Raw genomic sequence first — 57,671 nt, 5'->3', positions numbered from 1 at the left:
TGAGAATGCAGTATTCCTGATCTCCCAAATCCATTTGGTAGAAACCCTTTTCGTTAGGAATGATGGTGTATTTAGGTTTGACCCCAAGCTTGTGCAATTCTTTTAAATTGTAGAAAGTGATGCCTTTATCTTGAAAAGCGACTTTCTCAATCGCTTCCTTATCTTCTACAGGGTAGAGTAAAATTTGATTATCGGCTGGTTTTGGTTTGTTCGCTTCTGGAATATTGTCGCCTTCACCTACTTTAGGCATAAAATCGCCTTTGTATTCCATTAAATGGCCATAGAACCCACTGATTACCGTAGGCTCGTTGATTTTATCAGAGATTTTCACTCTGAAAGTAAAATCATAAGTTTTTGGTTCTGTAGGAGCAGTTTCTTTTTTACAGCTGAAAGCCAAAGTGGCCAATAAAAGGGAAGCAAGAATAATTCTAATGCGCATAGAAGTCTCTATTTGAGGCCACGAATTAAATAAAATTATTTGATCTATCCGTCCTCTTTTGGTTTTCCGTCTTTTATTCGGGGTGAAAGCCTTCTTTTTAAGAAGTTTTAACTTTAAAAATGAGAGGTGTAAATAAAAATGCCCTGTGGAGCAATCATCCAGCAGGGCATTTTATATTTCAGAACAAACTGTTATTTATTGTACCAGTAATCAGGTAGTACCTGAACTGATTTAGTTTGTGTTTCACCATTGATCTCTAACTCCACAGTGTAATTTCCTGTTGGAGCATCGCGGGTAATGTATTTAAAGCTCGACATTCTTTCTTGAATCGCTTCTTCACTCATTCCAAAGTTTCTGAAACGATCTGCCATAGACTTAATCTGCTGTGCGCTTCTTTCGCTTACAATTTCGTCTATTCCCCAAATCCATTGGTTCAAGCCCGCTTTGGAGTTGATTTCAGTTTTATAGATTTCTCTTCCACCTTTAGAAACCTTCAAATTTGCTTTGCCAGCAGACTTGCTGTAGAAGTAAACATGAACGCCAGGTTGACGACTTTCTCCATTAAAGTTGATTGAAGGAGAATTGGCATTCAATCCACCTACATATTTTACAGTTGGCTGAACGTTGAATAGCGCCATGTTCTCATTTAAAGTAGCAGGAGTGATGCCTTGCAGTGGGCTAACATCGGCAATGAAAATTCCACGACCGTGAGTAGCTACAACCAATTCATTATCTCTTGGGTGAACCAACATGTCGTAAGCTGGATTGCTTGGCATGTTGTTAGTAAGTTCGGTCCAGTTTTGACCACCGTCTATGCTAGCATAAACACCCATTTCAGTACCTACAAAAAGAAGGTTTTCATTGTTCAAATCTTCTCTGATTACGTTCACTGGTTCTTTTGGTAGGTTACCTGTAAGCGAAGTCCAAGTTTGGCCATAATCAGTGGTTTTGTATAGGTAAGCATCGAAAACATCTCTTCTCATTCCATTGAAAGAAACATAGGCAGTTCCTGGTGTGTGAGAAGAAACCTCAACTCGTGATACCCAATATTCAGGATTGTTAGGGATGTTTGCGTTCAGAAGCGTCCAGTTTTTACCACCATCTTTGGTCATTTGAACATTACCATCGTCAGTACCTACCCAAAGCTCGTTAGGGTTTATTGGAGATTCTGCAAAAGTAGTGATGGTTCCGTATTGAATGTTTCCGGTTCCGTTGGCTTTAACTTCATCGTTTTTGGTTAAGTCACCGCTGATTTCTTCCCAGCCTTCACCTCTGAATGAAGATTTCAAAACCTTGTTTCCAGCATGGTAAACCACATCGCTATTGTGTTGCGATACCGCAATAGGAGAGTTCCAGTTCCAACGCATGTTTCTTGCGCCTGAATATCGGATGCTTTTGCTTTCGCCAGTTTCTAGGTCAATTCTTTGAATAGGGCCAAATTGAGATTCGTTGTACAAATAGCGGTTGGTTACTTTGTCAACAGCATTGTACATACCGTCTCCACCACCTGTTCTGTACCAGTCTTCTAAACCAATTGAAGCACCGCCTCTTTTGCTACTTGGACCTCTTACAGAACCGTTATCCTGCAAACCGCCATAAATATTGTATGGATAAGCCATATCTACATCAATAGCGTAGAATTGAGCCAAAGGAATTTCGTCAGGGTGATACCAGGTTTTTCCTGCATCATAAGTGATTCCCATTCCGTGATCGTAGCCTAAAAGAAGGTGTTGAGGGTCGCTAGGATCGATCCACATAGCGTGGTTATCACCACCAAAACGGAAAGGAGTTACCCAGTTTTTGCCACCATCTTTGGTTTCCCAAACCTGAATACCTAAAACATACACGTGATCTTCGTCTTTTGGATCGACTTTCACTTGCTGATAGTAGTAAGAAGGCGCGCCTCCAATATCTTCTCCGTCAGGACTGATCTTTTTCCAAGATTCTCCACCGTCATCAGAGCGATACATTTCAGTACCTGTAACCGACTGACCTCTTTCTAGAGGAATACCGATTTCAAGCATTTTTCTTCTTTCTTCCGTAGAGATGCCTTCTACATTTACGTTTTCGATATTGGCATAAACCACTTTAGGATTTCCTGGTGCATAAGCCACACCGATTCTCCCTAAAAAGCCACTTGGTAAACCTTTGGTTAGTTTTTTCCATGATTTACCACCATCTGTTGATTTGTATAGAGCACTTCCTTCACCTCCTTCATTGAAGGTCCAAGGGGTTCTGATTTTATCATAAGCTGCAGCGATCAAGGTTTTTGGATTTTTTGGATCCATCGCTACATCTACCACACCAATGTATTTTCCATCGGCTTTTTTAACTTCTAATACTTTAGACCATGACTTACCACCATTAGTGGTTTTATAAAGTCCTCTTTCTGGATTGTCAGAATAAAGGTGGCCTAGCGCAGCAACATAAACAGTGTTAGAGTTTGATGGGTCTACAAGAATTCTACCAATGTGTTGAGATTCAGGTAAGCCCATGTTTTTCCATGTTTTACCTCCGTTGGTAGATTTGTAAATTCCATCGCCCCAGTAAGAGCTTCTAGAATTATTCGCTTCTCCAGAACCAACCCAAACCACACTTGTGTCGCGTTGGTCTACGGCTACAGCGCCTACAGAAACAATACCTTCATTATTGAACAATACGTCCCATGAAATACCATTGTTAGTGGTTTTCCATACGCCACCAGAAGCAGTTGCAGCGTAGATTACTTTGGTAGCTTTATCTACCACGGCAAAGTCTACATATCTACCACCTTGGCGGGTTGGTCCAATTTCTCTGAAATGGATGCGGTCGGCTACATTGGCTGGTATTTTCTGAGCATTGAGCGTTCCTACACTCATGCCCATCAAAACCAGTAACAAGCCTTTGATTTTAAGGTTTTTAGTTACTGTAAGTTTCATAGCATTTTGTTTGAATTGGGTCAAATTAGCTGAAAAATAGATGCAGGCAAAAAGAACGGCTTAAGATTACACGGATGGCGAGACATGATTTTTCTCAGGTATTTCGCTAATGCGGGTCATCCTGTAGGCCGTGGCGTATCTTTAGTATTGCACTATAAAATTAAGATAAGCTATGAACTCCTATATATCAGCCGAAGAGGCAGTGAAAAAAATCAAATCGGGCGATAGAGTTTTTATTCATACAGCCGCGGCCACTCCAGTTGGTTTGGTGAAAGCGATGGCAGCTATGGCTCCAGAAATAAAAGATGTGGAAATTTTCCATTTGCACACTGAAGGCGAAGCACCTTATGTAAATCCTGAATGTAAAATGAGTTTTCATGCCAATAGTTTATTTATTGGAAGTAACTGCAGGGCTGCAATCAATGAAGGAATTGCTGATTTCATTCCATGTTTTTTAAGCGAGGTGCCTTTAATGCTTCGCAGAAAAGTAATTCCAATTGATGTAGCCATGGTTCAGGTTTCTCCGCCTGATGCTCACGGATTCACTTCGCTTGGTGTTTCTGTAGATGCCAGTTTAGCTGCTATTGAAATGGCTAAAACGGTTATTGCTCAGGTGAACCCCAACATGCCAAGAACCCATGGTGATGGAATGGTTCATGTTAAAAACTTCGATGCCATGGTTTGGAGCGAAGAGCCTATTTATGAAATGCAACCTCATACTTTGACAGAAGAAGAAAAGAAGATAGGTGCTTTTGTGGCTGAAATGATTGAAGATGGTTCAACCCTACAAATGGGAATTGGTGCCATACCCGATGCCGTTTTAGGTTCCTTAACCAACCATAAAGATTTGGGTGTTCATACGGAAATGTTCTCCGATGGGGTAATGCCATTGTTGAAAAGCGGAGTGATCAATAACCGACTTAAAAAGAGCCATCCGCATGCTTTGGTTTCTGGTTTTATGATCGGTTCTCGCGAACTATACGATTTTGTAGATGATAATCCGTCTATCAGAATGCTGGATATTCAATATGTGAATGATACGAAGGTGATTCGCCAAAACCCAAAAGTGGTAAGTATAAACAGTGCCATAGAAGTGGATTTAACAGGGCAGGTTTGTGCTGATAGTATCGGAACCAGAATGTATTCCGGTGTTGGTGGGCAAATGGATTTTATTCGTGGAGCTTCTCTTTCTGAAGGAGGAAAACCTATCATTGCCTTGCCTTCGGTAACAAGAAGAGGGGAGAGTAGAATCACTTCATTCCTTAAGCCTGGCGCTGGAGTAGTAACTACAAGAGCACACGTGCATTATATTGCAACGGAATTTGGTGTGGCCGATTTGTATGGTAAGTCTTTGAGACAAAGAGCGAAAGCTCTGATCAATATTGCTCATCCCGACCATAGAGAAAGACTAGATAAAGAAGCTTTCGAAAGATTTAAAACCTTTTAGTCGCTCTTTTACGTATAGGGAAAAGTTGAGTGAGCGAATTTCTGAGGAGAATAAAGTTCACCTTAACTACCTATAAGAGCCCTTGCCTGATCGCAAGGGCTTTTTTGTTTTTGGTCTTTCTTTATCATTAAGTTATAAAATCGAACATTCGTTTAGCAATATGCAATTCGCTTATAGCTATTTGCAATTCACAATAACAGTGAATCGAAACTCATTCAAATGCTGAACTTGATAAGTGTGAGAGACTTTCCAATGTGCGTTTTCTGAGTAAACTCTCTTTTCAAAGAATTCCGATACCGGACTAGAGTAAGCTGAGGTTTTTGGAATAAAACAATCATTAAAAAGTCAATAAAAATCAGTATTATAACACTGTTTATTGAATACACTTAATTCTTATTTACTGCTCAATTTTCTTTGATGGCAAACGATAAAAAGAATCCTCCTAAAAATAAGATTGTATTGATTGGAAATGGTTTTGATCTTGCTCACGATCTGCCCACTTCCTATGATGACTTTATAAAATTCTTAATTAATGAGAGATTATTTGTGTCAAATGATGATTATAGCCTCTTTGATATCTTGCGTCCAAGTGAACATACTCAATTGTTGCCATTCAAGACAGAAACATACAAGAATATACTTTGGGACAACTCAATTCAGGAAATCACTTCATTTATCAATAAAAAAATTACCATTTTTTTCAACCATCCTTTTTTTAGTAGGGATATAGTAGAAAAAAGGGGTGTAAAAATGATATTGGATAATCACCCAACTTATTTTTTCGATTATAATTCCTTTTTCTACAACACTGTATTTAATGGAAAAATAACTAATTGGATCGATTTCGAAAAAGCATATTATAATCAGTTAATTGAGTATGCAATACATGGGAAATATTATGACCGCTCAAAATCTTTAAATGAAGAATTTAATGAAATAAAAGGAGAGTTTGTCAGGTACCTTCAATGGGTAAATAAGCACGAGATTTCTAAACTGAATCCAATTCCAGCCTTTCAAAACTATTTCAAAAACTGGTATATAAATTCGAAAAAATCAGAAGAGTTTATTCCTTTTCAGGCAGAAAATAAGTTGATCCTGAATTTCAATTACACTCAACTTCCTGAAAGAATTTATCGATTTCAAGAAGGTGTGTATGAGTTTGGAGTCCACAAGATCATTAATATACATGGGGCTTTGGAAGAAAGTAATAACCCAATAATATTTGGTTATGGTGATGAAATGGATGAACATCACCATACGCTTGAGTCATTAGAGAGGGATTATTTGTTAAAGCATTTTAAATCTACTCAATATTCCAAAACTCATAATTACCATGAATTGGTTGACTTTGTAGAACTGGGCCCTTACCAAATAGATGTAATTGGCCACGGTTGTGGCATGACAGACCGTGTTTTACTAAACTACCTTTTTGAACACGATCATTGTGATAGGATCAAAATATTTCATTATAGTGATATTGAGCATTATACTGAAACATATATGCACATTTCAAGGCACTTTTCCCGTGATAAAAAACAGCTATTGAGAGAACGGGTTTTACCTTATGATGAAAATACTCCGTGCCCTCAAGCAGATTCACAAAAATCCAGAAAATTTGGTGATTACTGGCTAAAGGATTAAACAATCTCTATTTCCATTTAAGATTTGCATAGGCTTAATTAAAAGCGCGAATCAATCTTTTTTCTTTCAAATCCAGTTTAACTATTTCATTTGTTATAAAACTTAATATTTAGTTGTTTTTATATATAAGAATCTTTACGTTTAAGAATCTTGTATATAAATCATGAAATCCAACGACCTGTTAAGAGGAACTTTAAGAACCATCATTTTAAAACTGTTGAAGGAAAACGGTAAAATGTATGGTTACGAAATCACTCAAAAAGTTGAAGAACTTTCGGAAGGCGCTATTTTATTAACCTTTGGTGCGCTTTATCCCATTTTGCACAAGCTGGAAAAGGAAGGAGTGTTAACCACAACTTCGGAAATGGTTGATCATCGGGTTAGAAAATACTATCGACTAACTGCGGAAGGTGAAGAGACGGCTAGCGCAAAAATCGCGGAATATTTTGCCTTTGTTCGCGACATGAACAAGATCATGACCACTCAATCCATAGGCTCATGACCAAATCAGAAATTTCAGAAATAAGACGAATTGTCCGCCAAAACGGCCTTCATCATACTTTTATCGAAGATGAAGCTGTCGACTTTCTCGCCTGCCAGATTCAAAAACATCAGGAGCAAGGCCTCTCTTTCTCGGAAGCCTTAAATAGGGTTGTAGAAACAGCCAAAGCTCAAGGCATGTTCAAACTCAAGCATTCTCTAGAAATCAATCACTCTCAATTCCATTTTTCCATGATTAGAAATTATCTATTAATTGCCACCCGGAATTTCAAGAAATATAAGGCCAATACCGCAGTGAATTTTGCTGGGCTCCTCATTGGTGTTTTCTCGGTTATCATTATTGGGCTATATGTGAATCAGGAATTTTCATATGACGATTTCCATAAAGATACGGATCGTATTTTCAGAGTAAATACCATCGATACATCCATGGGGCAGGCGTTTCATATTGGAAATACATCTGCTCTGTTGAGAAATGCCATGCTGGAAGAAATCCCTCAGGTGCAAATGGTGGCTTCTTTGCGAAGTGTTTACAATAACGAACCATTGGAAGTAAAGGGGAGGTATTATTCTAACTATAAAGTCACTTCGGCTCAGGAAGACTTTTTCAAGATTTTGGATTTTCCAATGAAGGATGGCAAGTACGAGCCCGTTTTTCAGCAGCCCAATCAGGTTATTATCACGGCCGCTTTTGCGGAAAAAGTATTTGGCAATGACACCCCTCTGGGAGAAAGCATAATCTTTAAAATGGGTCAGCATTCACTTCCGTTTGCTGTGGCAGGCGTAATGAATAATCTTCCCAAAAACACGCATTTAAACAATGAATGGGATGAATTTGATATTCTCATTTCCGAAAAAACTTACAGGGCCATTACCCAATATCAACCCGAATGGAACATCAATGATTTAGCCAACCAGACTTACATAAAGCTAGAACCTGACTTTGATTTGGTAAAAACAAAAGCTCAGCTGAACGATTTGCTGCAAAGGAGAGCGGGTGACGAACTTACGTACACTCATTACTTTCAGCCGCTCAGGGATATTTATTTGAACACCCAAGGTTTGCCTATCATTTCCGATGGAAATGCCATTCAGGTTTATGTTTTCGCTTTGATAGGAACGCTCATTTTAGTGATCGCTTGCATCAATTATATCAACCTAACAACGGCAAGAGTTGTGATGAGAATGAAAGAAGTAGGCGTGAGAAAAATGTTGGGTGCCGATAAAGGTCAGGTTTTGCTTCAGTTTATTTTAGAAGCTTTTCTTATCAGTTCTGTAGCGGTTGTGCTGGCCTTGGTGCTTGTGTTTTGGAGTTTGCCTTTAATCAATAGTTCTTTCGATTTACAGCTTGATTTTTCAACTCTGGCGAACCTAAAATTGGCTTCAGTTATGGTAGTTTTATTGACAGTACTTTGCCTGTTCGCTGGTTTAAGTTCAGGGCTTTACTTCAATAAGTTCTCGCCAGTAAATCTTTTAAAAGCGAAAATTGCTTTAGGAAAAAGGAAAGTTTCTTTACGAAGAGTTCTGGTAGTTTTTCAATTCGGAATTTCGGCCACTTTGATCATTGCTACTTTGGTGATTGTGAAGCAGCTTCATTTTATGCTCAATAAATCCCTTGGTTTCGATAAAGAAGGAGTGGTTTACGTGGAAGTTCCGTTTAGGGAAATGCAAGAAAAAGGAAGCACTTTGAAAGATGCGTTTGGGAAAATCCCCGAGGTTTCTTCTATCTCTCTAACGGGTTCTTCTTTGGGCGTTGGGCAATTGCTTTACCAGCAAATTCAGCAAACGGAAGAAGGCGAACCTGCCTTTCAGTTTGTGCTTCCTGTAGATTTCGATTATGTAGAAACCATGGGCTTGAATCTTGAAAGCGGAAGATGGTTTGATCCTGAAATTGCCACTGATATGGATGAAGGTTTTGTGGTGAACGAAGCCTTTGTAAAGCGATTTGGTTTAACAAATCCTCTGGGTGAACAACTATACAGAAATGGTCAGGCAGGCCGAATTATTGGCGTAGTGAAAGATTTTAATTACAAATCGCTACGTTCCGATATCGATCCATTGGTAATGCATATGATGAAGGATTACGCCTGGAATTACACGAATTTGGCATTAAAAGTAAATACGAATAATGGTGCAGAAACCATTGAGAAAATGAAAACTGCTTGGGCAAGTGTTTTCCCGAACAGATCGTTTGAGTTTGATTTTCTCGATGCCCAAATCGAAGCGAATTATAGAAAGGATATGGTTTTTGGTCGCGTTTTCAAATCTTTTGCTTTTATAGCCATTACCATTTCTTGTTTGGGTTTGCTTGGTTTGGTTTCTTTTTCAGTGGAAAGAAGAACGAAGGAGATTGGGGTTAGGAAGGTTTTGGGCGCTTCGGTTCGAAACATAATTTCCTTGGTAATCAAAGAGTTTTCGTTCTTGATTTTATTTGGGTTTGTATTGGCCATTCCAGCAGCTTACTATTTCTTGACGCTTTGGCTGGAAGGTTTCAAATTCAGGATTGATATGGGCTATCTTCCTTTTGTGCTTACTGCAGGTTTAGTGTTGGTGATTGCTTGGTTAACAGTAAGTTACATTTCATTTAAGGCGGCTAAAACAAATCCTGCAAATGTATTGAAGCAGGAGTAGGGGTAAACCGTGCTTGAAATGTTTGATTAGCGTAAGACATTTTGAGGAGAATTACATCACTTTAACTACCTTGAATTCCAGCCCATGCTGGAATTCTTTGTTTAAGAGCCTTCAAACATGAAAACATCAACGCGTTTAGCCGTTTTACTGCTTCTTATTTCGAATTCCCTTTTCGCTCAAAAATCACTGAATGACTATTTTCAAGAAGCTACAGAAGCTTATGAAAATAAAGATTATAAAGCTTATCAGCAGTTGCTGGAAGAAGCCGATGAATTACGCCCAAATCATCCCGTAATTGTATATCGATTAGCTGGCGCTTATGCCTTAAACGGTAGAAAAATTAGGAGTATTCAGAAATTGAATCAGCTGATGTTGATGGATGCTACTTATGATTTTCAGCAGAATAATGATTTTAAATCCATCCGCAGAAATAAAGGCTATGATGACTTATTAGAGCTTCAAGCAAAGCTCAATCGGGTGGAGGAGCATGATGAAGTTTTTAGGGTGATCGATGCAGGCGATTTACATCCGGAAAGCTTCGTTATTATGGACAACGGAGATATTCTGCTAGGAAGCATTCGCGAAAAGAAAATCGTGCGTGTAGATCAAGAAGAGAATATTGCCGACTTGGTAATGACACCTTATGCGGTAATGGGCATGCATATCGACCCGACAGATGGTACGCTCTGGGCTACAACGGCTGTTCTTCCTCAAATGAAAGAGTTTGATTCTCAAAAAAACGGAACCAGTTTGGTGATGCAAATCGACCCAATTTCCGGTGAAGTTATTCAGGGTCTGGAGTATGATGACGGTTCCATTATCGGAGATTTGGCACTGGACAGCGAATCACGAATTTGGCTTTCAAATTCAATGGAACCTCTGTTGAGCCGTGATGACACGGATACCACTAATTTTCAGAGCATTTTCGTGAGAAAGCAGTTCGACTTATCCAATGTGTATTTCAACCTTCAAGGTTTGGCTCTTTCTGACGATGAGCAAACGCTCTATTTTGCCGACTACATTACTGGGATTCACCGAATCAATATTGAGACCGATGATATAACTAAAGTTTTTGCCCCAGAAGATATTTTGCTGAAGGGAATTGATGGCCTTTACTTCTACAATAATACGCTAATAGCCATTCATAATGGAGTAAAGCCCTATCGGGTGATGCAGTATTTTTTGGATGATGCTGGTGAAAGCATTCTTTTCGGAAGAGTGATTAATCAGGGAGGAGAAAGCCTGGGAGAACCGACTTTAGGTCAGGTAAAAGATGGCTATTTCTACTATTTGGCAAACAGCCCTTGGGGAGCTTATGATGAAGAAGGGAATTTCGATACATCAAAAGTTTCGCCTATTGTCATAAGAAGAATTAAGCTTGATTAATTGAAAATAAAAAGTTGACTTTTCAACTTTCATGTAATAATGAAAAACCGCCAGCATCTTTGGGAGATACTGGCGGTTTTGTGTTCTATTTTTCTGGATTCTTAGTTTCGTTTAGAAGAACTGGCTTTCCGAATCCAAGTTCTTCAAGCCTTTTCAACTGTGTTTTGGCATCGCCAACCACCAGCCAGATCATTTTATTAGGGTCTACATATTCTTTGGCTAATTCCTGAATACGCTCCACAGTCATTTGATTCACGATTTTTTCATGATCTTTTACGTAATCAGGCGCCCAACCATATTCACTTACATTTTCTAGTAAATTCAATTTAGCACCAGCCGTTTCAAATGCTCTGGCATTACTCTTAATCATGAAGCTTTTGGTGGTTTCAAGGTCTTGAGATGAGAAAGTAGCTGGGTAATCGGCTAAAATGTCTTTTACCAATTGAGCAGATTCATACGTTACGTTGGTTCTTACGCCACTGCTGATTGTAAATGGACCTTTGGTTTTTCCTCCAGAGAAGCCAGAACGAATGCCGTATGTGTAGCCTTTTCCTTCTCTCAATTCTTGCGTAAGCCGTGAAGCAAAACCACCGCCTCCAAGAATGTAATTCATTACTGTAGCAGGGTAATAATCTTCATCCGTTACGGCCAAGGCAGGGTAGCCAAAGCGTAAAACGGATTGCTTTGCATTCGGGATATCATAGAAATAAACAGCCGATTCTGTTGGTTTTGCTGGAGGGTCAAAAGTTGGAATGTTCACTTCTTTGGCTTCCCATTCAGAATTCAAATCTCTTAAAGAAGTCATGATACCAACATTACCGATATCGCCAACTACATGCATTCGGGTGATTGAAGGCGAAATGTATTTCTCATAATAAGCCTTTAGATCGTCCAGCGTAATGGCTTCCACATTTTCTATAGAACCCATAATGTTTTGCGCTCTAATGTTGCCTTTGCCATAAATCAGCTGATCGTAAGCAATTTGAGCTACCGCATTTGGATTGGCTTCTTGCTGTCTTATTCTACTGATTGTAGATTGTTTAGCCAATTCAAATTCTTTCGAATCCCATCGTGGCTCTAAAAGAATTTCTTTGACCAAGTCTATAACTTCATCATAGTTACGGCTAAGCGTATTCACTGAAAGCACAATACTTTCGGTAGAAGCTCTTACGCTGATTGAAGCACCCAATTGCTCAATGGCCTCTTCTAATTGTGCTGTGGTTTTGTTGTCGGTTCCTTTGGTCATTAGCTGGGCAACCAAATTGGCAACGCCTACTTTGTTAGGATCGTCTAACAATTGTCCGCCATCCATCACCAAGTTGAACTGAACTAAAGGCACTTCATGGTTTTCGATGCCATATACTTTTAGTCCATTTTCAAGTGATTCTTCCCATACTTCAGGGATTTTAACTTCTGGAGCTTTGCCATACGGTGGTTCTTTAGATCTGTCGAAAGAAGATGGTGTTTTTTCATAAGTAGCCTGAAGTTTTGAGTTGAAATCTTCTTCAGCACCCTGAACGATTTTTTCTTCTACAACTTCCGCTTCTACTGAACCTTCCAAAGCTTCTTCTTTATGTCCTTTCGGTACAAAACTGGTCGCGATGTAGTTTTTTCCTTTGATGTACTGATTGTAAACACGCATCACATCATCGGTGGTAACCGCTAAAATCTGCTTTATATCTTGGTTGATATAGCCAGGGTCATTTTTGAAAATGTTGTATTGAGCAAGCTGGAAACCTTTGCCCAAAACACTAGAAAGACTATTGTAGAAAGCGGTTTCTTGTCCTGCTTTAATTCTTTCTAAATCCTTTTCTGAAATTCCTTTTTGTTCAAACTTCGCGAAGGCTTCTTCAATGGCAGCAAGTACATCATCAAGGTCTTTGTCGGCATAAGCCCGAACTGTAAGTTGAAGTTGGCCAGCTAATTCTGAAGTTTGGTTATACATGCCAACATTCGATGTCAATGCTTTGTCTTCAATCAAAACCTGATTGAATGGTGCTCTTTTTCCATTCGATAAGTAATCGGTTAAAACATCAAGCGCATAAGCGTCTTTTTGATATTGTTCTACCGTTGGCCAGGTTAAAGTAAGCTGAGGCACACGGGCAAAATTATCTTCGAAATAGAGTTTTTTGGTTTCATTAACTACGCCAGGGCGCGGTGTCATTGGCGCTATAGGCTCACCCGCTGGAATTTCATCAAAATATTTTTTAACCCATTCTTTCGCTTGAGCAGTATCAAAATCTCCGGCAATGGTTAGGGTAACATTATTTGGTACATACCAGCGTCTGAAAAATTCTTTCACATCCGCTAGAGTTGCATTCTGAAGGTCTTCTAAAGAACCAATCACTTGCCAATTGTATGGGTGGTCTTCAGGATAAAGATTTTTATCAATAACGTAAGAGTTGTTGCCGTAAGGCTGATTATCATAACTCTGTCTTTTTTCGTTTTTAACCACTTGCTTTTCTTTGGCTAAAACGGGTTCGGTTACCGTATTGATAAACCAACCAAGTTTGTCGGCTTCCGCCCAAATCATTTTTTCAAGTGCATCGTTTGGTACGGTTTGAAAATAGTTGGTTCTATCTCGGCTTGTAGAACCATTGGCGCCCGAGCCGCCAATACGTGCGCTCATTTTATCCAATCCACCTTTGCCAAGGTTTTCAGATTCTAAAAACAGCAAGTGTTCAAATAGGTGGGCAAAGCCAGTTCTGCCTTCTTTTTCACGAGCAGAACCTACATGTGCAGTTAAGGCAACCGCCACTACAGGGTCTGACTTGTCTACATGAAATACAACTTCAAGACCATTGTCGAGCTTGAATTTTTCGTATTCCACTTTAAATTCTTTGTTAGGGGCGATGGTTGTGTTTTTGTCGCAGCTAAATGCCAATAAACAGACAATGGCTGCAAGAGCGATTTTTTTAATCATTATGGTTGGTTTATTCTTACTCTAGTTAGCTAAATATTGGATTTCAAACAATCTTAGATATTTAGAAGGTCGTGTTTTAGTTCAACATGAAAATATTCTAATGGTTTTGATTAATAAGTAACTAGTTACATTCGGCATTTTTTTATATTATGATCATAGAAAAATGATTTGTGTATGAAGAAGTTTTACCCCGCTTTATTCGCGCTTTTATTGCTTGCCGGTTCTTGTTCCAAAGAAAAGAAGACAACAGAAATTCCCAGTTCAGAGAAATATTATGGCGAACCTTATCGCCCTCAATACCACTTTTCTCCCGATAGTATGTGGATGAACGATCCGAATGGAATGGTTTATTTCGATGGCGAATATCACCTGTTTTATCAATATTACCCCGATAGCACAGTTTGGGGGCCAATGCATTGGGGCCATGCAGTTAGTAAGGATATGGTGAATTGGGAGCATTTGCCAATTGCGCTTTATCCTGACGAAAAAGGCTACATATTCTCGGGTAGTGCGGTTTATGATGAAAATAATACAAGCGGATTGGGAACTTCGGAAAATCCACCTTTGGTAGCCATATTCACCTATCACGATCCAAAAGGAGAGAAAGAAGGAAGCGTAACATATCAATCTCAGGCGATAGCTTACAGCACGGATAGGGGGAGAACTTGGGAGAAGTATGAAGGCAATCCTGTGGTTCCAAATCCTGGAATTCGAGATTTTAGAGACCCGAAAGTGCAATGGCATAAGGAAAGCTCAAAGTGGATTATGTCATTTGCAGCTTATGATCGCATTAAATTCTACAGTTCTCCTGATTTAAAAACTTGGACTTTTATGAGTGAATTTGGAGAAAACTCAGGTTCTCACGGAGGTGTTTGGGAGTGTCCAGATTTGATCAGAATGAATATTGAAGGAAAGGAAAAATGGGTTTTGCTCGTGAGTATCAACCCGGGAGGTTTAAATGGCGGCTCGGCTACTCAATATTTCATCGGAGATTTTGATGGCAATACCTTCACCAATAATTATCCTGAAGGGAAAACCCGATGGCTGGATTATGGTAGAGATGATTATGCGGGTGTAACTTGGTCGAATGGGCCGGATGATAGAGTTCTGTTTCTGGGATGGATGAGCAACTGGAATTATGGCCAACAAGTGCCTACTTCACCTTGGCGAAGTGCAATGACTTTACCGAGAACTCTAAGCTTGGAAAATGTGGGAGAAGAAATGCTAGTCGCTTCTCAACCGGTGAAAGAAGTGTCACAACTGGTAGTGAATGCAAAGGACGTTCCTTCAGGTTATTTAAGTCCAGAAGGTTTGGAAATTCCCCTAAGTTCTGATTTGCAATATCTCAATCTGGAAATCGATTTGGGAGAATCCGATTATTTGGTTTACTCACTAACCAATGAAACTGGTGAACACGTGGATTTGGAATACTATGTTTCTGAAAAGCGCTTCACTTTTAATCGTGATGACTCTGGATTGAAAGATTTTTCGGATACTTTTTTGGGAGATCAAACCGCACCAAGGTTTGAATCAGGAAATATGACGATGGAAATTTATATCGATAGGTCGTCTATCGAAATGTTTATTGATGGCGGTAAAACAACCATCACGAACTTGGTTTTCCCTTCTACTCCTTACACCAGATTGTTGATAAAGGCTGATGCAAAAGCTCAACTCGTTTCGGGAAGTAAAGGTGAAATGAAATCAATTTGGAAATAAGAGAAACGTCGATCAGTATGTTTTATACATGCTGATCGATCAAAATCGTATTGCCATCGGGGTCGGTAAACACAATGTTTGCGGGGCCTTTGCCATTTGCGTCCGTTTCTCTTTCTAATTTGATATTAGCAGATTGCAAAGATTTCTGGATATCTCGAACATCATCATAAGAATCTAACAGTTGAGCGTTTTGATCCCATCCAGGATTAAAAGTTAAAATGTTCTGTTCGAACATGCCTTGAAAAAGTCCGATAATGGAATCACCGTTTTTCATAATCAGGTAATTTCTGGTGATATCACCTGCAAAAACGCTAAACCCTAAGGTTTCATAAAAATCTTTTGAAGCGTGAATGTCTTTCACGCTAAGGCTGATAGAAAATGCTCCTAACTTCATGGTTTTCAGTTTAAACCAGAAGATAGTAAAACACTTTAGAATAAGTAAGAGCTTACAAAGAAATGAGTTGGTAAGGCCTACAAATGGCTGCTCTCTCTGTATCTGCGCATCATTTTATTGGCAAAAACGAATTCTTCGAGTTCTTTCACTCCCGAATGTGCAATGCCTTCGCTGTTGCCTTCCCAAAGTTTTTTGCTGTTAGAAACAAAAATGATGTAATCGCCAATTTCCATTACTGAGTTCATATCATGGGTTACAATCACCGTGGTAATTTGATATTCCTCCGTAATTTCCTTTAACAAATGGTCGATTTGAAGCGATGTGATTGGATCCAAGCCAGAGTTTGGTTCATCACAGAAAAGATACTGTGAGTTATTTACGATAGCTCGTGCAATACCCACCCTTTTTTGCATACCGCCACTAATTTCTGAGGGCATTCTTTTGTTGGTATTCTCCAGTTTAACACGCTTCAAGCAAAAATTAACCCTGTCCAGCTTTTCGTCTTCAGGCATTTTAGTCAAAGTGTCCAACGGAAATTTCACGTTCTGTTCCACTGTCATGGAATCAAAGAGTGCTCCGCCTTGAAAAAGCATGCCGATTTCGCGCCTGATTTCGGTTTTTAAATCTCTATTCGCATGAATGAAATCTCTTCCATTGTACAGAATCTCGCCAGAATCTGGTTTGAAAAGACCCACAATGTTTTTCAGCAAAACACTTTTTCCTGATCCACTAGCACCAATTATCAAGTTCGTTCTTCCCTTATCGAACGTAGCACTAATGCCATCAAGAACTACCTTATCCTCAAAGGACTTTACAATATTTTTGATTTCGATCATCGTACTAAAAGCAATTGGGCGAGAATAAAATCACTGAAAAGAATGGCAATACAACTTACGGTTACGGCTTGCGTACTGGCTTGGCCAACTTCCAAAGCTCCTCCGCGAGTAAAATAACCCATATAGGCAGAAATAGAAGAGACTAAAAAGCCAAAAACTACTGATTTTATAAGGGCAAAAGTTACACTAAACTCGTTGAACTGAAGTTTCAAACCACTTAAATAGGCCGAAGGAGCAATAATGCCCCCAACTTTTGCGGCTAAATAACCGCCCATAATGGCCAAGGTTCCGGCCAAAATCACCAAGAGTGGATACATGACTAGCGTTGCCGTTATTTTGGGCAAAACCAAATAAGAAGCAGAATTGATTCCCATTACTTCAAGAGCGTCAATTTGCTCTGTAATTCTCATAGTCCCCAAATTACCCGCAATACTAGAGCCTACTTTCCCAGCGAAAATAATGGCCGTGATGGTAGGAGCGAGTTCAAGCAATGTTAAATCACGAACTACCAAACCAATCACATTGTCAGGAATCAAAGGGTTTACCAAGTTATAGGCCGTTTGAAGGGTAGAAACAGCTCCCATAAACACCGAAACTATGGACACCAACACAACACTGTTGATACCGATCAAGATGCACTCATCAACTGTGAGTTTCACATATGTTCCGAAAGATTCGCGGTTTTTGAAAAGAGAGCCTAAGAACAGGATGTACTTGCCGAGTTTACTCATTAAAAACCTATTAAATTGATTTTGGTAGAAAGCATTTTTTTCAAGAGTTGGTAAAATAACAAAACTTGCAGCAAAAGATTCGGCACTGCCAACCTTAATTGAACAATTAAACCTAATTTCAGGTCGATTGTTAAACGCAAAATTCAGAATTAATTATTCGATATGAAAAAACTGGCTGTTATCACGGGAGGAACCAAGGGTATTGGACGAGCAACAGTAGAAAAGTTTTTGGCAGAAGGCTTCGATATTGTGACCTGTGCTCGCAATGAAGCAGACCTCGAAAAATTGGTGGTAGAACTGAAAGCCTCTTATCCAAGTAGCGAGGTTTGGGCAAAAAAGGCTGATCTTTCCGATAAAGCTCAAGTTTTAGCATTTGCCGACTTTGTTAAGTCACTCAATCGCCCGGTCGATATGTTGTTGAATAATACAGGCGTATTTATTCCAGGAAGTGTTTACAACGAAGAAGAAGGAAGTCTGGAAATGATGATTGAAACGAATCTTTATAGCGCTTATCATCTTACACGGGCTTTAATCGGTGATATGATTGAGCAAAAATCTGGACATGTTTTTACCACAGGTTCTATTGCTGGCATTCAATCTTACCCGAATGGAGGCAGTTACTCAATTTCTAAATTTGCTTTATTAGGCTTTACAAAGGCACTTCGAGAAGAAATGAAACCTTTTGGGATTCGCGTTACATCCATCTTGGCCGGGGCCACTTATACCGCGAGTTGGGAAGGCGTTGACCTTCCTGAAGAGCGTTTTATGAAAGCTGAAGATATTGCTCATGCTATTTATTCTGCTCATGCTCTTTCTCCTCAAACCGTAATTGAAGAAATCGTATTACGCCCACAGTTGGGAGATATTTAGTTTTGCATCATCTCTGTTTGTTAATTAAATTATGAAACCCCATCGGGGTGAAATATTGATAGAAATGGGCATAGCCCATTTAAAATAAGGCATAATGCTTTTGGAGCCCTAAAGGGGCGGGATTTAGTTATGGGCCAATCTCTTTCTAAAAATTATATTCATATTGTTTTTAGCACTAAAAACAGACAACCCTTTTTGTTCTCACCATTTCAGGAGGAGTTGTTTGCGTACTTAGGGGGAATAAGCCGTTCCTTAGAGTGTACTCCAATAAAAATTGGAGGTCATCAAAACCACATTCACATTTTGTGCCTACTCTCCAAAAACATTGCGTTGGCAAAACTGATTGAAAAACTTAAATCAAATTCCTCACGTTGGGCTAAAACTAAGCATGAAAGCTTAAGGGATTTTTATTGGCAAAATGGTTATGGAGTCTTCTCTGTAAATCCATCTGAAATAGATAAAGTGGTTGATTATATTCAAAATCAAGATGAGCATCATTCAAAGAAGAGTTTTAAAGCCGAGTATTTAGCTTTTCTGAAAAAATATGATGTTGAATATGATGAACGATTTGTTTGGGACTGATTACTCCCTTTCAGGGCTTTACTTTTTGCATCTGTATTGTAAGGCCTTTCGACCTTACTTGTTGAATGAAACCCCTTCAGGGTTAAACGGAACTTCTAGCAGTCTACTTCCTTCAAAGGTTTTGGTATAACCAACATTTTAATTCAATTCCTGTTAACTTTGAAGCAATCAAAAGGCCCATGGATTCAGCAGTTACATCAGTTAAAAAATACTGTAACAGTCTTGTAAAATATAGCAGAAGAAAAACCATTCCCGTAAAGGTGGGAGACGTGATCATCGGTGGAGACAATCCGATTGTGGTTCAATCCATGACTACCGTTGACACCATGGACACTATGGGTTCTGTAGAAGAAACGCTTCGCATGGTAGCCTCTGGCTGTGAGTTGGTGCGAATTACGGCTCCTAGTTTAAAAGAAGCAGAAAACCTCAGGAATATTAAGGCTGAATTGAGAAAAAGAGGATGCAACGTGCCTCTTGTAGCCGATATTCATTTCACACCTAATGCGGCAGAATTAGCCGCTCAAATCGTAGAAAAAGTTAGGGTGAATCCAGGAAATTACGCTGACAAAAAGAAATTTCAGAACATAGAATATACTGACGAAACCTATCAGGCGGAGCTTGAAAGAATTCGAGAACGATTCACTCCGCTGGTTGAAATTTGCAAAGAACACGGAACCGCCATGCGAATTGGTACCAATCATGGTTCTTTGTCCGATCGCATAATGAGCCGATATGGAGATACGGCTTTAGGTATGGTAGAATCAGCATTGGAATTTTTGCGCATTTGCGAAGATTTGAACTTCTACGATATCGTGCTTTCAATGAAATCGAGCAATACGCAGGTAATGGTAGAAGCCTACCGATTATTGGTACAAAAACTCGATGAAGAAGGTCTGAAACCTTATCCCTTGCATTTGGGAGTTACAGAAGCTGGAGAAGCCGAAGATGGTCGTATAAAATCGGCTGTTGGTATTGGTACTTTGCTGGAAGATGGAATAGGAGATACCGTTCGAGTTTCTCTAACTGAAGCACCAGAATATGAAGCACCAGTGGCTCAAAAGTTGGTAGATCGTTACGGTGCTCGTTCTAGTCATTCACCCATTCCAGAAATCGAAGAAAATCCCATCGACCCATTTCTATATCATAAACGATTGTCGCGGGAAGTGGTGAACATTGGTGGTTCAAACGTGCCTCGGGTAATTGCCGACTTCAGCCAAATTGAAAATGTGGAGGTAAAGGATTTGAAGTCGATTGGCCATTTCTATTTGCCCGAACCCGATAAATGGCGAATGAATGACCAAGGCGCGGATTACATCTATACTGGAAGTGCGGTAGTGCCTTTTATGCTTCCTAATGGCCTTAAGGAGTTAGTCGATTATCCTGTGTGGAACGGTTTGGAAGAAAAGGCAAATCGTTATCCTGTTTACACATTCGATCAACTGGCCGAAGCTGAAAATGCCGATGATCATTTGAATTTCTTAAAGCTTAATGCTTCAGAAATCAATGAAGATGTAATGATGGTGCTGGAGGCTTCTAACATTGTGGTTCTTCTCGAAACGGATAATGAGCACGCAATGCCTGCGCTACGGAGGTTCTTCTTTGAGCTTGTTCAGCGTAAGTTGAATGTGCCTGTAATAGTTAGCAGAAATTATGCAATTACCGATCCTGAGGCCTTTTTGATTCATGCCTCAACGGATATTGGTGGTTTACTGATTGATGGTTTTGGAGATGGAGTTATGCTTGTTGTAGATAAGCTACAAGACAGAAATCTTCAGTTGGAAGACGCCAAAATTAAGAACGAAACTGCTTTTGGTATTCTTCAGGCTGCCCGCACAAGAATGACAAAAACTGAATACATTTCTTGCCCTTCTTGCGGAAGAACACTGTTCGACCTTCAAGAAACCACAGCAATGATCAGAAAGAGAACGGACCATCTTAAAGGCGTGAAAATCGGAATTATGGGCTGTATTGTAAATGGCCCAGGAGAAATGGCCGATGCTGATTATGGTTATGTGGGTTCAGGAAAGGGTAAAATCACGCTGTATAAGGGACAAGAAGTGATGAAGCGCGGTGTGCCTTCAGAAAATGCAGTGGACGAATTGATAGAAATTATCAGAGCCGATGGCAACTGGATTGAGCCAGAAGTTGTTAGTGAAGAAGTTTAAAGGAATATGGCTATGAGCGAAGAAGTGAAAAATGATGATCAAAAGGATTCTAAATTGAAGGCCAAAGAAGCTTTTAATTTCAACCCCGTTTTAGGTTATTTCTTCAGAAAGAAAGACCCGAACCGTCCTTCAAACTTCAATATTAAGGCCATGCATACCATCAACAAGATTTCTATAATCATGTTTTTGATTGCCTTAACAGTGATTATTGCTCGCTACATTTCCAGAATGTAATCATGTTTATTGATGAATTTCGCACTTACTGTATTTCCAAAAAGGGCGTAACGGAAGAAACTCCTTTTGGGCCTGATACTTTGGTTTTTAAAGTGATGGGTAAAATGTTTGCCTTAACAGGCCTCGATACCTACGAATTTGTCAATTTAAAGTGCGACCCTGAATACGCTGCTGAATTAAGGGAAACAGAAGCAGGTATAAGACCGGGTTGGCACATGAATAAAACCCATTGGAATTCCGTTATGACAGACGGCACAGTTTCAGAAAAACTTTTTAAAGAATTGATCGATCTTTCCTATCAATTAGTCGTTGATAGCTTGCCAAAAAAGCTTAGAGAAGGTTTAGAAAATATTACTGAATAGATACTTCAATTTTACTTGCTCCTTCCATAAGTTTTAGTCCTTCTTCCTCGGTTGTTGGTAGGATTGTTGAAATATCACCAGTAGCAAATTCTAAAAAGACTACTTGGTTTATTCGGGCATAAAAGGAAACATCCTTTTTAATCCCTTTAGCCTTAATTTTTAATTTTTTATACCCTTCCTCAGAAAATGAAAATCTAATGAATTCGTTTTCTTCTATCGATGCGATAGTTTTGTTATCAAGTTTTATTGATAATTCTCCATTATACATGAAAGAAGGTCTTCTAACCAAGTAGATTACAGCTTTTCCATTTTCACCCAAATCACTTTTGGGAGAGCTTTCAGTTTTGAATTTCTTATTGTAATCAGAAACAGCCACGTTTAATGCATATGTTCTGTCACTAACAAGTCTGTTATGTATTTCAGGATAATCTGTAAAGAAAATTTGGTCCCCAGAATGTTGAAGCTTTGGGGAAATAGAAATAAGACTACCTTTCTTTATAGAAAGGAAATATTTAACATTGTCTTGTGGTGTTCCCTTGATATTTGAATTACCGTAATGAGTGGTTGTTTGTGAAGTATAGGAGTATGTATAGAGTTTAGCATATCCGTCAACTACTCTTTTGGCAAAAAAGGTTTTATTCCCCTCGAAATCAGAGAGTTTTTCAACCAAAGATTCATAGTGCTGATAACTTTTACGAAAAGCTACAATATCTCCAGGATAATAAGTCCTAGTTTCCCCTCCAATACTTCTGAAATTTACTTTGGTCAGTTCTTGATCGAAATACTTTATCGGTTCCTCTATTGTGCCCATAACAGTATCTCCTTGATAAGTTACTATATAGTCCTTTCCTGATTGTGCCTTTGCATTGTAAAAAACAATAATCTGACTCATAATTGCTAGAACAGCAAAATTTCGAATAGACCAGTACGACATAAAAAGTTATTTCAGTTAAAAAAAAGAGAAAGTGCTATGGGTTTTTACTTGTGGTAAATATACTAATTTGTATCTGAAATATGATTTTTTAACTCAGGTTTGCCATTGAAGCGTTTGCTCCTGAATGGGGTTTTCAAACGGAATTTTTTCATCCTGACATTTTTGATATCTCGTTCTAATCGCATTGTACCATTTGGCTTGCATATCAGGATCGCCCATTAGCATTAGAGGCGGATTATTCTGTAATCCTTCTTTCAGTTTGAAAAACACGTCTACATCTTGTTGAATAAATGTATTTGCGAAGCGGTAAAAAATAGGTTTCAGTATTTTAAACCAGCTAATATTCGTGTAGACAAACTGATTGAGTTCAGTTTCATTCTCGTTCACAGGGGTTAGCGAAGTCATGATCACAATATCGTCACTGCCTACTTTAATGTGCTCTATACGAATGCCTGGTAGTTGAAAACTAATTTCCGTAGTCTGTTCCTTCTTAAGGATTTTGTAGGCTGCCGAATTCTTAGAGGGTTCGTGGCGAACCATTTTAAAGCCTAAATGAGAAGGAGCAAAATGCTTAGTTTTTAATTTCAGATTGGTCTTTTTTCTGAAAAACCAAGATTGATGAACAAACGGAACGTGAGCTGGGTCAATCAAGCCGATAACCGAATGATCCAAGCTGCAAGCCATGGGTTTGGCAGTTACAAAATCGAATGTTAGGTCTTCGCTCAACGGAAACTGAGGAAAGAGACTTTCGTCCATATCCTCTGGTTTCCGCATATCTTTTGGTAAATAAATAAGCACAATACCATGAACTTCCCGAACAGGATAATACGGAGCCCTGACCTTAGAAACGTCTAATTTTGAAGAGGGCGGAAGCGCAGGAATTTTAGAACAAGTACCATCGGTTTTGAATCTCCACCCGTGATAGCAGCACTCTATTTCGCAGCCATCGAAAGTGCCATAAGTCAAAGGAATGCCTCGGTGCGGACATTGATTACGAAGAGCAAAAGCTTTCCCGTTTTCATCCCTTCCTAAAAGAATTTTCTCAGAATCGATCTCCTTTTCCAAGGTTTTTCCTTTTTGAAGAAGGCTGCCGTGGCAGGCTACGTACCAAATATTGCGAAGGTTCTTGCCCATTTTGCTCTAAGTATTCTAGTGCGAAGATAAGCAGAATGACCAGCCTAACATAATCCTTTAAAGCACTTCTCCATCCCATTCCGTTCCGGGAAGAACACCCACTATGATCAGTTTCTTTTGGTAGGTCCATGCATGAATAGGATAGCCAAGGCCGGAGTTGAATTTCCATTCGTTGCCTTTATGGTTTGGTGAACCCAGTAATTTTTTTGCAGCTAAATCGCGTTCAGATTCCGAGTTGTAGTTGATGATAAATTCGTATAGTGGTTCGCTGCCATTAGTTGAGAAATAATAAACTATTGCACTGATGGTTGAACCACCTAATTCCTGAATGTAGACCTTTCTGAAGTCTGTTTCTTCAACCTCCTTTAGCGAAGGGATTTGAACTCTGGCTTCTTCTATATTCATGCCGAAGTGAAGCGCCTTCAGTTCTTGAGGGAAATATTGTCGCTGAGACTTGAATTGTCTTTCACCACCAGCGCAACCACATAGGGCAAGGCTGATGAACATAGTGAATAGGATAGAGGTTAGCGGATGTTTCATGGTTGTAGAATTGTCCATGAATATAATCTTTAATTTTGAACATAAATGATCGCAACATGTGGATCATTTATGTTCAAAATAGTGCCTATCTCTTGATTATCAGTTTTTCTTTAAATACCTGAGTTAAGGATTTTATTACAAGAATGTGCATTCCTTCAGGAATAGAAGAAACGTCTAAATTGATTTTTTGCTGGCCCAATAAAGCTTGTTGATGTTCGCTGGCTCCAGTGGAAGAAATAAGTTCAAGAGACAAAGGGCCTTCAATTTTCGATACGTTTACGGTAATGTTTTCACTGGCAGGGTTTGGATAAATTCCAATTCCTGTTTCCTGTGAGCTTATTTCATTCACGAAGATATTGCTATAGACTGGTGAGGATGGAGATGATGCTATAGCAGAAAAATTCAAAACATTTGGATCTGAGATTCCTTCAAAGAAATTGCCATTCTGATCTTTTATGGTCTTGCTACCCAGGGTAATGTAGGCTGTGTTCCCAATCGGAATCTCGTTTTTTAAGATGATGGTAACTGTATTGCCATTGACGGAAATGTCCTTGTAGTTAATGCCATGAGAGAAATACCTGTTTTCATTCTCTGAATTGATGACCTCAACAAGCCCCATTCCTTTTTCAACAGGCTCACTGAATGTGAGTGAAATTGAGTTTATGGGCTGATCTTCGATTGAGTTATCAGCAGGAAGTGAAGAAGAAAGTACAGGAAGATAGTCCGTGCTAAAGTTAAGCTGGTTTTTGTTTTCAGTGCCTTCAAAGTTTGTTCCATTCATGTCAGAAAAAGCCATAGGTGGTATTGAAATATATGCTTCTGTACTTGTTGGTAGAAATGATCTCATGTTAATCACAACCATGTCCTCTTGAATTTGGACATCGGGGTGATTTACACCAATTGAGAACAAAACATTGTCATTTGCATAGTTTTTCACCTGAATTGTTCCACTTCCCTTTTTTATAGCTTCATTAAAGGTTAAAGAGATTTTAGAATTAGAGAAGTCTGTACTGTGATTAGATGGAACTGATTGTATCAATAAGGGGCTAGAATTTGTGCTAAAGGTTAGACTACCTGATGTTAAACCACTAAAGAAAATGTTTTCTTCATTTTTGAAGGCATGTTCTGAAATGCTTAGGCTTACGGTTTTGCCTTCGGGTAGCATTTTTTTCATTTTAATGGATACCACATTGTTGTTAATTTCCACACTTGGATGGTTCACACCAATACTGAAAAACACTTCTTCACTTTGACGGTCAGTGACTTGAATTGATCCGTTTCCTTTATGTATTGGTTCATCAAACTCAAAGGATAGAATTTTAGAGTTGAAGTCGGAACTGTTATTACTTGGGGTCGAGGTAACAATATGTGGGCCAGCTACAGGATTAACTTTAATACTGATGCTTGTAATTTCCCCTTCATCGATATTATCGCTAGCTCTAACCTTCACCAATAATTCGCCAGTATAGTTGAGGGTGGGTAAAATTGTATTCTCCTTAAAACTATAGTTTTCACCTGCCAATACTCTAAACGATATACTTTCTTGCGTTTCATCGGGGTCGTTTATCAAAAGATCGGAGAGCTTAATTTCTAAAGGTTTATTTTGATCCGTAGAAAGCTGTGTAGCTGTCCCTGAAATAGTTGGCGCTGTATTGGTGATTTTGATTTTGGCTATTCCCATTACTGGGATATCATTTATCTCGTTGAAATTACCCGCAATTAATATGTGGTCATGGTCATACCTTAATATACCTTGAATAGAACCATTTATGTCAAAGTTAAATAGAGGGTCTAAAATGCCATCGTAAGAAGTTTTAGCTAAGTTGTTTCTTGACTCTCCATTAAGTTGATCGAAAGTGCCCCCTACAAGTAACGCATCGCTTTCTAAGGGCAGCATACTTAGAATAAAACTACTTTGAGGTAAATATATTGATTGATCGTCTATTATGGTCCCATCGTTGCTATACTGAGTTAGGTGAATAGGGGACGAGATATTGTGGATGTTTTCACCTGAAAAGAACCTGTCATTCCCAGAAGCAACCGTAGTGATTATTCTACTTCCTGTATTACCTAATTGTTGAACTGTATTGTTAATTGAGCCATCAGGATTAATGATCAAAATAAGGTTATCTAGTTTTCCACCGTTTACGTTAAAATCTTTTGTAAATCCCCCTAGAATATATGTTCCATTGCTTGATGCTGCTATATCTTGTATTTGAGTAAGTTGAGCATCCTGCCCTTCTAAAACTGGAATTTCGGATTGAAAGCTATTATCCAATTGGCCATTTTTCTCAAGGCGAACCACGTAGTCATAGCCATTGCCGCTATTGTTCATATGTAGGTCGGTTCCAGAAACTAAAAGCCGATCATTATTGAGTAAATGGACTACAATTTTCTCATATACTTGTTTGAAATTTTGTTGAGTAAATCCTTCATCATAGCTTCCGTCTGAATTTAGTCTAAAAATTGACCCACCATTGAAGTCATGAGTTCTAATTACGATTTTAGAATCGTCTTGGATTCCTATGAGGTTTGTGTATTTAGACCAAAATACATCGTTGATATTAGATTGAAAATCATACACCAATTGTCCTTGCGGATTCAGTTTAGCTAGATTAAAGGCTGTTTGATTGTTGATAAGCGAGAATGAACCATGTATGACTATGTCAGAATTTTCAAAGCTCTTAACGCCAAATACACTGCCTCTCTGTAGAAAGTCTAGCTTATCTGAGAGCACGTTACCATTCAAATCCATCCTTAGAAAGGAAAAGTGTGGATCCGTAGGCTCTGTAATAAAATGTCCGGCCACAACGAGTTCACCATTGATTATCTCTAAAATACCTTTAGCAGAATCGGTGAATTTTATTGGTGATTCATTAAAATCATTATCAAAAATTCCATTTGAATTAAGTTTATATACTTGGATATGGTTTGCAGAAGCCCCAGAATCTTCGGCTTTAATAGCGTACAACTTTGCGTTTGAATCTTCAACAATCGAGATATAGTAGTTGTCTGTAATAGAGGCAAGGCCACTACCATCAAAATTCTCATCTAGCTCTCCATCAGGATTAAGCTTTACGTACTTTTTGCCAAAATTGGCGTCATTAATCCAGCATATTATGGCTCCATCATCCAATATGCTCACTATTCTGATGGTTTTGATATTCAGATCTGCATCCAAATTAAATGATTTATCGATTGTTCCATCAATGTTTATTCGGAACAACTTATCTACCTCTTGGTGATCATAGGTGGTTTTGTTTAAGGGCATATTGAACAACAGCTGTCCTTCCTTTTGTAAGAAAATGTCTTGTTGGCTTGTGAAAACGTGTGTTCCGAAATTCGAATCGATGCTGCCATCTAGATTTAATCTTATTAAAAAATAATCCCAAACATTATCGATGTTCATGAAGGCTGTAGCATAGTAGCCATTCTCATAGAATATGACTTGATCAAGAGAAAGGATGGATTCATCTAATTGGAATGATTCATCCAAACTTCCATCCAAGTTCATTAAATAAACATAGTCTCTGCCGGAAAGGGCTTTAACTAAAAACTTGTTGCCTGAAGGAATGATTTTTGAAATGTCAAAATCATCAAAAGAATCGGAAGCAATAAACTCAGCGTCAAAATTGAAGTCACTGTCTAATCTGATTAGATTTTTTCCTTTTCTGTTGCGTAAAAAATTATCGTTTAACTTATGAAAGCTTCCATATACGAATAGCCCTCCCAAACCATCTTTTTTGATGAACTCAATATCTCCTTCTTTCTCAATTTGTGCGAGAAAACTATGATCTAATGATTGAGATCTCAGGGGGAATGCAACAAAGATTATTGTGATGCCAAATATTAAGAGAAGGGAGAGTTTAGAGAAAGTTTTCATAAGTCAAATACAACTCTCTAAAAGTAATTATTAATATTGATTTGACTTGTTTTAATTAGTTTAATTCAGTGGGTTTTAATGTGGTATTTTTAATTTATAATATGTTTTTAGATGCCCCTGTGTATCTGATTTAATGGTAGATTACTTCAGAATCCCTTCCAACACTTCTAGTTTGCCATCAATTTGGGGTAGGTTGTGAATATCGAGAATACGGGCAACCAATGGGTAGACATTCACATTTTCGAACTTTTCAATTTTATGTCCCGATTTAATATTGGGGCCATGGGCATAAAAAATTGCGCCCATATCTGGAGTGGTGTAAGGATCGTAACCATGTTCTCCATGAACTCCTCCGCCCTTAACCATATGCTGTTTTCTATCTGTAGAAGTAAGTGAATAACCGCCTTCGGCAACTAAAACAATCTCTCCTGAACGTTCATTGTTATAGTGCCAATTGGTAGGGAAATCTGATTTTTTGTAAACTTTAAAGTGCTTTTCTTTCTTTTTTAAAGCTTTGAAAATCGCATCTACTTTGTTAGGGTTATTTACATAAACATGAGCTAAAGTACCGCTGTTTACAAACCTATATTCCGATGAAGCAAATGCTGAGAAGAAATCATCTGTAGCAATTAAGTTCTCGTTTTTCATCGGTACAGCATTCATACCGTGATCCGAAGTGATAATTACGTTTACAGGTAGGTCAATTCCTTCAAGTTTTTCCATCAAAATGCCCAAAAGTCTATCGGCTTCCAGAACTGAAGCACCTGTTTCTTGAGCATCTGGGCCTGTAGCGTGTCCCTGACTATCCACTAAAGAAAAGTAGAGTGAAATAAAATGTGGGCGATCAGTTTCTTCAAGTTTTAACCAGTCCGTTACAGTTTCAATCCTGGCTTCATTGTCTATGCTTTGGTCATAAATTTTATAGTATGAAGGGTAACTTCCAGCTATAGGCGCCTCTGAACCTACCCAGAAATAAGAAGCCGACTTCATACCGTTTTGTTGAACCAATTGCCATAGCGGAAGACCACCATAAAAAGCAGGATTTTCAACCACATTTCTATTCCCGATGCTATAGCGGAGGTCCAGCTTTTCGTCATAGAAATTATTGTCCACCAATCCATGATTTCCAGGGTAAAGCCCTGTCACCAAAGTGTAATGGTTAGGGAAGGTTTTACTTGGAAAAGAAGGTGTCATAGATTTTGCAGCCGTACCTTCTGCAATGAATTTCTTGAAATTTGGAGCGTTGAATTTTTCAACGTAATCATGCCTGAAACCATCAAATGAAATCATAATCACATATGGCGTTGGCTCTGGGTTGTCCTGAGTTTTAGCAATGGAAACGAAGCCTAAAACGCAAACAAGAATGATTAATTCAAAATATTTTTTCATGGTATTGTGGAAGAATTCACAAAAATAGAAGAGTAGACAGACGTGAGCAACCTTCTAAAATTATGCTTTGATTAATTTGTGTTGAAAGGCCGATAAACCGTTTTAGTTGTTTTTTGATATAAAACCGGAAAGACCGACTCGATTTATAGAAGTGGAGCCAACAGCCTACAAATGGATTCTAACAATTTCTGAAATAGAGAGCGGCTTCTCCAGCGGGCTAGGTTTAATTCTGAGGATTCAGTTTTATCTTTTTCAAAATTTTGATCCACTTCTAAGGTAATCAAGTGATCGTAGATGTAGGCGTTTACTTCATGGTTCAAATCAAAACTGCGGTAATCCATATTGGCAGAACCAATGGCACAAAATTCGCCATCGACAGAGAGCGTTTTTGAATGCAAAAAACCTTTTTGGTAAAGGTAAATTTTAACTCCTGCTTCAAGCAACATGGTCATAAACGACATGGATGCTGCTTGCACAATCCATGAATCCGAACTGTGAGGCACCATAACTTCCACTGAAACGCCACTTTTGGCCGAGGTAATTATGGCATTCAGAATACTTTCATTAGGAATGAAGTATGGCGTAGCAATGCGAACGGATTTTCTGGCTGCATAAATCGCAGAGACAGAATGAATCCATAATGCTGGCGAGTTCCCAATCGGGGCCGCTGGCGTTAATTTGCATGCAAACTGAATTGCCCACCATTTCCGTTTTAGGGAAATATTTACTGCTCGGTTCCCAAGATTGGTTGGAAACAAACTGCCAATTCAATAGAAAAAGAAACTGAAGCGTTTTTACCGATTCACCTTCAATTTTTAAGTGAGTATCGCGCCAAAAAGTATTGAATTTGCCATTGTTGATATAGCGGTCGTCAATGTTAATTCCGCCCGTAAAACCGACTTTTCCATCGATTACCACAATTTTCCGGTGGTTTCTGTAATTGATTTTACTGGTGAAGGAAGGGAAAAGAACAGGCATAAATTCATAAATCTCTATACCCGCATTTTTCATTTCTTTGAAATAGCTTTTGCTCAATTGAAAGCTTCCAACACCATCCACAATCATTCTGACTTCAACGCCTTGAAGTGCTTTTTCAATCAAAATTTTGCTGACTTGCTGGCCAATATTGTCATTGACAAAAATGTAGTATTCGATATGAATGTGGCTTTGCGCTTGTGAAAGGGCCTCTAAAAGCGCAGCGAATTTCTCTTCACCATTTTTTAAAATGGATACCCTGTTTTTACGAGAAAGGGGAGACAAATCTCGATTTAAAAACTGAACCAGTTTATCAAACTTCTCGCTAATCAGCGCTTTATTTTCTTCAGTATTCCTTTCCAGTGAAAGGTATTCATCTACATATTTTTGACCGAAAGCGGTGTTGATCAATTGGTTCTTCGAGAAAATTCTTCGCTTTCTAATGTTCTGACCAAAGAATAGATATATGATAAGTCCGCCTACAGGTAATAGTAAAAGTAGAAGTAGGTAGGAATGCGTTTTAAGGGGGTTTCGGTTTTCAAGAAGTATATTGATGACCACAAAAAATATTGCCAAATAATATACACCTAGCACAAAGGGCGAAAGTGTAGACCAAAGTTCCAGCATAGAGGTGTGGCTTGTTATCAGTTGACTAGTTAGCAAGATTCGTTTAGGATATCAATCTAGTTTTAACCCTTCTGCAATTTTAAATGTTCAATCGTTGAATTTATTTTCCCAGACTTTTAATGAAGGCTTTTCCAAAAGTAAGCATGGGTGTGGAAGACATGATTTTCAATTCTTCGGATAGGCTGGTTTCCTCATCTAAAAACTTCAAAATGGTTTGCGCTCCGTTTTTCTCGAAGAGTTTTGTGAATACTTGGTGGGCAGGATATTCTGAAGAATTCAACACCTTTAATAAGGTGGAATCGTAAGTTTTAAACCTTGGTTTTTGGAAAGGTAAATTCTCGCAAGGCGGCAGTTGCGAAACAATATTTTTGGCCATTTGCTGAAGAATTTTTTGAGTGCGTAAAAAAGCATAACCTGTGGAAGGTTTCGCAAATCCTCCGGAAATGCCAACGTTGACAACATTGCCTTTTTGAGCTGGGAAGGGAAAATCAGTCATGGGAATTATGCCGAACTCTTCTTCTAAAATTTTATAATCATGAATTGAAAGCTGGTTGCCAATGTAGTTTCTAACCCCCGATTCATATTCATTTTCGCTCAGTAGATTTTCACTAAAAACCGTGTATTCCACCAAAGCTTTATTGGCGGTGAAGGGCAATACATAGCCAAATCGGCAATCTCCATTTTGTGGTATTCTGAAATCCATATAAGTGCAGATTTCTGGATTGAATACAGGTTTTGGAGTTTCAATCACATATCCCTTAAAATGTTGTAGTAGTTGAGTATATCTCGAAGGTATGTTGAATTGGTTTAGGGTTTTAGTACTGTCGAAAACCAATTCTGCGGTATAATTTTCCGTTTCGGTTTCAACTTCACCCGAAGGGTTTATGGCTTTTATTTCTTCTTTTTTCCAAGTTAGATTCGTGAATTGGCTGAGCTCTGACTTCATAAATGAGTAGAAATCAATACCTCGAATCATTTTATAGCTGTAAGGTTTTATGTTAAGGTTTGCTGAATATGCCGCACCTTTCACTGCTATTTCATTCCAAGATTTATAAATGAGATTTTCAAGCAGGTTGGGTTCCTTTTGCCAGAAGCACCAAGTTCTATCGTTCTGGTTTTTAGGGTCTTTATCAATGATTAATATACTTTTTTTGCTATTTTCGACCGCTAAAAGTAAATACGCTAGGGTTAAGCCCGCTGATCCTCCTCCTGCAATAATGTAATCAAACCGTTTCATTGATACTTTTAACTGTGGAGAGGCCGAATTGTCTTCGGTATTTTTATAAGTGAATGAGCCATGGTTAACCTCAAAATAAAATTGATTTAAGCTAAACTTTAAAGCTATCCATAAAAAATGGATATTTGAATGCCCAGCAGGCAGATGACTAACCGAACCATTATATCACTCGTATTTTTGAGCATACTGTCGTCATGCTCACAGCGGTATATTTGCCCGGCTTATCAGTCTGCTCTGATTTTGGATGATGACTACCGAAAGCAATTCTTCAGCCCTTTTACCATTTTTGAAGGTGATACCATTCCCAAAATGCCCTATGGTTTTGTAAGGGAAAGAGAAGATACGCTAAGCGATGCTTTTTATGCGGCAACCGAAGGCAAGGGGTTTAGAATGCAAAGAAGCCGTTCTTATTCTCAGGAAAAGGAAGGCTTTGTGTATACCAATAGGAAAAAGCGTTCTTTCATTACAAAAATATGGTCGCGCCCTGAAAGACCAGTTTTGGAGAATCCCTATTTGATTGACAAAATTCTGAAAAAGAGGCCTTACTATAAACTCGATGTAATTGAACCCAAATTGGTGCATTACGGAGTTTTGGATACAACTTCTGTTAATGTGCTGGATTTAAACGATTCTCTAGCTTTGGATACTGCGCAAAAGCCGGTAGTTACAGAATTGATTTTAACAGCACCAGAAGGTTATAATGGTTTTAATATCGATCAGGTGAACTATAATAAGAAGTTCGGTGAGTTATTTCCTCAGTCACCGCCACCACCTGAAGGACCTGATTCTTTAACGCTTCTGAAAATGATGAACGATTCGATTGCTGCGGATACGGCTCAAAAGAAACGTGGCATTATGGGTATTTTCAAAAAGAAAAATAAGGGAGAAAAACCACCAAAGGAGAAAAAGAAGAAGAAAAACGATAATGAAGAAGCGGTGAAAAACGAAGAAGAGGAAGGGATTGGATCCTAATTTTTCGGTCTATGTTTTATGTAGGCTATTCCTTTCAGCATAAACTTGTCGCCAATTTCTACTTCATCCACTGAATTGATTAAAAAGCTGTCCTCTTCGATATTGAATGATGTTTCAGTGAATAAATTCTCCAGTACATCATAATCAAAAAAGAGAGTGATTTCCTTTAGCAGTTGAAGGTTGTGCTTCAGCATTTCTTTAAGAGAAGGGAAACCCGAATCAGCATACTTAATCTGAAGCTCTAAGCCTTCTGCTTTGTCAATTTCAGCATCTTGAATGGAATCCGTTTGGTAAGCCTCAAACCAATTTTGGTTCTTCTCAACAAATTCTTCCAGTGGAATTTCGAGTTGGTAAGTGCGTTTATGGTCAGCATTATACCGTTGATGCTGACCATAATTCATGGCCGCTGGCGCAATTTGAGTAATCGAAATATGTTTGTTGTTGATCCAGGCTTGCACTCTGGTTTATTTTATGCCTCGAGAAGTGAAATTGGCGGTAATCATAACGTTAAACGTATTGCCATCTTTCCATTTAGAATTCAAAGAAGTCATAAAGAATCTAAACCTAAGATTGGTTTCAGTTTGATTTCGAGCTGAGTAAAAGAGCACAGGAACAAGGTTTACGGTCCTTTTTAAGTTCACCTCATAATTGATTCCATAACTCAATCCCGATTTTGCAAAGTGCTTATCCTTGAATTCGTCATCGGTTCTGGCATCCGAAAATTCTATCAATCCCCAACCGACAAATGGCGTTAATTTGTTTCGCTTGTCTTCCCAAATGGTTTGACCAATGCTCAAATCGATAACGGCTGTATGAGACTTTTGACCATCCTGCCAATCGAAGTTTTTGTAATCAAAGTTTTGAGTCACCTTGTTAAAGTCTAAGGCGAAATTTGTGAAAAGAGTGGTCTTTTTATAAGCGAAATCAAAACCAAAAGCGATTCCTACTGGGTTGGAAAAATACTCTTTTACATCGCCATTCAACTGAGTAAAAGATAAGCCAACATTCATAGCCAATCCAAAATCTTTAAGCTGAATTGTAGAAACTGGTAAGGGAGGCGTTTCATCCAAAAGAGCCGAAATCTTGCGATCCCATTCCAAAACACCTGCTTCAACAGCGCCCTGTTGTGTGTAATTCTGAAACTCCCGAATCATATTTTTACAGTCGTTAGTGATGCTTCGCGAATTGATGTAGCCCGATAACCCATTGTGGGATTGGTTAAGCTCTGTTTCCAGCAAGCGACTGTGGTATTCCACAATGTCGAAAATCACCTGATTATAGACTAAAATGATAGGCTCTTTGAAATCAGGTTTTACCCATGAACCTTTGGGGAACATGAGTGCATCTGTTTCATAAATCACAAAAGTGGTATCGTTGGATTTTAGCTTATTGGCCCGAAAAACGATTGTGTATTGAATTTCCGAAATGTTTTGACCGAATAATTCGGGTTCGCCTTGAAAGTCTTCCCAAGTCAATTTGCCGTCATTCCAGCCTTTGCCTTCTTCTTGTGACCACGAAATGTGGTTAAAAACACATAGGAACATCAGGGTTAAACCCATGATTGAACCTGAAATATGAAGTCTCATTCAATTTTGAATTAAAATTCAAATGTAAGAATACGATTGAATTTTAGGGTATTTGAAAGAAAATGTGACCTTATTTATTTTCGGCTTCAATTTCAATTGGGCCATAAACGGCATCTCTAAATGCTTTGTGCAATGAACCGTCATAAGGAAAGATTTGCACGAAAAACACAGCGGTAAGCTCATTAACTGGATCGACCCAAAATAGGGTAGAAGCGGCACCATCCCAGAAGAATTCTCCAACTACGCCATTGTTTTCTTCTTTGGAAGCTGGCTTTCGTAAGCGTACCGCAAAGTCAATCCCAAAACCCACTTGCCCTTTGCTTGGCAGCCAAGAACGTTTTTCAATGCTTTCATCAAGATGATTTGTGGACATCAATTTCACAGTTTCGGGTTTTAGAATTGTAGTTCCGTCCAATGAACCCTTGTGAACTAGCATTTGAGCGAATCGCATGTAATCATCTAGGGTAGAAGTTAAGCCAAAACCACCTGGGGTTAAGTTCTGTTTTTTTACATTAAAGGCATGCGCTTCTTCATCAAGAATATGAGTTAATGTGCCATCGCCATTATGGTTGTAAGCCGCGGAAAGTCTGTCCATATCGCTTTCAGGAACTACATAGCGTGTTTCGTTCATTTGCAGCGGATCCAATACATGCTCCCTGACATATTCATGGTAAGGCTTGCCCGAAATTCGTTCTACTAAAAACGCTTGAACATCTACCGAAGGGCCATATTCCCATTGCTCACCTGGATGAAAATAAAGAGGTGTTTGCCCCATTTTCTCAGCCATTTCCGTAAGGGAATTGTTCCAGTTCCAAGCATCAGCTTTGGCAATGATTGGCCCCAGATCGGGTAAACTTGTGCTGTTACTGAAACCTGCGGTGTGCCTTGTTAAATCTCTAATGGTCATTTCGCGATGCGGTTCTTCCAGAATAGGTTCACCTTTGTCATCCAAACCCGCAAAAACCTTCATGTTGGCAAATTCAGGAGCATATTTTGAAACGGGGTCATCCAGTTCAAAAGCTCCTTCTTCGTAAAGGGTCATTAAAGCGGTGCCCGTTATAGGTTTGGTCATGGAATAGATTTTTACAATCGTATTTCTATCCATTGGCCTTTGAGCTTCCCGATCGGCATAACCTTCCGCATGATAATATACCTCTTTGCCTTTTTCGAAAATCAGTGCTGAAGCCCCAGCTACTTTTCCTTCCGTGATAAAAGCTTTGAGCGTAGAGTCTAGTCTTGCCTTCGCGGCATTATCAATAATGGGAGAAGTTTCCTTATGTGATTCATCTTTTGGAGAATTGCCCGAGCAGGCAGAGAAAAGGATTAAACAAGCGAGAAATAGATATTGAGGTTTCATAAAAGTGCGTTTCAAAAAAAGTAGAATGAAATTTAAGCAAAGGAATTGGTTAAGGCTAGAATAATGAACCAACCACCACATTCCATTTTCTAACTTCCCAGCTTTTAATCAATCCATTTTTTATATGGGGATCGTTTTGGGCAAAGTTTGTGGCTGCATCTTCGCTTTCGGCTTTAAAAATAAGTAGCGCTTGGTCTGCTGGATTATCCATAGCCCCGCCCAAAATCAAAGTGCCTTCTTCAGCATACTGAGTGGCCAGTTGTAGATGTTCCGCTCGGTATTTAGCTCGGTCTTCTAAATAACTGTCTATGGTGTTGTAAATCAGTGCGTAATAGTTCATGGTTAGTTTTGGTCTTTTATAAATTGTTCGGTTACTTCTGCGGGAATGCGCTGTGGTTTTTGATTTTCGGCATCAATCATACACCACCACGAACTGGACTTAGCGAGTAAATTCATGGTCTCGGCTTGGTAAATTTCTACAATTCGATTGCTCTTTACGGCCGAATGTTCCTTCACATAAGTTTTTATGAGAATGGAATCATTCAAAAATGCTGGTTTTTTGTATTCGATAAAATGATTGATGGCTACCCATTTGTATTGCTCAAGCCATCCATTCGGTTCGGCAACTTTGGTCCAGTGAGCTTCCGAAGCATCTTGAACCCATTGCAAATACCGGACGTTGTTTACATGGTTCATTTCGTCAATATCTGAGGCTTCAACCTTTCTATGCATTTCAAAAATCACGGGCATGGCTCAATCTATGAAAATCGCTGGATTGCGTCAAAACATTCAAATAAATGACGGCTTCAAAAATATTTAAATCACTAATAAAATAGTTATAATTGGTAAGCTATGGTTTTGCATCTTAAAACATGCTTACTATATAGCATACCTAAAAATCATTTGATGAGTTACACTTTTTTTTCAAAATACCTTCTAATCGTTTTTCTCTTTTTCAGTCCCTTACTGGCCAAAGCTCAGTTTCCTTTAGTCAAAATTTTGGAAGATGAACTAAAATACGAGTTCGAAGCACTTTCAAAGGCCGATCCGCCTGTTTACTATCTGGATTACAGAGTGGTAGATCAAAAATCAACGCAGATTTCTTCGAGTTTTGGTAAGCTGATTTTTCTTGATTCAGCCCGAAACCGATCGCTTCATACTACCGTTCGCGTGGGCGATTACCATAAAGACAATACCCGAGCAAATGGTGGGGAATTTAATTACTTCGGTAGTTATATGGGAGGAGGTTCCCTGCCTTTGGATGATAATAAATTGGCAGTGGCTGAGGCCCTTTGGTCAGATACTCAAGGGAAATACAGAACGGCTGTAGAGAATTATAAAAAGATTGATGAGAAAGTAGATACGGCTAAAACAGATGATTTCAGCCATGAAAAGCCGATTGTCGACATTTCAAAACCTAAAGACTTTTCGAAGGCGATTGATGCTAAAGTTTGGAGTGAAAGGGTAAAGAAGCTTTCTGCTCTTTTCGAAAATGATGATGATGTTATGATGGCTGTGTCGGCTTTGGAGTTTACGGTGGAAACCAAATATTTTGTTTCTTCGGAAGGCACTAAAATCGTTGAACAGTCTTCTTCAGCTTATCTTATGGTGGCAGCTAATATAAGAACCAGCGATGGGCAAGTAGTGCCGATGTACAAAACCTTCTTTGCTTTTCTTCCACAAGATTTACCAACTGAAGAAGAAATGCTAGCCGAGATTTCGGAGATGAGAAAAATGCTCATTCAACTGAAAACAGCCCCTTTGGCTGAGCCTTACACAGGTCCAGCCATTCTTCATCCAGAAGTTTCAGGGGTTTTCTTCCACGAAATTTTTGGGCATCGGATTGAAGGCCACAGACTGAAGCTTGATTCTGATGGGCAGACTTTCAAAAGCAAAGTAGGAGAAAGTGTATTGCCAGCTTCAATGAGTGTAATTTCTGATCCCGGAACCCACAAAATCGGCAATACCGACTTAATCGGGAGCTATAAATATGATGATCAAGGTGTGAAAGGGCAGCGCGTGGAAGTGGTGAATAAAGGCAAATTGAAAACCTTTTTAATGTCGAGAACGCCAATCGGAGATTTCAACAAGTCTAACGGGCATGGACGGGCACAGCCAGGGCTTTCGCCAGTTTCTAGGCAATCCAATTTGATTATTAAAACAGATAATCCAGTTTCTGACAAACAGCTTCGCGAAATGCTCATTGAAGAATGTAAAAAGCAAGGGAAAGAATATGGCTACTATTTCAGAGAGGTTACGGGAGGTTTTACGCTAACCGACAGAAATACCCCGAATGCCTTTAATATAATGCCCACGGTAGTTTATAAGGTTTATGTCGATGGCAGAGAAGATGAGCTGGTAAGAGGAGTGGACTTGATTGGTACGCCACTTTCCATGTTTGCCGAAATCACTGCAGCGGGAGATAAAGCCATGACATTTACGGGAATATGCGGGGCCGAATCAGGTGGTGTTCCGGTAAGTGCAACTGCTCCAGCCTTGTTTGTGAGAAGAATTGAAACCCAGAAGAAAGCCATAGAAAGATCGGGTGAAGAACCATTGTTGCCAAGACCAAGAAAGGAGGGAAACCATGAATAAGCTAGTGTTAGTGACGAGATCAGTGTTTTTAGGGCTAATGTTTTTCAGTACGTTTCTCCTTAATGCGCAGGATGATGTAATATTGAAAGCCATGCAAGATGAAATGGATCGAAGCATGAACGAGCTTCAGTTAGAAGATCATGAAAAACCTTTCTTCATCAGTTATACTTTGAACGATGGCCGCTCTTTTACGGCCATGGCAAGTTGGGGCGCTTTGGTAAATTCAATGGAAATTCCTTCTCGAAATACCAGTGTGCGCGTGCTGGTAGGTGATTACGATTTTAATGATGAAAGCTTCAGTTCATCCAATAATTATCCATCTTATTCTGATGATGTAGGAGGCGAAATGGGCATGTTGAACATGCTTCCGATCGATAATGATTATTACGGTATCCGAGCCGTTCTCTGGCAATCGACAAACGATATTTATAAGAACGCTGCCAAAACATTTAAGGAACATCAGAAAACGGTGGAGGAAAAAGAACAGCCTCTGTCTGAAATTCCGCATAAACGTTTTTCAAAAGTACCTAAGCAGGTTTATCACGAAGAATTGAAAACAGTAAACTTCAATAAAACTGAAGTTGAGGAATACACCAGAAAGATTTCGGCTATTTTTCTGAAATACCCGAAACTGGTTAATTCCAATGTCAATCTGACGCTTTATACCAACAGAAATTATTTTCTCAATACAGAAGGCACTAGCATTATCACTAACCATGCTGGCGCAGAATTATCGCTCTCTGCTACTTATAAAGATGAAGATGGGAAATTCCGTGTCGACCGATTGAATATTACAGAAGATTACTTTGGCGAACTTCCTTCTATAAAAGATATGGAAGCCAAGGTGAAAGAAATGTATGAGAAGTTAGGCAAACGCAATGAATTGGAGGCTTTCGATGATATTTACGAAGGCCCAGTGCTGTTTGTAGGAGAAGCTGCTGGCGATGTTATTTCCAGGAATTTGGTGTCATATTTCAGCCAGTCAAACGAATACTATGGAGGTAGCAACCGAAGAGCTCAGAATAACAAAATTGGAAAGCGAGTAAGCTCAAGAAACCTTTCAGTTATGGCTTTGCCTACCCTCAAATCTTGGAAAGGAGAAGAGATTAATAGCACTAATTTATACGATAGAGAAGGAGTGAAAACTGTGGACAGCCTTCAGCTTCTCGACAAAGGTGTGTTAATGAATAAGGTCAATTCCAGAACTGTAGACAATGACTCAACTCCAGTATATGGTCTCGCTTCTGGTTTGGGTGTTTTGTCCGTTTCTTCTGAAAAAGTACTTTCAGAAGAGCAATTGAAAGAAGAGCTAATGATTTTGGCCGAAGATGAAGGTTTTGAGTATGCTATTATGATTCGTGAAAAACAAAACCTTGGTTCTCCAGGGTTGGAAGTGGTAAAAATCGATATTGAAAGTAAATCCGAAGAAGTGCTGAACTCTGCTATGTTGAGAGGCATGAACTTCAATTCTTTCAGAAAACTCTATGCCGCTTCAGAAGATTTGATGATGGATCAGGCTTTTGAAGGATGGAATGGCACGGGATTGCATATCATTCACCCGCGAATGATTTTGATAGAAGATGTTGAGGTAGACAGCCAAAGCAACAATAACTCACGATTTGTTCAAACCGACAAACCAAAGCCTTCCGTAGTTACTAGGCCTTTATTGAGAGATCAAAAAGATTAACAGAGAAATAAGCAAGCGCTTCTTTTCTATTCTTAGAAGGAGGTGCTTGTTTTTCTTTTTAGCTTTTGAGTTTGGTCAGAAGAATAGACAAAATCCACTGGTGTAAGCATCAAACTTTTCAAGGTAGGTTTTTGCTTCGGTGGTGTACAAAATACTTCCAATCTCCCTAATTCCTTTCGATCTTTAAGTCATGATTATCCAACCTTCACAGCGGCTTAATACGGTTAAAGAGTATTATTTTTCTCAAAAATTGGCGGAAATCCGTCAAATGATTTCAGAAGGAAAACCCGTGCTGAATTTAGGTATCGGTAGCCCCGATGGCATGCCGGCACCTGCTGTTTTAGAGAGTTTAAAAGCGAATGCCGATATGGCCGATGCTCACGGCTATCAGTCTTATGCAGGAATTCCCGAGCTTAAAAAATCCATTGCAGAATGGAATCAGTGGGCTTATGAACTTCAGTTGGATGCCAATTCTGAGATTTTGCCGCTGATTGGTTCCAAAGAAGGGATTACTCATATTTCTCTGGCTTTTTTAGATGAAGGCGATGAAGTTTTGGTTCCCGAATTGGCCTATCCAGCCTATGCTGCTGTGGCGCAAATGGTAAAAGCCAAAGTAATTTATTACCCTTTGGACGAGCAGAATGATTACCAACCGAATTGGGAGTTCTTAGAAAACCTTAATACGGAAAAAGTGAAGCTCATGTGGCTCAATTATCCGCATATGCCAACGGGTTCTCAAGCCAAGCAAAGCACTTTTGAAAAGTTGGTGACTTTGGCTAAAAAGAAGAAATTCTTGCTTTGCCATGATAATCCGTATAGCATGATTTTGCCAAAGGAAAAACCTCTAAGCCTACTTTCTACGGATGGAGCCATGGAAGTTGCTATTGAGTTGAATTCTTTGAGCAAGTCATTCAATATGGCGGGTTGGCGAATGGGTTGGGTCGCTGGCCGTGAAGATTATATCAAAACGATTTTGAAGGTAAAGAGCAATGTAGATTCAGGAATGTTTAAACCCATGATGTTGGCGGCTACCGAGGCCTTAAAACTGAGAGAATCATGGTTTGATGAATTGAACGGAGTTTACCGTGAACGAAGAGAAAAGGCTTATGAACTTCTGGGGAAAATAGGCTGTACTTTTCGGCTAGACCAACAAGGCATGTTTGTTTGGGCACAAATTCCCGAATCATATGCATCTACCACTGATTTAGTGGATGACTTGCTTTACCAGAAAAATCTATTCATTACGCCAGGTGTGATTTTTGGTGATAAGGGCGCCAACTATGTCCGAATTTCTCTTTGTAGTTCAGTTTCTGTTTTAGAAGAAGCCCTTTCAAGAATTTAAGATGAAGATAACACTGGTTGGCGTTGGTTTGATTTCAGGCTCCTTTGCATTGGGTCTGAAGAAATCTTTAGCAGAAACTCTTGAGGTTTGCGGAGTAGATATTAGTGAAAGAGCTTTAGAGAAGGCGAAAGACTTAGGCTTAATCAATATTTCCCGAAATTTGAAGGAAGCTGTGCAATGGGCGGATGTTGTGGTGTTGGGAATTCCTGTAGACGCGCTTACCAAGCTGATTCCCGAAGTTCTGGATTATGCTTCTGAAAAGGCTTTGATTGTCGATTTTGGTTCTACAAAAGAAGCCATTTGTAAGGCTGTTGCTGAGCATCCTAAACGGAGAAGTTTCTTGGCGGCTCACCCGATTGCTGGAACAGAATATTCTGGTCCAGAAGCTGCTTTTGCCGAGCTTTTTGAGCGCAAACGCATGATTATTTGTGAAGAGCAAAACACGGGAGAACCTCAGAAAGAACTTTTCCTTAAGCTTTGTGAAGCACTTCAAATGAGAGTTTCATACATGTCGCCAGCCGAGCATGATTTGCATTTGGCCTTTGTTTCTCATTTGAGCCATATTACCTCTTTTGCTTTAAGCAATGCGGTTATGCGCAAGGAAAGATCCGAAAGGCATATTTTCGAAATGGCGGGTTCTGGTTTTGCTTCCACAGTTCGTTTAGCGAAGAGTTCACCTGATATGTGGGCGCCTATTTTTGTTCAAAACAGAAAGCATTTGTTAGAAGGGCTTTCTACCTATATTGAAGAATTACAGGTATTTCAACAGATGCTTGAAAATGAAGACCAAGAAGGAATGAAAGACTTTATGCAGCGATCGAACCGCATTCGGGAAATTGTTGATAGGATAGGGTAGATAGTTTAAAGTTCATGGTTCAAAAATTATAAACCATGAACTTTGAATGGAATTACTTCTCGAAGTCCTTATAAAGCATACTGGCTTGAATACCCGTATTGTTTTGGTATTTACCTTCTTTATAAGTGTCAAAATCTCCTTCAATGGTGTGGTAGAAAATCTGGCAAATGTCTACTCCGGCATAAATTCTAATAGGCTGAACACAGAAAATTTCCAAAGTCCAAAAACCGTTGAAGCCAATATCGCCAAAGCCCGCGGTTACGTGAATAAACAAGCCCAAACGACCTATTGAACTGCGGCCTTCAAGCATAGGAACAAACTTTGAAGTTTCTGTTTTTTCAATTGTTCTACCCAAATAAAGCTTTCCGGTTTCTAGTAATAAACCTTCTTCAGGAATAATCAATGACTCCACTGGGTTTGGTTTTTTCATGTCCAAAACCGGATTGGAGTACACCATAAGCTCATTATGCAGCTTTAGGTTGTAGCTATTTGGATTGAGTTGTGCTTCGTTGAAAGGCTCAATATTGATGCCTTTGCCCATCTCGCGTTTGATTTCTCTTCCTGAAAGAATCATAAGGTTAATCTATGGTATAAGAGGTTTCGCCTCCTTTTTCGTCTTTTAGTTGAATCCCAACCGATTTTAAATCATCTCTGATTTTATCGGAAAGGGCATAGTTTTTAGAAAACTTGGCTTGTTTTCTTAAGTCGATCAAAACTTGTAATGCACCATCCAAAACATTGTTCTGGTTGTTCGATTCAGTTTCATTTACCAAACCTAGTACATTGTGAATGACACCACGGAAGTGCTTTATCACGTAATCGAAAGTTTCCGAATCAATCACGGCAATTTCCGAAGGGCTTTGATAGTAAGTATTGATTTTTGTGCTGATTTCGAAAAGCGAAGCAATTGCCTTAGCCGTATTGAAATCATCACTCAAATCGTTTAGCACTTGTTCAATAAAGCCTTTCAGTTCAGCCGATTTTTCTTGAGAAACAGCACCTGTACCTGCATCTGCCAGTTTGTCGATTAACTGAACGCTACCCATCAAACGCTTATAGCCTTTTTCAGCAGCCTGTAAGGCTTCGTTGCTAAAATCGAGGGTACTTGCATAATGGCTTTGCAACATAAAGAAGCGAACTGTCATAGGCGTGTAGCCTCTTTCAAGCAGTTTGTGGTTACCTGTAATGAGTTCTTCAGGCGTAAAACCATTGCCTTCGCTCTTGGCCATTTTGCGGCCATTTACAGTTAGCATGTTGCCATGAATCCAATAATTGGCTCCACCAGCATGATGGCATCCTTTGTTCTGGGCAATTTCAGCTTCGTGATGAGGGAATTTCAAGTCCATTCCGCCACCGTGAATATCAAAATTTTGGCCTAAGTATTTGGTGCTCATGGCAGAACATTCCAAATGCCACCCAGGAAAGCCTTCGCTCCAAGGCGATGGCCAATGCATTAAGTGACCGCCTTCAGCTTTTTTCCAAAGTGCGAAATCTAAAGGATCGTTCTTTTGATCCTGACCCGCTAGCTCTCTGGTATTGGAAAGCATATCGTCTACATTTCTGCCAGAAAGCTCTCCGTATTGATGTGTTTCGTTGTATTTTCTTACGTTGAAGTAAACCGATCCGTCTTTTTCGTAAGCAAAGCCATTATCAATGATTTGCTTAATGAATTCGATTTGTTCAATCAAGTGGCCAGTGGCTGTAGGCTCGATGGAAGGAGGTTGGATGTTGAAAACCTGCATTACATCATGGAAACCATTGGTGTATTTTTGAACTACTTCCATAGGTTCAATTTCTTCCAAGCGGGCTTTCTTGGCGATTTTATCTTCGCCTTCATCAGCATCGCCAACCAGGTGACCTACGTCCGTAATGTTGCGAACATAGCGTACTTTATAGCCCAGATATTTAAAATACCTGAAAATTATATCGAAGGAAAGAAAGGTGCGTACGTTACCCAAATGCACATCGCTGTACACGGTAGGGCCACAAACGTACATGCCTACTCGGCCTTCTACTAAAGGTTTAAAAACCTCTTTTTGCTTAGTAAGTGAATTGTAAACAGATATTGGGTATTGATCGATCAGGCTCATTTAAGCTTGTCATTCACGTAGGTTAGGAATTCTTTTTTAATGTTTTCCTCATTGAATTTGCCGCTGTATTCCACAGTTACAGTAGATGAGGTTTGATCTGAAACGCCTCTAGAGCTTATACACATGTGTATAGCATCAATATAAACCGCAACATCTTCCGTATTCAAAGCTTCTTTCAACTCATTCAAAACCTGTAGAGCAAGTCTTTCTTGCACTTGAGGTCTTCTTGCGTAATAATCTACAATACGGTTGATTTTAGAAAGCCCGATAACTCTGCCATTTGGAATGTAGGCCACGTGTGCTTTTCCAACAATTGGCAAAAAGTGATGCTCACAGTTTGAATAAACGGTGATATTTTTTTCTACCAGCATTTGATTGTACTGGTACTTGTTTTCGAAGGTAGACATCGAAGGCTTATTGGCTGGGTTCAACCCTTTGAATAAGTCGTTGATGTAAAGTTTAGCCACTCTTCTAGGCGTTCCTTTCAAACTGTCGTCAGTAAGGTCTAAACCTAGGGTGTGCATTATTTTCTCGAAATGCTCTTGAATGATTTCGATTTTTTCTTCGTTCGAAAGCGCGAAAGCGTCTTCACGCAAAGGCGTTTCTATGGACGTCAAAATGTGATTATCGCCCATTTCTTCTATATCTTTCAATAATTCCTCCGACACTTTACCGTTTTTATTTTCCATCAACTTATCTCAAACAATGAAACGATTATACTGCCCGTAGGCAGAAAAGTTCTGCAAAAGTACAACTAATTGGTTGGCTTTTGAAATTGCATGTTAAAAAGGAAATTTTTAGAAATAAAGTTCGATACAAAGGCTCAAAAAATCGTTGGAAGGGGTAAGAAGATGGCGGAATACTAAAATTTAACCGCTGTGTTTTTTAAACTAAAATTATCTTTTCCCTATTATTAACCCATGAATGCTTACAATTTGGTGATAGCTCTGTCGTGTGTGATCATTTTTTCGCACCTATTTAATATTCTTTCCAAACGAACGAATATACCCAGCGTTATCCTTCTCATTCTTTTAGGAATTGCCATTAAGCTTGGTTTAGACGCTTACGGAATTAATCATGATAAACTCATTTTCAGTACTTTAGAAATTCTGGGAATTGTTGGTTTGATTATGATTGTGCTAGAAGCCGCACTAGATTTAGAGCTTTCCAAAGAAAAATGGCCCATCATATGGAAGTCCTTTTTAGTGGCCATACTCTCGTTGGGCGGTTGTGCTTTCTTGATTTCCTTCATCATCAATCAGTTTTTTGAAGAAGCCTCTCTGATTTCTTTAGTGTACGCCATTCCTCTTTCTATTGTAAGTAGCGCAATTGTAATACCTAGTGTGTCGAGTTTGACAAAGGAGAAAAAGGAATTCATGATTTATGAAAGTACTTTTTCTGACATCCTCGGGATTATGTTTTTCTACTTTCTTACAGGGAATGCAGAAAGCCATCAGGCAGGCGAAGTTGTTTACGGAATTATTGGGAATATCATCATCACCATTATTGTTTCTGTAGCATTCAGCTATGGTTTGGTAGTGCTTTTTCAGCGTATTGAAGGAGAAGTGAAATTGTTTTTGTTGATCGCCTTGCTCATTTTGATCTACGCGATTGGCAAACAAATGCACCTTTCTTCGCTGGTGATTATTCTTACTTTTGGGTTGGTGATTAACAATAGTGAACTGTTTTTTATCGGTAAGCTCAAGGAGTACGTCAAACACGATGTCATAGATAAAATTCTGGACGAGCTCCATCTGGTCACGCGGGAAACGGCCTTTGTGGTCCGGACTTTCTTCTTCGTGGTGTTCGGAACAACCATTAACCTTTCGGCCTTGGTGAATTTAGAAGTGCTTGGCGTAAGTTTAATGATTGTTGCTTCCTTCTTCCTCATTCGATTTATCGTGTTGAAGATCTTCTTCCTGAAAAAGTCAATTTTGCCGGAGTTAATGATAACCCCAAGAGGTTTAATTACGGTTTTGCTGTTTTTCTCTATTCCTGAATCGCTTCAATCAGAACTTTTCAATTCCGATATCATCCTGATCACGATTTTAGCAACTAGCATTATCATGACTTGGGGATTGATTTCTTTCGGTAAAAAGTCTGATGCTCCTGAAGATATGACCGGAGCCAGAAAGATTTCCTATTTCATTGAACGCATGGAGCCGAATTTGAGAAAAGCACCTTCTGTGCGCATTCAGCCAAATACTTCTGTTATTCCTAAAAAAGTAGAGAAGAGAACGCCAGAGCCAGGACTGGATATTAAAATGGATAGAAAAAAGGATGAGAATGAAGGGATAGATGAAAATGGAGACACTCCATCCGATTCAATTACCCCAGATGAAGAACCGAAAGTTTAGTGCGTTTAGGATTAAGCTTGCCTAGTAGGGATCAACATCGGTAACGAATTCTACCTGAGCGTATTCTTTCTTTTTCAGGATTTCCAGATAGGCATTCTGTAGGATGTCTTTTACGGCTTTGATTGAATATTTTCGCTCAACTTTTAGGTAGATATCCATTAGGTACTTATCTCGAATTTTGTTGATTATGGGTTCATGCGGCCCTAAAACTCTGTTTTTCTTAAGGTCTTCTTTTAGAATATTGCCAAGGTATTCAGCAGCTTCCTTAGTCAAAGCTTTGTCTTTGCTGCGAACCAGAATTTTGATCATGCGGCTGTAAGGCGGATAATTGAATTTTTCCCTTTCTTGCATTTCTAGCCTAAAAAAGGTCAGATAATCCTGCTGAGTGATTAATTGCAAAATGCCTTGTTCGGGATCACCCGTTTGAATGACCACCGTTCCTTTTACTGCTCGTCTTCCTGCTCGTCCACTTACCTGAGTTGTTAATTGGTAGGTTCTTTCCAACGAACGGAAATCAGGGAAATGAATCATCCTGTCAATGTCAAAAACGCTGACCAAGCTTACTTTGTCAAAATCCAGCCCCTTACTCACCATTTGCGTTCCTACCAAAATGTCGATTTTCCCTTTTTCGAAATCTTGAATAATGTTCTGATAGGCGTATTTGGTTCGCGTAGTTTCTAAATCCATACGCTGGATTTTAGCTTCAGGAAAGATGAGCTTTAGGTCTTCTTCAATTTTTTCGGTACCAAAACCTACGGTTCGAATGCGATGGCTTCCACAGGCAGGACATTGCACCGGAACGGGTTCTTTATGGCCGCAGTAATGGCAATTGAGCTGATTTTTGTACTGATGGTAAGTTAGGCTTACCGCGCAGCGTGGACATTCGGGAATATAGCCGCAATCATCACAGGTTATGTAATTTGAATAACCTCTTCGGTTTTGAAAAATAATCGCCTGTTCTTTCTTCTCTAAAACCTGATTTATGGCTTCAACCAGAACGGAAGAAAAATTGCCAGTGGCTGTTTTTCGTTTCTTTTCGGTGCGAATATCAGCTACCACCATTTCAGGAAGCTGGGCTTCGCCATAGCGTTTGTCTAAAGTAACAAGGCCATATTTTCCCGAAAGCGCATGAGCATACGATTCTATAGAAGGAGTAGCGGAGCCTAGAATGGTTTTAGCGCCATGTTGATGAGCAAGAAATAAGGCCACATCGCGGGCATGGTAGCGCGGAGCGGGATCGTATTGTTTGTACGAATTTTCGTGCTCTTCATCTACGATGATCAAACCTAAGTCTGCAAAAGGAAGAAATATGGCGCTTCGAACGCCAACAATGAAATCAAACCGGCCTTCTAAAAGCCCCATCCAAACCTCTACGCGCTCATTGTCAGAGAATTTTGAATGGTAAACTCCCATTCGATCACCAAAAACAGCCTTTAACCGATTGACGATTTGAGCAGTTAAGGCAATTTCAGGAAGAAGATAGAGCACTTGGGAGCCATTATCCAGAGCTTCTTGAATCAGCGTAATGTAAATTTCAGTTTTTCCACTGCCTGTGATGCCGTGCAGGAGCACCGTATTTTGATCTTCGAAATGATTCAGGATTTGCTGTTTGGCATCCTCTTGAATTTCCGAAAGGGGAGAAGCTTCAAAGGTTTCTGTTTCTTCTTCAAAGCGAGAAATGATCACTTCGAACTCTTCAAAAACTCGGTTTTTAATCAAAGTATTGAGAGAAGAAGTAGAGAGCCCTGCAGATTTTATAGTGGCTTTGTCCAAGCCATTTAAGTTGGCCTCGGGTTTCTGATATACCGGGATTTCCTGCAAGTATTTCAGTAGAATGTCACTTTGCTTTGGTTTCTTTTCCAATTCGGCAAAGAGCACTTCCAGTCGACTTTCTTCAGTGGCCCATTCTGCTGAAAGCCTGATTTTTTTGATTTTCTTTGGCCTGTACTTTTCCTTCAGTTCTTCATAAATGATAACCACATCTTTTTGAACCAAAGACTTGATGTATTTATAAGCGCTTTTTAAATCGATGATTGTGGCCGCTTCAGGGTAAGTGAGCGAATCGTTATTTTCAAGAGCCTTTAGGATCAACAACTCTCGGTCGTCAAACGGATAATCGCTTTCATTCCAGTCGTTATGCGGATGTAATTGAATGCGAGATTCACTGCTCAACTTGAGCCCAGAAGGCAAGGCCGCGTTTACAACTTCTCCCAAAGTACACATGTAATAATTGCTCATCCATGTCATTACTTTCATTTGGTTGGCCGTAATCACAGGCTCTGAATCCAGTACTTCCAGAATAGGTTTGGGAGCATATACTTCAGGTGGCTGATTGTGGACTTTGGCTACGATGCCAGTAATCACCCTTTTTTTTCCGAATTGAACAATCACTCGAACTCTTTCCGAAATAATGCCCCTGAATTCTGAAGGAATGGCATAAGTGTAGAGCCTAGGAATGGGCACTGGCAAAGCAATGTCTGCAAAGAGTTGGTCGGATTGAGAATCGATATTGAGTTGCTGAGTTGTCAAATTAAATTTGAATATGCTTAAAATTAACGGGTCTTTTGGAGCTTAACGGCTATGATCGGAGATATTTTTTGTCTGCTTGAAAAAGGGATGGCATGGTCTACATTTTAATCACTTTACCTTCCGCCACAACAAAGAGGTTGTCTTCTTGTTTGATTGGGATTTTGGCAGTTCCCGTAAACTGCCCAAAAGCAGGCAGAATTGCATTTTTCTGGCCAAACCAAAAACAAGGCAATTTCAGGCTTTGTCTGCCTTTGCCCGAAAGCCGAACTGAAGGATGAATATGGCCGGCAATATTATATAATTCAGTTTCTTCTGGAATATGCGTAAAACAGAATGGCTCCAAATCGAGTTGTTCACTCAAGGAAAGGTTAGGAATGTGATAATCTTGCGCTGACATTACATCGTGATTTCCCATAATCAGATGAAACTGAAGAGGGGCTTTCGATTTAATCCAGCGTTTGAAAATATTCCAGCCTTGGTTGTGTTCGCTGTGAAAAAGATCGCCTAGAAAGATAACCGCTTGGGGCTGAACCAAATTGATAAGTTTTTCGATGGTATAAATGTCTTTTGAATGCACCAAATCAGAAACGGGAATGCCCGATTTTCTGAAGTGACCAGCCTTTCCTAAATGAATGTCAGCTAAGATTAAAAGCTCCTTATTCTGCCAGTAAAGGGCTTTTTCTGGCAAAAGAATTAATCTTTGTTCAAGAATTTCAAACTCCATTTAATACTAAAGTAGCTAAAGAGGGGTTGAAGGTAGTAAAATCAACGATGAATCATGAGACTGTTTTTTTCTTTCATAACTATAGTTTTTCTCAGTTCGCTAAACTTTGCAAATGATGCCGATGACGTTGTAGGAGTTTGGTGGGCGCATGGGAAAAAAGCCAAAGTGGAAATTTATAAAGCCGATGGAAAATACAATGGCAAGATCATTTGGCTCAAGGAACCCAATAATGATGATGGATCTCCGAAAATCGATAAGCACAACCCGGATGAGTTTTTGAGAGGCAGGCCCATTTTGGGCATGGATTTAATAGAGGGCTTCGAATTTGATGATGGAAAATGGGAAGACGGAAACATTTACGATCCAGAAAGCGGTAAAACCTATGACTGCGTTATGAAGCTCAAGGGCAATAAATTGGACGTTCGGGGTTACATTGGCCTATCCATGTTTGGAAGAACCGTTACTTGGGAAAGGGCTAGTAAATAGTAGCAACATTGTTTAAGTAGATCGCCAGCGAATCTTTACTGAAGACAGCCTATCAATTTCGAGCCTTTCTTCTGGAAGGATTTTAAAGCCATTTTTCAGGTAAAACGATATTGGAGAAGGATAGACTTCTCCATTGTTTTTAACATCTCTGTTGTGGTCTATCGCCCAACCATTCAGCGAAGATTCATGTTTTTTTGCCTCGCCAAGTAGTTTGCTACCAAGGCCGGTTCTTTGTGTAGAGTTATGGATAATCATGGCGAACCATCGTTCATCTTGCCTGTTAAAAGTAACCAGCCATCCAATCAATTTTCCCGATGAATTGAAGGCCAAATAGTGATCTTCTTGCTCTAGTTTATTAAGGTAGTTTTCTAATCCTTCAAGGCTGTTATGTCTTAAATGATCGGGATATTCTGAATTCCAGATATTCAGAATCTCTATTTTCTGATCCGTTGATAGAGCTTTGTGTTTTTGTAATTGGAGTGACATCTGGACGTAACTTATCAGTGAATTTAGATTTTTCCGCCTAAAGTCAAGTGCTGTTTGTTGGAAGAAGCGGATTAAAAATAAAAGAGCGTTTCAGGTCTGTTTGAAACGCTCTTTGTTTAAAGTTCTTGACTTAGACTTTCCAGATGCGAGTCACATTCTTTGACTCCCTCTAGAATGTCACAAGCTTGATAAAGCTCCCGAGCTTTTTTCCAGTAAAGAACCGCATTCGATTTGTCATCGGTGCTTTCTTTCAAAATGGCATAAACGCGAAAGGCATTTGCTTTTTCTAAATCAGCAAATCGAAATCGATTATTGAGTTCAAAAATCTGATTGAAGATGGCCTCTGATTTTTCAAAATCACCAATCATTTGACTGATATCGGCCATTTGCCTCAAAACATTCACATGGCTTTCTTCTAAAAATAGCTTAGCATAAATCACTTCTGCCTTTTCGTAAAACTGATAAGCATCAATAAGCTTACCTTGGTCTCTCAAAATTCTTCCCTTTAGGGTTAAGAATTTAGCTTGGGCTTCTTTCAGTTTTTCCATTTCAGAAACCACTAAAGAACTTTCCACAATTTCTATGGCTTTCTCATGTTCTCCCTGGATTCGAAAAGCCCAAGCTTCTTTGAAATTCTCTACTAACTTTTTCTGATGATCAGACATTTTAGTATTTGGCAGGCGTGCCAGCCGGAGGAATAGATTGCTTTATAAACTCCCGGATGTCGTCATTAGCTTTTGTCAAATCTTCAGCCCTTAAATACATCATGTGTCCACTTCTGTAACCTTTAAAGCTGAAACGGTCTTTCATTTTTCCGCTTGGGTCGATGTGCCACATGTTGTATTTCGCATTGAAATAAGTACAAGCACCATCATAATATCCGCTTTGAATCATTACATGAAGATATGGATTCATAGCCATGGCTTGGCGCAGATTTTCTCCTGTTCTATCGCGCGAGTTATCCCAAGGGTGAACAGGGCCGAACATGTTGTATTTGATGTCGGTTTTGTAGTTCAACTCGTTTTTGAAATAGCTGTTGATGGCAGGGGTGAAGGAATGAAGCCATGAGGTAAGTTCTGAATTGAAATCAGGTCCCATGCCAGCGTCCATTCTGTCTATGCCTTTGTAGCGTGAATCCAAACGGCCTACCGTGAACCCTTCATCGCGCAAAAGGTCTTTCCAGAAGAAATTGTAAGAAATGTCCAGATTGCTCTGTCTCACGATTTTTTCATCTAAGCCAGAATAGCGGGCAAACATGCGAATGGCATCAGATTTTTCGGCCTCGGTTGCGCTATTGCCTTTTACCATAACAGGTAAAAGTTTGTTGAGTGTGTAGGTTTCCACTTCTTCCAAAACCTCAAGCAAATCTTTGCTTTGAAGGTCCGAAGGAAGTTGCTTGTGATACCAAGCGGTAGCCGCATAATATGGCAGACGGTTAGCCACTTCTACTGGGCCGCTTCTGTCAATTCCCAATTCAGTTGGCGATACCAAAATAACGCCATTTAAGTACATCCATTGGTTGTTTTGCAACTCGTAAGCCAAGCCAGAAACCCTTGTAGTTCCGTAGCTTTCGCCAATTAAATATTTAGGTGAATTCCATCTGTTAATTCTAGACACAAAAGTATTGATCCATTCAGCTAAGTAGCGGATGTCTTGGTTTACACCGAAGAAGTTAGAGCCTTTAGCATCTTTGTCTACAATTCTTGAATAACCTGTATTTACAGGGTTCACGAATACGATATCGGCAACATCTAAAATTGAATGGGGGTTTTCTTTAATGCCATAAGGCTGAATTGGATAACCTTCATCATCAATTTTTAGGATTCTCGGGCCTGTGTAAGCAATGTGCATCCAAACAGAAGCCGAGCCTGGACCTCCGTTAAATGAAATAACCAAAGGTCTGCTTTCTTTATCTTTTACATCTGTTCTTTCATAATAGGTGTAAAACAAAGAGGCAATAGGATGGCCATCTTCAGCCCAAACAGGTTGTGTGCCTGCTGTGGCCGTGTATGGGATTTTTTTGCCTTTGATAGTTACTTCGTGATTGGTTACTACGGTTGACTGTACATCTAAAGCTCTACTTTGGGCAAAAACGCCAAAGGAAAGGCAAAGAAGCAGCGCGAGTGTAATGGTTCTCATCATCATGGTTTGGGTTTTGGTTGGTTTTATTTAGCCGTAAATCTGTTGGCCTTACTAACGCTTTTGTTCAATTTCTTAACAGAATTGTTGAGCATTTGCTGTTGTTTAGGCTTCAGTTTTACGAGCATTTCTTTATAGTATTTTAATTGAGCTTCTTGGTCAGCGGTTAATTGGCCAATCCAGCTCTGGGCAGAATAATATAAACCTCTGGTTCTGCTCATTAATTCGTTGTACAAACCGACTACATCATTAATTTCTTCTGCAGCGGCCTTGTCATAATCTACTTTCTTTTTGTCCAAATCTGCCAAATGCCATTGAACAGGGTAAACTATGGCGAGTTCCTTGGTTAAATCTTCATAGAAAGCGGCAATCTCCCAAAGTTTATCGGTCCAGGCCTTACGATCTGTTATATCTATATCCAATCTGTGGTCATCAATTATGTTGAAGGTTTGAGTGTACTCCTTGCCTTTAACAGTCAGCTTCGCGATGTAATTTCCTGGCATTGCTGGTGGGCCACTAAGACCGAAACCTCTTCCTCTGTTCGAAGGAACAGCAGACAGGCTTTCGTAATTCATGTCCCAGCTAACACGTTGAATTCCAGAAGTTGTGTCAGCGCGCAATGTGGAAATCAATTGACCATCAGTGTCGTGAATTGTGAGTGAAATCTCATTTTTCTTCACAGGACTCTTTAAGTAGTAATCGATGATTGCTCCACGTTGAGGATTTTCACCTCTGAAGAACATATCGCCCACATGGGCACCATCGCTGGTGTAGTTAATTCTTTCACCCGTTGGAATTGTGAACAAAGCAGCCTCTTGATTAGCTACATTTGGAGTCAATTCTTGAATGGCATTTAGATTATCCAAAACCCAAAGTCCTCTTCCGTGACTCGCCAATATCAAATCGTTATCCCTTGGGTGAATCGCAATGTCATTGAAAGGCAAGGTTGGCATATTGTTTTTTACCTGAACCCAGTTTTTTCCTCCGTTATTTGAAATGTAGAACCCGAATTCAGTCGCCAAATAAAGTAGGTTAGGGTTTTTAGGGTCTTCACGAAGCGTTCTCACCACTCGGTTAGCCGGTAAGTTCCCTACAACAGATGCCCAAGTTTGACCGCCATCAGTCGTTTTATAGAGGTAATTGGTGAAGTCGTTATTGCGGTAATTGTTGATAGCAACATAAGCTGTTCCTGCATTATGGTTCGAAACTTCAATGGTATTGATCCAAGTTTCTTTTGGCAAACCAGCCAATTTTGAAGTTACATTGGTCCAGGTTTGTCCATCATCGTCAGAAACTTGTAAAAGACCGTCATCGGTTCCTGCATATAAGTGTCCTTGTTTCAATTTATCTTCAGCAATGGCAGTGAGGGTAGGGTAGTATGGAATTCCATCATCCAATGAAGGAGTGTTTTCATTGGCTCTTCTGCCCATGATTTCTAAATCCCTTCGGTTCACTTTTGTAGTTAAATTTCCCAGAGATTTCCACGAATTACCGCCATCTGTACTTTTCCATAGTACGTTTGTGCCCGCGTAAATGGTGTTTGGGTTGTGGTAAGAAAGGAAGAAAGGGCCTTCCCAGTTAGCAGGAGCCATGGCGTTTTCCAAGTCAGGTTCTCGTTCTCCTGGCCCCCAATATTTCCAGTTTCTACGTGCGCCAATAGCGCCTTGTGCATCTCCTGGCCTGATTGATTTTCTCTGGCCTGTATTCAAATCCATTTTGAAAAGTCCCAAATATTGAGATTCACCATACATAACGCCAGCCTCTTCTCTGTGAGGAAGACTTAAAAATCCATCTCCGCCACCAGTTCTTCTCCAGTCGGAATTAAGAATGCCATCACTTCGGTAGGTTTCATTCGGGCCTACCCAGCTACCGTTATCTTGCAAGCCTCCATAGACATTATAAGGAACCGCCATATCGACTGAAACTCTATAGAATTGGCTGACAGGTAAATTGGTAACGAACAGCCAAGTTTTGGCTTGATCGTAAGAAATTCCAATTCCACCATCATCACCTTTGATTACATGGCGCGAATCATTCGGGTTAACCCATAAAATACGGTCGTCACCATGTAGCGACTGCCTTGCTGGGCGAAATGATTTACCTCCATCGGTAGAAAAGCTGAACTGGTTCATCATGTAGATGCGCTTATCATCATTCGGGTCGATAAGTGGCTGACTGGCATACATCGGTCTTGGATTCCAATCGCTCATTAGTGTCCAAGTTTCGCCTTTGTCTTCAGAGCGGTAAAGGCCAGCTCTTCTTTCATTATAAGCAGTGGAGGCATTGTATTGAAAGCCTTGTTCCACAGATGCGTAAACGATATTCGGGTCTTTTTGGTAAATGGCAATCCCGATTCTGCCATATTCACCTTCTGGTAATCCAGTTTTAAGTTCTTTCCAGGTTTTTCCTCCATCTGTGGATTTGTGAAGGCCACTTCCAGGTCCGCCTCCATCAAAACCGTAAGGTCTTCTTCTTCTTTGGTAGGTGGCCGCGTAAACAATATTGGGGTTGGTTGGGTCTAAGGCTACGTCAACAACTCCAGTGTTATCGTCAACATAAATGATTCTTTCCCAGCTTTTTCCTCCGTTTGTAGTTTTGTAAAGGCCACGTTCATTATTGGCTCCCCAAAGGTGGCCCATTGCAGCTACATAAACAGTATTGGTGTCGGTAGGGTGAAGGGCAATTCGGCCAATGTGGTGAGAATCCTTGAGCCCCATGTTTGTCCAAGTTTCTCCGCCATTGGTAGATTTGTAAACTCCGTCTCCCCATGAGTTACTTTGGCGGCTGGCGCGTTCGCCAGTTCCCACCCAAAGAATATTAGGGTGATTTTGATTTAAGGCAATGGCTCCAATGGAGTGAGTGGCTTCATTTTCGAAAACTGGTCTAAAAGTAACGCCATTGTTTTCGGTTTTCCAGATGCCACCTGTAGCTGTAGCCGCATAAAATGTGTACGGATCACTTTCTTGTACTGCTAAATCGACCACGCGACCACTCATGTTGGCTGGGCCAATGGATCTAAGCCGCAAGCCGGCATAAGTGCTGGAATTAACCTGGCTGAGCAACTGAGCTGAACTCAGGAACATCATCAGGGTAATCAATTTGAAAATTCTCTTCATAATAGTTTGGGTTGATGTTGGTGTGTGAAGATAAGCAATATGCTAAGCGGAGTGGATTGTTTTTTTAAGAGCGGTTAGGGGTGAAGAATGGCTATTGTAGAATCGTAACTTTTTGCTTACTTGCGAGTTAAATCCGGATTCAACCCTGGTCGCCTTGACACAACTTTAAACTACTGGTATGCGCATTTTAATGTTGGCGATGCTATGCTTCGCTTTTCGGGTGACCGCCCAAGACACCTTGTCTTATCGGCCTAAGATTGCCGAATTCAGCTATGAGTACCTTAGCCGTTATAATGTATTTGTGAAACCTACAGATAGAACCAGGGCTATTTCTGATGTTGAAGAAGATAGGCTGTTGCGATTAAGGTTAGGTGCACCTATTGTTCTCACTCCAAAAAGTGTTTTTGGTGTTCAGCTCAAATATTTTCATCAAAGTTATGGAGTAGCAAGGGCTGATGGCGTTATGGAAAATGACCTTTTTCGCCATTTAGATAACAACCCGCTTACCAATGCTGGTGTAAATTTACTTTACCAAAAGAGTTTGACAGATACAAAAAGCTTAACCTTAATTGGTGTGGCTGAATTGGCTAGCGATCAATGGCAGTTGCATCGCTTCTCGGGTCGTTATTTTGTCTATGGGCAATTTATGAAAACGTTGGATAGCCGAACTAAGATTGGCTATGGGGGAGTGGTGAATTATGCTTTAGGCGTGGTGAACGTTTACCCTACTTTCGCTTATCATAAACAGCTAAATAATCATGTGCTTTTCGAGGCCAATCTACCTAGTAATCTTACTTTGAGGTATCATTTCAATGAGAAGACACATCTACTTTTGCAGTCGGAGTTTAGCA

General features: G+C 39.6%; 47 protein-coding genes (2 of these 47 running past the window's edge). 19 read left to right on the top strand and 28 right to left on the bottom strand.

Annotated elements, in window-relative coordinates; genetic code table 11:
* Both ACXACJ_RS11225 and ACXACJ_RS11220 read right to left on the bottom strand, forming a co-directional pair.
* Nucleotides 1-439, bottom strand: the 5' portion of a protein-coding gene (locus ACXACJ_RS11225; RefSeq protein ID WP_475134459.1) for a hypothetical protein. 113 nt of this gene lie to the left of the window's left edge; the window shows 439 of its 552 coding nt (coding positions 1-439); its start codon is at nt 437-439; its stop codon lies off the left edge, out of view.
* A 191-nt stretch (nt 440-630) separates the two neighbouring features.
* Nucleotides 631-3,357 carry a WD40/YVTN/BNR-like repeat-containing protein gene (locus ACXACJ_RS11220; RefSeq protein WP_475134458.1) on the bottom strand — a complete coding sequence of 909 codons (2,727 nt, stop codon included), beginning with the start codon at nt 3,355-3,357 and terminating at the stop codon, nt 631-633.
* A 172-nt stretch (nt 3,358-3,529) separates the two neighbouring features.
* Between ACXACJ_RS11220 and ACXACJ_RS11215 the strand changes: the two genes are divergently transcribed.
* The 5 genes from ACXACJ_RS11215 to ACXACJ_RS11195 all read left to right on the top strand — a co-directional run bounded on the left by ACXACJ_RS11215 (nt 3,530) and on the right by ACXACJ_RS11195 (nt 10,963).
* Nucleotides 3,530-4,804 carry an acetyl-CoA hydrolase/transferase family protein gene (locus tag ACXACJ_RS11215; RefSeq protein WP_475134457.1) on the top strand — a complete coding sequence of 425 codons (1,275 nt, stop codon included), beginning with the start codon at nt 3,530-3,532 and terminating at the stop codon, nt 4,802-4,804.
* 417 nt (nt 4,805-5,221) lie between these two features.
* Nucleotides 5,222-6,445, top strand: a complete 1,224-nt coding sequence (locus ACXACJ_RS11210) for an AbiH family protein (RefSeq protein WP_475134456.1) — start codon at nt 5,222-5,224, stop codon at nt 6,443-6,445.
* 163 nt (nt 6,446-6,608) lie between these two features.
* Nucleotides 6,609-6,947: a PadR family transcriptional regulator gene (locus ACXACJ_RS11205; protein WP_475134455.1), complete on the top strand. Its 339-nt coding sequence runs from the start codon at nt 6,609-6,611 to the stop codon at nt 6,945-6,947.
* Complete coding sequence (locus ACXACJ_RS11200; protein WP_475134454.1) at nt 6,944-9,577, top strand: ABC transporter permease; 2,634 nt, start codon at nt 6,944-6,946, stop codon at nt 9,575-9,577. Before ACXACJ_RS11205 ends, ACXACJ_RS11200 begins: the two co-directional genes overlap by 4 nt.
* 117 nt (nt 9,578-9,694) lie before the next feature.
* On the top strand, nt 9,695-10,963 hold the full coding sequence (locus tag ACXACJ_RS11195; protein WP_475134453.1) for a hypothetical protein: 1,269 nt from the start codon (nt 9,695-9,697) through the stop codon (nt 10,961-10,963).
* 85 nt (nt 10,964-11,048) lie between these two features.
* Here ACXACJ_RS11195 and ACXACJ_RS11190 read toward each other — a convergent pair whose 3' ends face one another.
* Nucleotides 11,049-13,886 carry a M16 family metallopeptidase gene (locus ACXACJ_RS11190; protein ID WP_475134452.1) on the bottom strand — a complete coding sequence of 946 codons (2,838 nt, stop codon included), beginning with the start codon at nt 13,884-13,886 and terminating at the stop codon, nt 11,049-11,051.
* A 174-nt stretch (nt 13,887-14,060) separates the two neighbouring features.
* On the opposite strand from ACXACJ_RS11190, the gene ACXACJ_RS11185 reads away from it, so the two are divergent.
* Entirely contained in the window at nt 14,061-15,605 is a 1,545-nt protein-coding gene (locus ACXACJ_RS11185; protein WP_475134451.1) for a glycoside hydrolase family 32 protein, read from the top strand.
* A 22-nt stretch (nt 15,606-15,627) separates the two neighbouring features.
* On the opposite strand, the gene ACXACJ_RS11180 is transcribed toward ACXACJ_RS11185, so the two are convergent.
* From ACXACJ_RS11180 to ACXACJ_RS11170, 3 genes are all read right to left on the bottom strand, one after another.
* On the bottom strand, nt 15,628-15,999 hold the full coding sequence (locus ACXACJ_RS11180) for a VOC family protein (RefSeq protein WP_475134450.1): 372 nt from the start codon (nt 15,997-15,999) through the stop codon (nt 15,628-15,630).
* 77 nt (nt 16,000-16,076) lie between these two features.
* A complete protein-coding gene (locus ACXACJ_RS11175; RefSeq protein WP_475134449.1) occupies nt 16,077-16,835 on the bottom strand; it encodes an ABC transporter ATP-binding protein in 759 nt (252 codons plus the stop codon).
* Nucleotides 16,832-17,566: an MlaE family ABC transporter permease gene (locus tag ACXACJ_RS11170; RefSeq protein WP_475134448.1), complete on the bottom strand. Its 735-nt coding sequence runs from the start codon at nt 17,564-17,566 to the stop codon at nt 16,832-16,834. Before ACXACJ_RS11170 ends, ACXACJ_RS11175 begins: the two co-directional genes overlap by 4 nt.
* Nucleotides 17,567-17,728: 162 nt before the next feature.
* Here ACXACJ_RS11170 and ACXACJ_RS11165 point away from each other — a divergent pair, with 162 nt between their 5' ends.
* The 5 genes from ACXACJ_RS11165 (at nt 17,729) to ACXACJ_RS11145 (ending at nt 21,779) form a co-directional block, all read left to right on the top strand.
* The gene (locus ACXACJ_RS11165; protein WP_475134447.1) at nt 17,729-18,436 is read left to right on the top strand and encodes an SDR family oxidoreductase; all 708 of its coding nucleotides are present in this window, start codon (nt 17,729-17,731) and stop codon (nt 18,434-18,436) included.
* 129 nt (nt 18,437-18,565) lie between these two features.
* Nucleotides 18,566-19,018: an IS200/IS605 family transposase gene (gene tnpA / locus ACXACJ_RS11160; RefSeq protein ID WP_475134446.1), complete on the top strand. Its 453-nt coding sequence runs from the start codon at nt 18,566-18,568 to the stop codon at nt 19,016-19,018.
* 179 nt (nt 19,019-19,197) lie between these two features.
* Nucleotides 19,198-21,183 (top strand): (E)-4-hydroxy-3-methylbut-2-enyl-diphosphate synthase, encoded by a 1,986-nt coding sequence (gene ispG, locus ACXACJ_RS11155; RefSeq protein ID WP_475134445.1) that lies wholly within the window; start codon nt 19,198-19,200, stop codon nt 21,181-21,183.
* A 12-nt stretch (nt 21,184-21,195) separates the two neighbouring features.
* Nucleotides 21,196-21,417: a DUF6728 family protein gene (locus ACXACJ_RS11150; RefSeq protein ID WP_475134444.1), complete on the top strand. Its 222-nt coding sequence runs from the start codon at nt 21,196-21,198 to the stop codon at nt 21,415-21,417.
* A 2-nt stretch (nt 21,418-21,419) separates the two neighbouring features.
* Complete coding sequence (locus tag ACXACJ_RS11145) at nt 21,420-21,779, top strand: MmcQ/YjbR family DNA-binding protein (RefSeq protein ID WP_475134443.1); 360 nt, start codon at nt 21,420-21,422, stop codon at nt 21,777-21,779.
* Here the strand turns inward: ACXACJ_RS11145 and ACXACJ_RS11140 are convergent.
* The 8 genes from ACXACJ_RS11140 to ACXACJ_RS11105 all read right to left on the bottom strand — a co-directional run bounded on the left by ACXACJ_RS11140 (nt 21,769) and on the right by ACXACJ_RS11105 (nt 32,498).
* Entirely contained in the window at nt 21,769-22,671 is a 903-nt protein-coding gene (locus ACXACJ_RS11140) for a hypothetical protein (RefSeq protein WP_475134442.1), read from the bottom strand. The two genes, ACXACJ_RS11145 and ACXACJ_RS11140, sit on opposite strands and share 11 nt — an antisense overlap.
* Before the next feature lie 135 nt (nt 22,672-22,806).
* Nucleotides 22,807-23,847, bottom strand: coding sequence for a Rieske 2Fe-2S domain-containing protein (locus ACXACJ_RS11135; RefSeq protein ID WP_475134441.1), 1,041 nt, complete (start codon nt 23,845-23,847; stop codon nt 22,807-22,809).
* A gap of 57 nt (nt 23,848-23,904) precedes the next feature.
* Nucleotides 23,905-24,405: a hypothetical protein gene (locus ACXACJ_RS11130; protein WP_475134440.1), complete on the bottom strand. Its 501-nt coding sequence runs from the start codon at nt 24,403-24,405 to the stop codon at nt 23,905-23,907.
* 67 nt (nt 24,406-24,472) lie between these two features.
* Nucleotides 24,473-28,270 carry an Ig-like domain-containing protein gene (locus ACXACJ_RS11125; protein WP_475134439.1) on the bottom strand — a complete coding sequence of 1,266 codons (3,798 nt, stop codon included), beginning with the start codon at nt 28,268-28,270 and terminating at the stop codon, nt 24,473-24,475.
* Between the two features lie 141 nt (nt 28,271-28,411).
* Nucleotides 28,412-29,659, bottom strand: coding sequence for an alkaline phosphatase family protein (locus ACXACJ_RS11120; protein WP_475134438.1), 1,248 nt, complete (start codon nt 29,657-29,659; stop codon nt 28,412-28,414).
* Nucleotides 29,660-29,802: 143 nt separating this feature from the next.
* Nucleotides 29,803-30,231 (bottom strand): phospholipase D-like domain-containing protein, encoded by a 429-nt coding sequence (locus ACXACJ_RS11115; protein WP_475135085.1) that lies wholly within the window; start codon nt 30,229-30,231, stop codon nt 29,803-29,805.
* Nucleotides 30,224-31,261: a cardiolipin synthase gene (cls, locus tag ACXACJ_RS11110; protein WP_475134437.1), complete on the bottom strand. Its 1,038-nt coding sequence runs from the start codon at nt 31,259-31,261 to the stop codon at nt 30,224-30,226. Before cls ends, ACXACJ_RS11115 begins: the two co-directional genes overlap by 8 nt.
* 100 nt (nt 31,262-31,361) lie before the next feature.
* On the bottom strand, nt 31,362-32,498 hold the full coding sequence (locus ACXACJ_RS11105; protein ID WP_475134436.1) for a lycopene cyclase family protein: 1,137 nt from the start codon (nt 32,496-32,498) through the stop codon (nt 31,362-31,364).
* Nucleotides 32,499-32,627: 129 nt separating this feature from the next.
* On the opposite strand from ACXACJ_RS11105, the gene ACXACJ_RS11100 reads away from it, so the two are divergent.
* Nucleotides 32,628-33,470 (top strand): hypothetical protein, encoded by an 843-nt coding sequence (locus ACXACJ_RS11100; protein WP_475134435.1) that lies wholly within the window; start codon nt 32,628-32,630, stop codon nt 33,468-33,470.
* Here the strand turns inward: ACXACJ_RS11100 and ACXACJ_RS11095 are convergent.
* The 5 genes from ACXACJ_RS11095 to ACXACJ_RS11075 all read right to left on the bottom strand — a co-directional run bounded on the left by ACXACJ_RS11095 (nt 33,467) and on the right by ACXACJ_RS11075 (nt 37,163).
* Entirely contained in the window at nt 33,467-33,928 is a 462-nt protein-coding gene (locus ACXACJ_RS11095; protein ID WP_475134434.1) for a hypothetical protein, read from the bottom strand. The genes ACXACJ_RS11100 and ACXACJ_RS11095 overlap by 4 nt on opposite strands.
* A gap of 6 nt (nt 33,929-33,934) precedes the next feature.
* On the bottom strand, nt 33,935-35,056 hold the full coding sequence (locus ACXACJ_RS11090; RefSeq protein WP_475134433.1) for a hypothetical protein: 1,122 nt from the start codon (nt 35,054-35,056) through the stop codon (nt 33,935-33,937).
* 70 nt (nt 35,057-35,126) lie between these two features.
* Nucleotides 35,127-36,413, bottom strand: a complete 1,287-nt coding sequence (locus ACXACJ_RS11085) for a serine hydrolase domain-containing protein (protein ID WP_475134432.1) — start codon at nt 36,411-36,413, stop codon at nt 35,127-35,129.
* Between the two features lie 55 nt (nt 36,414-36,468).
* Nucleotides 36,469-36,753, bottom strand: coding sequence for a YciI-like protein (locus ACXACJ_RS11080; protein ID WP_475134431.1), 285 nt, complete (start codon nt 36,751-36,753; stop codon nt 36,469-36,471).
* Nucleotides 36,754-36,755: 2 nt separating this feature from the next.
* Nucleotides 36,756-37,163 (bottom strand): acyl-CoA thioesterase, encoded by a 408-nt coding sequence (locus tag ACXACJ_RS11075; protein WP_475134430.1) that lies wholly within the window; start codon nt 37,161-37,163, stop codon nt 36,756-36,758.
* A 156-nt stretch (nt 37,164-37,319) separates the two neighbouring features.
* On the opposite strand from ACXACJ_RS11075, the gene ACXACJ_RS11070 reads away from it, so the two are divergent.
* The 4 genes from ACXACJ_RS11070 (at nt 37,320) to ACXACJ_RS11055 (ending at nt 42,893) form a co-directional block, all read left to right on the top strand.
* Complete coding sequence (locus tag ACXACJ_RS11070; RefSeq protein ID WP_475134429.1) at nt 37,320-39,008, top strand: metallopeptidase TldD-related protein; 1,689 nt, start codon at nt 37,320-37,322, stop codon at nt 39,006-39,008.
* Nucleotides 39,001-40,695 carry a metallopeptidase TldD-related protein gene (locus ACXACJ_RS11065; RefSeq protein ID WP_475134428.1) on the top strand — a complete coding sequence of 565 codons (1,695 nt, stop codon included), beginning with the start codon at nt 39,001-39,003 and terminating at the stop codon, nt 40,693-40,695. Before ACXACJ_RS11070 ends, ACXACJ_RS11065 begins: the two co-directional genes overlap by 8 nt.
* A gap of 190 nt (nt 40,696-40,885) precedes the next feature.
* Complete coding sequence (locus ACXACJ_RS11060) at nt 40,886-42,037, top strand: pyridoxal phosphate-dependent aminotransferase (protein ID WP_475134427.1); 1,152 nt, start codon at nt 40,886-40,888, stop codon at nt 42,035-42,037.
* A 1-nt stretch (nt 42,038) separates the two neighbouring features.
* On the top strand, nt 42,039-42,893 hold the full coding sequence (locus ACXACJ_RS11055; protein WP_475134426.1) for a prephenate dehydrogenase: 855 nt from the start codon (nt 42,039-42,041) through the stop codon (nt 42,891-42,893).
* Between the two features lie 52 nt (nt 42,894-42,945).
* On the opposite strand, the gene dcd is transcribed toward ACXACJ_RS11055, so the two are convergent.
* Genes dcd through folE form a run of 3 tightly spaced genes read right to left on the bottom strand, consistent with a single transcriptional unit; the run spans nt 42,946 to nt 45,672 of the window.
* The gene (dcd, locus tag ACXACJ_RS11050; RefSeq protein WP_475134425.1) at nt 42,946-43,467 is read right to left on the bottom strand and encodes a dCTP deaminase; all 522 of its coding nucleotides are present in this window, start codon (nt 43,465-43,467) and stop codon (nt 42,946-42,948) included.
* Between the two features lie 4 nt (nt 43,468-43,471).
* The gene (cysS, locus tag ACXACJ_RS11045) at nt 43,472-44,983 is read right to left on the bottom strand and encodes a cysteine--tRNA ligase (protein ID WP_475134424.1); all 1,512 of its coding nucleotides are present in this window, start codon (nt 44,981-44,983) and stop codon (nt 43,472-43,474) included.
* The gene (gene folE, locus ACXACJ_RS11040; RefSeq protein ID WP_475134423.1) at nt 44,980-45,672 is read right to left on the bottom strand and encodes a GTP cyclohydrolase I FolE; all 693 of its coding nucleotides are present in this window, start codon (nt 45,670-45,672) and stop codon (nt 44,980-44,982) included. Before folE ends, cysS begins: the two co-directional genes overlap by 4 nt.
* A gap of 231 nt (nt 45,673-45,903) precedes the next feature.
* Between folE and ACXACJ_RS11035 the strand changes: the two genes are divergently transcribed.
* Nucleotides 45,904-47,340 carry a cation:proton antiporter domain-containing protein gene (locus ACXACJ_RS11035; RefSeq protein ID WP_475134422.1) on the top strand — a complete coding sequence of 479 codons (1,437 nt, stop codon included), beginning with the start codon at nt 45,904-45,906 and terminating at the stop codon, nt 47,338-47,340.
* A gap of 21 nt (nt 47,341-47,361) precedes the next feature.
* Here ACXACJ_RS11035 and priA read toward each other — a convergent pair whose 3' ends face one another.
* Together priA and pdeM are read right to left on the bottom strand one after the other, a co-directional pair.
* Nucleotides 47,362-49,869, bottom strand: coding sequence for a replication restart helicase PriA (gene priA, locus ACXACJ_RS11030; protein WP_475134421.1), 2,508 nt, complete (start codon nt 49,867-49,869; stop codon nt 47,362-47,364).
* A 97-nt stretch (nt 49,870-49,966) separates the two neighbouring features.
* A complete protein-coding gene (pdeM, locus tag ACXACJ_RS11025) occupies nt 49,967-50,593 on the bottom strand; it encodes a ligase-associated DNA damage response endonuclease PdeM (RefSeq protein WP_475134420.1) in 627 nt (208 codons plus the stop codon).
* 54 nt (nt 50,594-50,647) lie between these two features.
* On the opposite strand from pdeM, the gene ACXACJ_RS11020 reads away from it, so the two are divergent.
* Nucleotides 50,648-51,079 (top strand): DUF2147 domain-containing protein, encoded by a 432-nt coding sequence (locus ACXACJ_RS11020; protein ID WP_475134419.1) that lies wholly within the window; start codon nt 50,648-50,650, stop codon nt 51,077-51,079.
* Nucleotides 51,080-51,091: 12 nt separating this feature from the next.
* Here the strand turns inward: ACXACJ_RS11020 and ACXACJ_RS11015 are convergent, their stop codons facing one another.
* The 4 genes from ACXACJ_RS11015 to ACXACJ_RS11000 form a co-directional block, all read right to left on the bottom strand.
* On the bottom strand, nt 51,092-51,565 hold the full coding sequence (locus ACXACJ_RS11015; RefSeq protein ID WP_475134418.1) for a GNAT family N-acetyltransferase: 474 nt from the start codon (nt 51,563-51,565) through the stop codon (nt 51,092-51,094).
* Nucleotides 51,566-51,681: 116 nt separating this feature from the next.
* Complete coding sequence (locus ACXACJ_RS11010) at nt 51,682-52,230, bottom strand: tetratricopeptide repeat protein (RefSeq protein ID WP_475134417.1); 549 nt, start codon at nt 52,228-52,230, stop codon at nt 51,682-51,684.
* Between the two features lies 1 nt (nt 52,231).
* A complete protein-coding gene (locus tag ACXACJ_RS11005) occupies nt 52,232-53,704 on the bottom strand; it encodes a S10 family peptidase (RefSeq protein ID WP_475135084.1) in 1,473 nt (490 codons plus the stop codon).
* A 26-nt stretch (nt 53,705-53,730) separates the two neighbouring features.
* On the bottom strand, nt 53,731-56,820 hold the full coding sequence (locus ACXACJ_RS11000; protein WP_475134416.1) for a WD40/YVTN/BNR-like repeat-containing protein: 3,090 nt from the start codon (nt 56,818-56,820) through the stop codon (nt 53,731-53,733).
* Between the two features lie 178 nt (nt 56,821-56,998).
* Between ACXACJ_RS11000 and ACXACJ_RS10995 the strand changes: the two genes are divergently transcribed.
* Nucleotides 56,999-57,671, top strand: partial view of a DUF6268 family outer membrane beta-barrel protein gene (locus ACXACJ_RS10995; protein ID WP_475134415.1) — the 5' portion only. Its footprint extends 278 nt past the window's final position; the window shows 673 of its 951 coding nt (coding positions 1-673); it begins with the start codon at nt 56,999-57,001; its stop codon lies off the right edge, out of view.

It is taken from the genome of Roseivirga sp. AWQ4_251, assembly GCF_056158225.1.
Note: the sequence above shows the minus strand (reverse complement) of the source record. Positions and strands in the feature narration are given on the sequence as shown.

Bases quoted from the DNA above. Each gene is read 5' to 3' on its own strand.
- ACXACJ_RS11080 (WP_475134431.1), bottom strand. From the start codon at position 36,753: ATGAACTATTACGCACTGATTTACAACACCATAGACAGTTATTTAGAA.
- ACXACJ_RS11185 (WP_475134451.1), top strand. From the start codon at position 14,061: ATGAAGAAGTTTTACCCCGCTTTATTCGCGCTTTTATTGCTTGCCGGT.
- ACXACJ_RS11150 (WP_475134444.1), top strand. From the start codon at position 21,196: ATGAGCGAAGAAGTGAAAAATGATGATCAAAAGGATTCTAAATTGAAG.
- ACXACJ_RS11210 (WP_475134456.1), top strand. From the start codon at position 5,222: ATGGCAAACGATAAAAAGAATCCTCCTAAAAATAAGATTGTATTGATT.
- ACXACJ_RS11065 (WP_475134428.1), top strand. From the start codon at position 39,001: ATGAATAAGCTAGTGTTAGTGACGAGATCAGTGTTTTTAGGGCTAATG.
- folE (WP_475134423.1), bottom strand. From the start codon at position 45,672: ATGGAAAATAAAAACGGTAAAGTGTCGGAGGAATTATTGAAAGATATA.
- ACXACJ_RS11140 (WP_475134442.1), bottom strand. From the start codon at position 22,671: ATGAGTCAGATTATTGTTTTTTACAATGCAAAGGCACAATCAGGAAAG.
- ACXACJ_RS11165 (WP_475134447.1), top strand. From the start codon at position 17,729: ATGAAAAAACTGGCTGTTATCACGGGAGGAACCAAGGGTATTGGACGA.
- ACXACJ_RS11090 (WP_475134433.1), bottom strand. From the start codon at position 35,056: ATGAGACTTCATATTTCAGGTTCAATCATGGGTTTAACCCTGATGTTC.
- ACXACJ_RS11170 (WP_475134448.1), bottom strand. From the start codon at position 17,566: ATGAGTAAACTCGGCAAGTACATCCTGTTCTTAGGCTCTCTTTTCAAA.
- cysS (WP_475134424.1), bottom strand. From the start codon at position 44,983: ATGAGCCTGATCGATCAATACCCAATATCTGTTTACAATTCACTTACT.
- ACXACJ_RS11015 (WP_475134418.1), bottom strand. From the start codon at position 51,565: ATGTCACTCCAATTACAAAAACACAAAGCTCTATCAACGGATCAGAAA.
- ispG (WP_475134445.1), top strand. From the start codon at position 19,198: ATGGATTCAGCAGTTACATCAGTTAAAAAATACTGTAACAGTCTTGTA.
- ACXACJ_RS11195 (WP_475134453.1), top strand. From the start codon at position 9,695: ATGAAAACATCAACGCGTTTAGCCGTTTTACTGCTTCTTATTTCGAAT.
- ACXACJ_RS11130 (WP_475134440.1), bottom strand. From the start codon at position 24,405: ATGGACAATTCTACAACCATGAAACATCCGCTAACCTCTATCCTATTC.
- ACXACJ_RS11180 (WP_475134450.1), bottom strand. From the start codon at position 15,999: ATGAAGTTAGGAGCATTTTCTATCAGCCTTAGCGTGAAAGACATTCAC.
- ACXACJ_RS11125 (WP_475134439.1), bottom strand. From the start codon at position 28,270: ATGAAAACTTTCTCTAAACTCTCCCTTCTCTTAATATTTGGCATCACA.
- ACXACJ_RS11085 (WP_475134432.1), bottom strand. From the start codon at position 36,413: ATGAAACCTCAATATCTATTTCTCGCTTGTTTAATCCTTTTCTCTGCC.
- dcd (WP_475134425.1), bottom strand. From the start codon at position 43,467: ATGATTCTTTCAGGAAGAGAAATCAAACGCGAGATGGGCAAAGGCATC.
- ACXACJ_RS11000 (WP_475134416.1), bottom strand. From the start codon at position 56,820: ATGAAGAGAATTTTCAAATTGATTACCCTGATGATGTTCCTGAGTTCA.
- ACXACJ_RS11060 (WP_475134427.1), top strand. From the start codon at position 40,886: ATGATTATCCAACCTTCACAGCGGCTTAATACGGTTAAAGAGTATTAT.
- ACXACJ_RS11120 (WP_475134438.1), bottom strand. From the start codon at position 29,659: ATGAAAAAATATTTTGAATTAATCATTCTTGTTTGCGTTTTAGGCTTC.
- ACXACJ_RS11010 (WP_475134417.1), bottom strand. From the start codon at position 52,230: ATGTCTGATCATCAGAAAAAGTTAGTAGAGAATTTCAAAGAAGCTTGG.
- ACXACJ_RS11175 (WP_475134449.1), bottom strand. From the start codon at position 16,835: ATGATCGAAATCAAAAATATTGTAAAGTCCTTTGAGGATAAGGTAGTT.
- ACXACJ_RS11190 (WP_475134452.1), bottom strand. From the start codon at position 13,886: ATGATTAAAAAAATCGCTCTTGCAGCCATTGTCTGTTTATTGGCATTT.
- ACXACJ_RS11200 (WP_475134454.1), top strand. From the start codon at position 6,944: ATGACCAAATCAGAAATTTCAGAAATAAGACGAATTGTCCGCCAAAAC.
- cls (WP_475134437.1), bottom strand. From the start codon at position 31,261: ATGCTGGAACTTTGGTCTACACTTTCGCCCTTTGTGCTAGGTGTATAT.
- ACXACJ_RS11105 (WP_475134436.1), bottom strand. From the start codon at position 32,498: ATGAAACGGTTTGATTACATTATTGCAGGAGGAGGATCAGCGGGCTTA.
- pdeM (WP_475134420.1), bottom strand. From the start codon at position 50,593: ATGGAGTTTGAAATTCTTGAACAAAGATTAATTCTTTTGCCAGAAAAA.
- ACXACJ_RS11055 (WP_475134426.1), top strand. From the start codon at position 42,039: ATGAAGATAACACTGGTTGGCGTTGGTTTGATTTCAGGCTCCTTTGCA.
- ACXACJ_RS11145 (WP_475134443.1), top strand. From the start codon at position 21,420: ATGTTTATTGATGAATTTCGCACTTACTGTATTTCCAAAAAGGGCGTA.
- ACXACJ_RS11100 (WP_475134435.1), top strand. From the start codon at position 32,628: ATGCCCAGCAGGCAGATGACTAACCGAACCATTATATCACTCGTATTT.
- ACXACJ_RS11075 (WP_475134430.1), bottom strand. From the start codon at position 37,163: ATGCCCGTGATTTTTGAAATGCATAGAAAGGTTGAAGCCTCAGATATT.
- ACXACJ_RS11070 (WP_475134429.1), top strand. From the start codon at position 37,320: ATGAGTTACACTTTTTTTTCAAAATACCTTCTAATCGTTTTTCTCTTT.
- ACXACJ_RS11035 (WP_475134422.1), top strand. From the start codon at position 45,904: ATGAATGCTTACAATTTGGTGATAGCTCTGTCGTGTGTGATCATTTTT.
- ACXACJ_RS11215 (WP_475134457.1), top strand. From the start codon at position 3,530: ATGAACTCCTATATATCAGCCGAAGAGGCAGTGAAAAAAATCAAATCG.
- ACXACJ_RS11020 (WP_475134419.1), top strand. From the start codon at position 50,648: ATGAGACTGTTTTTTTCTTTCATAACTATAGTTTTTCTCAGTTCGCTA.
- ACXACJ_RS11135 (WP_475134441.1), bottom strand. From the start codon at position 23,847: ATGGGCAAGAACCTTCGCAATATTTGGTACGTAGCCTGCCACGGCAGC.
- ACXACJ_RS11005 (WP_475135084.1), bottom strand. From the start codon at position 53,704: ATGAGAACCATTACACTCGCGCTGCTTCTTTGCCTTTCCTTTGGCGTT.
- ACXACJ_RS11205 (WP_475134455.1), top strand. From the start codon at position 6,609: ATGAAATCCAACGACCTGTTAAGAGGAACTTTAAGAACCATCATTTTA.
- tnpA (WP_475134446.1), top strand. From the start codon at position 18,566: ATGGGCCAATCTCTTTCTAAAAATTATATTCATATTGTTTTTAGCACT.
- ACXACJ_RS11220 (WP_475134458.1), bottom strand. From the start codon at position 3,357: ATGAAACTTACAGTAACTAAAAACCTTAAAATCAAAGGCTTGTTACTG.